The following is a 55,752-nucleotide window of genomic DNA, read 5'->3' as shown; positions in this document are numbered from 1 at the left end:
GCGCCGCCGCCGTTGCCGTTTTCCTCGAACGCCGCCGTGGGCACCTGGAAGTCGCGTGCGTTCGCCAGGCCGTTGGAGCCGATCGGGCCCAACTCGGGCAGGCGGAAATGCGCGCCGTAGTTCTCGCAGACGTAGCCGCGAGAGAGACCGTCGGGCAGCGCCACCTTGAACACCATGCCGCGCGGCAGCACTGCGATTTCGCCGGGCTTCACATCGAGCACGCCGAGTTCGGTTGTGATCACGAGGCGGCCCTGCTGCGGCACGACGAGCATTTCGCCGTCGGCGTTGACGAAGGCGCGCTTCTCCATCGAGCGGCCTGCCAGGTACATGAGCGAACCGATGCCGACCTGCGACTCCGCATCGCCGTTGGCCGCGATGGTGTGCATGCCGTCGATGAAGTCCACATCGGCCGCGCCGTTGTCGAGCGGCATCGGATGCCAGCGCAGCGGCTCGGGCGGCAATGCGATCCCGCGGTCGGCGCCGGTGGTCCAGTGCGGCTGGGCATACGGCTGGTAGCGCCCGGACACCACCGAAGGCTGGCGGCGGTACAGCCACGTGCGGCGATTCTCATGGCGCGGCGCGGTGAAGGCGGTGCCCGAGAGCAGTTCGGTGTAAAGGTCGAAGGGCGCGCGCTGCGGGTTGTTGCGGCCTTGCGGCAGCGCGCCGGCAACGGCCTCGGAGGCGTACTCGTTGCCGAAGCCGCTCAGGTAGTGCCGCTCGGGATCGGGCCTGGTGTTGGCGGTTGGATTGGTCATGGTTTTCTCTTCCGGAAATCGCGATGAGGTGGCATGTGTGTTCAGCTGCCGCGCGCGGCCTCGAAAGCCTCGCGCAGCACGGCCAGCGAGCCGATGTGGTTGGCCAGCACGAGCACGAGCCGCGCATTGAAGGCATGGCTCTCTTCGGTAGAAAGCCCCTGGTGAGCCTCGATGAGCGCCTCGTAGAAATCGTCAGGGGCTTCGAGGTTCGGCGTGGTGTTCAGGTGTTGCATGTTCATGCCTTTGCCAGTGCGTGGTCGATGGCCGTGCGGATGTGGGCCGCCGTTGGGTGCCGCCAGCGCGCGCACACGTGCTGGTCAGGCCGCAGGAGGTAGACGGTGCCGGGTTGCGCGTCGTAGCGCTGCGTGGCGAGCTCCCCCGCAGCTGTCGTGTCTTGCACGCGCGCGATGTGCAGCGGAAAGTCGCAGGCTTTCAGCGCCTGCAGGCTGCGCCCGGCTGCATCGCCCTGGCCGAACACCAGCGCGGTGAACTGCGACACGTGGCATTCGCGCAGCAGCCAGCCCGTGCTGCCGTCGGACCGCGCGATGGGTGCATCGGCTGCCGCGGCGCCGGGCACCATCGCGCCTTCGAAGGTATCGGCATCGGGCGTGTTGAGCGGCGAATCGCGCAGCACCGCCGGCACCGAGAGCCGTCCGCTGTTGACCAGCGTGCGCGCGAAGGCGTGGCGCTTGGTCAGCGCGAGCACCGCATCGCGGAACAGGCGGCTCACCTCGCTCTTGGGCGTGATGAAGTCGGTGGCGCGCGTGGAGTGGCGGATGTTCTCGTCGGCCGCGAATTCGCGCTCGCTCGCATAGCTGTCGAGTAATGCGTCGGGTGCCTGGCCGTGCAGTACGGCTGCGAGCTTCCACGCCAGATTGTCCGCATCCTGCACGCCCGAGTTGGCGCCGCGCGCGCCGAACGGCGACACGCCGTGCGCCGAGTCGCCCGCGAACAGCACGCGGCCGTGGCGAAAGCGCTCCATGCGCTGGCACGCAAAGGTGTAGATGCTGGCCCAGCCGATCTGGAACTGCACGTCCGCAAAGCCGATGCTGTCGAGCAGCGCGCGCACGCGCGGCGTGATGTTCTCGGGCTTGCGCTCTTCCACCGGATCGGCGTCCCAGCCGAGCTGGAAGTCGACGCGCCACATGCCGTCGGCCTGCTTGTGCAGCAGCACGCTCTGGCCGGGGTGGAACGACGGGTCGAACCAGAAGCGGCGCTCTGTCGGCAGCTGCGCATCCATCGTGATGTCGGCGATCAGGAAGCGGTCGCGGAACACGCGGCCCTTGGCTTCGAGGCCCAGCATCTGGCGCAGGTTGGAGCGCGAGCCGTCGCAGGCCGCGACGTAGCCCGCCTGCAGCCGGTAGTCGCCCTCGGGCGTTTCCACAGTGAGCACGGCGCCTTCGTCGTTCTGCTCGATGCCCGTCACCTTGTTGTTCCAGCGCAGGTCGATCAGCGGCAGCGACGCCGCCCGCTCCACGAGGTAGCCCTCGACGTAGTACTGCTGCAGGTTGATGAACGCCGGCCGCTCGTGGCCGGATTCTGGCAGCAGGTCGAAGCGGTAGACCTGCTCGTCGTGGAAGAACACTTTTCCGACGTGCCACGACACGCCCTTGTCCACCATGCGGTCGCCGCAGCCGAGGCGGTCGAACACCTCGAGCGTGCGCTTGGCAAAGCAGATGGCGCGCGAGCCGCTGGAGAGGGTGTTGTCGTTGTCGAGCAGCACCACGGGAATCTCGCGCAGCGCCAGGTCAATGGCCAGCGTGAGGCCGACCGGGCCCGCGCCGACGATCACGACCGGGTGACGCGCGGGCGTGGACGCATCCTGGTCGGCGTGGCGTTGGTAGTCGAAGCGCAGGCTTTGATAGTCGATCACGTGTTGTCTCCGAGTCTTTTGTCTTGCTCCTTCCCCCTTTGGGGGAAGGTTGGGATGGGGGCTCGGCAGCGCTCGCGATTGGCGCCGCGTGCCCCCACCCCGACCCTCCCCCGGGAGGGGAGGGAGCAATGCGATCAGCCCTCCAGCGCCTTCCACATCTCGATATCCCGCTCGGCCGTCCACACGCGCGGGTCCGCATGGCCCGAAGCTTCGTCGTACGCGCGGCTCACGTCGAACGGCATGCAGTGGTCGAAGATCACCCACTGGCTGTACTTGGGCTTGAGCTTCGCGTAGGTGTCCTTGTAGACCGTGTTCAGGTCGCGGCCGGCCTTCACGCCCTCTTGCACGCTGGCGTACACGTCGGAGATGAAGTTGCGCGTGCCGGTCAGGCCCTCGGCCACTTCGGCGGGCGTGGTGAGCGCGGCGCCGCGGCCTGGCACCAGCGCGGCGGGCTTGAGGGCCGCGATGTTGTCCAGCGTCTGCGGCCAGTCCTTGAAATAGGCGTCGCCCGCATACGGCGTGGCGCCGAACTCGACCAGGTCGCCCGACAGCAGCGTACGCTCCTCGGGCAACCAGACGACCGTGTCGCCCTTGGTGTGGCCGCGGCCCAGCTGGATCAGCTGCACCTCGAGCTTGCCGAGCCACAGCGTCATCTTGCCGGTGAAAGTCATGGTGGGCCAGGTCAGGCCCGGGGGCACCGTCTCGACGTTCTGGAACAGGCGCGGGAAGCGGCCGATTTCGCTGGCCTTGTCGGCCTCGCCGCGCTCCACGATCAGGTCGCGCGTGTCCTGGCTGGCCAGGATGTGTTCCGCACCGTAGCCGGCCGCGCCCAGCACGCGCACCGCGTGGTAGTGGGTGAGCACCACGTACTTGATGGGCTTGTCGGTCACTTCGCGGATGCGGCGCACCACGTCGGCGGCCATGGCGGGCGTGGCCTGGGTGTCGGCCACCAGAACGCAGTCGTCGCCGATCACGATGCCGGTGTTCGGGTCGCCCTCGGCCGTGTAGGCCCAGGCGTGCTCCGAGATCTGACTGAAGGTGATCTTCTTCTCTTCCATGTCGGCTTGGCTGGCGAACTTCTTGGCTTGGCTCATCGTGTGTCTCCGTCGGGTGGGTTTGAATTTGCATTCGTCTAAAGCGAATGAATTTGCGGTTAACGAATCTTCGAAGTGTAAGCCCGAGATCAGTTCATGTCTAATCCCTTCTTCATGAACGAACAATCAGACGCCAAGGCGGACCATGGCAGCCAATGACACCGACCGCGCGGCCCAGCGCGGAATCCAGAGCATCGAGGTAGGTGGCCAGCTGCTGCGCGCACTGGTGCACCACGGCCGGCCGATGGCGCTGAAAGACCTGGCGCGCGAAGCCGACATGACGGCCGCCAAAGCCCACCCGTACATGGTGAGCTTCGGGCGGCTCGGGCTCATCGAGCAGGACCGCGCCAGCGGCCACTATCTGCTCGGCCCGCTGGCCTTGCAACTGGGGCTCATCAGCCTGCAACAGGCCGACCCGGTGCATATCGCGACGCCGCTCATCGCCGAGGTCGCCCAGCGCATCGGCCACACGGTGGCGCTGGCGGTCTGGGGCGCGCGCGGCGCCACCATCGTGCGCACGGCCGAGTCACCGTCGCCGGTGCATGTGAACATGCGGCACGGCACGGTGTTCTCGCTCACCAACACGGCCTCGGGCCGCATCTTCGCCGCCTACCTCGATGCGGCGACGGTGCGGCAACTGCTCGAAGCCGAGCGCCAGCGGCAGAAGCAGCGCAAGGCCGGCGAGCAGCCTGCGGAAGCCGGCATGCCGCCGCAGCCGCCCCTGCCTTCATGGAGCGAATTCGAGCGCCAGCTGCAGGAAGTGCGGGTACATGGCATCAGCCGCTCGGAAGGCGAGGTGATCGAGGGCGTGAGCGCCATGGCGGCACCGGTGTTCGACCACACCGGCGCCATCGTGCTGTCGGTCACGGCCATCGGCCCGGCGGCCATCTTCGACACCGCCTGGGACGGCGAAATCGCACGCGCGCTCAAGGCCTGTGCGGGCACGGTCTCCGCGCGGCTGGGCGCAACGTCTTCCGGAAAGAACGCTTCCTGAACATTGGATCCATGACCCTGGGCATTGCCTCTCCCCCGCCACCGACCGAATCCGCCATTGCCCTTTTGCGCGCCGCCCGACGCATCGTCGTGTTCTCCGGCGCCGGCCTTTCCAGGGCCTCGGGCATTCCGACCTACCGCGACAGCGACGGACTCTGGATGAACCAGAACACGCTGCAGTACGCGCATGCCGAAGACCTGCAGCGCGACCCGGCGGGATTCACGCGCTTCTGGTCGCGGCGGCTTTCCGCGGTGGAGGACGCGCAGCCGAATCCGGGGCATACCGCGCTCGCGCTGCTGCAGCGGCTGAGGCCTGCCACCCGCCTCATCACGCAGAACGTCGACGGGCTGCTGACGCTGGCCGGCGGGCTCGACGTGCTCGAGCTGCACGGCTCGCTGCGCCGGTGGCGCTGCGACCACTGCGGCAACCGCCAGGGACCCTGGCCCTTTCACCGCTGCATGCGCTGCGCCTCGCGCGCCCGGCCGGACGTGGTCATGTTCGGGGAAATGCTGAACCACGGGGTGCTGCTCGACGCCCAGACGGCGGCGCAGGAGGCGGACGTCTTCATGGTGGTCGGCAGCACGGCCGTCGTCTATCCGGCGGCCGAACTGCCGCAGCTGGCGGTGTCGCATGGCAGCCAGCTGATCACGCTGAATATGGAGCCGCTGCCGCATCTGGACGATGCGGCGGCCGTGGTGCTGCGCGGTGAATCCGAGATCCTGCTGCCGCAGTTGCTGGCGGGGCTCGGCGGCTCGCCGCCCTAGGGCTCGATCAGCTCTTCTTCCCGCCCAACAGCACCAGCGCGCCGCCCACCACGATGGCGGCCACGCTCGCCCAGGCGGGGAAGTTGACCTGCTGCTTCTCCTTCACCGAGAACTCCAGCGGGCCCAACTTGGCTTGGTGCGTTTCCTTCGTGAAGCTGAAGCCGCCGAGCCCGAGGCCTGCGATGCCGGCGACGATGAGCAGGATGCCGGCGATGCGTGTTGCGTTCATGGTGAGGTCTCCTCGGGGTTATTGGTATGGCGTCGAGTCGAAGCAGAGCTTACTGCCGCGGCAGCTGGTCGACCCATTGCACGACCTCGGCCACGGCGGCGTCGGTGGCCGCGGCCAGCGCCTTCACACCGCCGGGCGCATCGGCGCTCGGTGCCGGGCGCCTCACGGTGAAGGTGCGCTGCCCCAGCACACGGTCGCCGCCGGTGGTGCCGCGTATCAGCGTGGCGCGCAGGCGGACCAGGCCGACGCTGCTGCCGGCCGATTCGAAGTAGTGGCTGAACTCGTCGAGCGAAATGCGCAGCGTGTCGGGCACGCGGCCCTCGGTGCGCGCGATGGTCGCGCTTTCTTCCGGGCCGAGCACGGTGCGCCGTTCGGTGAGCGCATCGCGCAGCCGCTGGCGCAGCAGCTGTGCCGGCGGCAGGCTCCAGCGCGACTGGCCGTAGGGGCGCAGTTCGTTGGCATCCGCATAGGCGAGCCGGTAGAGAATCTGCGTGCCGTCGAGCCGCGCATTGCTTTCGATCTCTGCCAGCGCGAGCGTGGGCAATGCGGCTGCGGGCGGATTGGCGGCGGTGGCCGTGGCCGCAAGGCCGGGTCCGAAGTCGTACAGCGTCGAGCGCGCGGGCTTGTCGGGCAATGCGCCACAGCCGGCGAGCAGCAGCGCAAGGCCGACACTCCAGCCAAGGCCGAAGGAGAAGCGGGGGTGAATGGCGTTGTTCATGGTCATCACCTTCAGGGGCGTCCCAGCGAGTTGGTGGCGGGCGGCGCGGAGAAGCCCGGCTCCCCGGGTCCCGCGGCGGTGCCGCCGTTGCCGAACAGCAGCGATTGCGGGTTGTCGTTGATGCCGTCGGCCGCGCGGCCGAGCCGGCGCACCGCGCGGGAGGTGTCGTCGGCCACCCGGTTCACGCGCGGCAGCGTGGCCGAGTTGAACGAATCGACCGCTTGCGCGAGCGCCTTGGTGCCATCGCCCAGGCGCTCGATCGGGCCTTCCGGCGCATTCAGGCGGCTCACCGTGGTGTTGAAGTTGTTGGCCACGCGCGAGACGTCGCCGGCTGCCGTCTTCACCGAGGACAGCGTGCCCGGAAGCGCGGCGAGCGTCGGGTTCAGGCCGGTCTTCACCGTGTTGTCGAGCTGTTTCAGCAGCGTGTTGGCGCTGGCCGAGGCCGCCGCGATGTTCTCCAGCGCATCGGCCACCCGCTGCTGGTTGCCGTCGCCCAGCAGCTGGTTGGCGCGTTTCGTGGCCTCGTCGACCTGGTTGATGATGGCTTCGCCGCGGTCCTGCAGCTGCGCGAGCATCGAGGGCTTGAGGGGAATGCGCGGCGGATCGTCGTTGTTCGGCGTGAGCACGACGTTCGATTCGCCCTTGTCGTCCAGCGCGATGAAGGCCAGGCCGGTCACACCCTGGTAGCTCAGGGTGGCAAAGCTTGAGGTGGTGAGCGGCACGCGCTGGTCGACTGTGATGCGCACGCGCACGTTGCCCTTGGTCTTGGGGTCGAAGTCGATCGACGCCACCTTGCCGACCGCGATGCCGCGGTAGCGCACCATGGCCTGCGGCTGCAGGCCGCTGACCGGGTCGCGCGTGGAGAGCTCGTAGAGGTTGCGCACGGTGTTGTCGCGCGTGAACCAGACCACCAGCCCCACGAGCACGGCGATGAGGCCGAGCACGAAGGCGCCGGCGGCGAGGGCATGGGCTTTGTTTTCCATGGTGTGGCTACCTTTCAGTGGGCCGCGCCGGCGGATGGCGGCGCGGCGTTGGAGGGTTTGTCATGCAGGGCCTCCAAGGCGCGTTGGCCGCGCCCTCCCAGAAAATATTCGTGGATGAACGGATGCGGATACGCGATGACTTCGCGCGCGGAGCCGCTGACGATGACCTTGTGGTCGGCCAGCACCGCGATGCGGGTGCTCAGGTCGAACAGCGTGTCGAGGTCGTGCGTGACCATCACCACCGTGAGGCCCAGTTCGCGGTGCAGGCCGCGCAGCAGGTCGCAAAAACTGTCGGAAGCTTCGGGGTCGAGCCCGGCGGTGGGCTCGTCGAGCAGCAGCAGCGGCGGGTCCATGATGAGCGCGCGCGCCAGCGCCACGCGCTTGATCATGCCGCCGGACAAATCGGCCGGGCTCATGTTGGCGTGCCGCGGCTGCAGGCCCACCATCTGCAGCTTGACGAGCGCCGCGTTGCGGATCAACTCGTCGGGCAGCAGCTTGAGTTCGCGCAGCGGAAAGGCAATGTTCTCGAGCACGCTGAAGGCGGAGAACAGCGCGCCGTGCTGGAACAGCATGCCCACGTTCGCCGCGCCCTTGGCGCTGAGCTTGCCGGGCGCCTGGCCCAGCACCTCGACCGTGCCCTTCGAGGGTTTTTCGAGGCCGAGAATCTGCCGCAGCAGCACCGTCTTGCCGGTGCCCGATCCGCCCACCAGCGAGAGCACTTCGCCGCGCCCGATGTGCAGGTCGAGGTCGCGGTGCACCACCTGCTCGCCCTCGGCATTCTTGAATACCGTCCAGAGCTTGCGGATCTCGACGACGCTCGTTGATTCGTTCATGCGCGAAACCCCACGCCCTTGAACAGCACCGCGAACAGCGCGTCGACCAGGATCACCGCGGTGATCGACGTCACCACCGACGAGGTCGTGCCGCGGCCGAGGCTCTCGGTGTTGGGCTTGACCTTCATGCCGAAGTAGCAGCCGATCAGCGCAATCAGGATGCCGAACACCGCCGACTTCGCGAGGGCGAGCCAGAGATTCACCATCGGCACCGCGCGCGGCAGCGCCGAAAGAAAGTAGGCCGGCGAAATGTTGAGCGCGGCGTCGGCTGCGAGCATGCCGCCCGCGAGCGCCGCCATCGACGTCCAGAGGCTGATCAGCGGCATCGCGATGGCGAGCGCCAGCACCCGCGGCATCACCAGCCTGAAGCCGTGCGGAATGCCCATCACGCGCATGGCGTCCAGTTCTTCGGTCACGCGCATCACGCCGATCTGCGCCGTGATGGCCGAGCCCGAGCGCCCCGCGATCAGCACCGCGGCAAGCACCGGCCCGAGCTCGCGGATCAGCGAGAGCCCGAGGATGTTGACCACGAAAGCCTCGGCGCCGTACTGGCGCAGCTGCTGCGAAATCAGGTAGGCCAGCACCACGCCGATCAACAGGCCCACCAGCGCCGTGATGTGCAGCGCCGTGGCGCCGAACTGGTACAGGTGCCCCGAAAAATCGCGCCAAGGCGCACGGTGCGGCGCGCGAGCGAGCGTGCACAGGTCGAGCGCGAGCTGGCCGATCAGCCCTACGAAGTCGCGCATGACCTCCAGCGCGCGCGGGCCGGTGTGCGAGAAATGCCGCAGCCGTTCGGCCAACGTGGGCGGCGGCTCTTCGGGCGTTCCGACCGTGAACTGGGCCACCTGGTCGAGCACCGCCTTGTGCTGCGGCGACATCTCGAGCGTGGCCGGCCAGTCGTGGAGCCAGTGGTCCCACAGCAGCTGCGCGCCGATGTGGTCGAGCTGCTCGATCGGGCGCAGGTCCCAGGCGCGATCGTCCGCGGGCGGGGCGCCGGCCAGGTCTTTTTCGAGCGCCTGCCACGCGGTTCGCGACGACATGGCCAGCGTGGTCCAGCGACCGCTGGCCACGGTCCAGCTGCGGCCGTCCTGCTCGCGCTGTCCGATGCGCGGCAACGCGCTGTCGGCGGCGGATGCGTCGTCGGCAGGCGAAGTTGCTATGGGCATGGTGCGGCGGGTGAGGGCGAAGTAAGAAAAAAGAAGCGGTCTCGGACGGCGCATCGTAACCGGATGAATCGGTTTTTCCCGTACGCCGCGCCTGTGCTTTGCGTAGGGCGGAACGCCGTTCGAACGACCATTTGCGGCCCTTTCCCGGTCAGTTCCAGGCCCGTGCGAGCGCGTTCCATGCGCTCGCGATGACGGGCTCGTTGCGCCGCGCCGCCAGGGAGACGAAACGCAGCGCGCAGTCAAGCTGCACGCGGTCGGCCATCACGAGGCCGTGCGACTGGCTCTCGCGAATGGCGATGGAGTCGCGCAGCAAGCTCAGTCCCACGCCCGATTTCAGCAGGTCGAGCATCGAAGCCTCTTGGTCCACCAGCGCCGCGCGGCGCGGTGAGAGTCCGAGCGGACCGAACACTTTTTCGAGCAGCCGGTGGTGTGCCGACTCCGGTGGCGTGGCCAGCCACGGCAGTGCCGCCAGCGCCTTCCAGTCGCGGCCCAGCACTTGCGGTCCCCAGCCTGCGGGCGCGACCACGCGGTAGGTGAAGCGCGTGAGCGTGCGCGCCGCCAGCAGCGCCGGTGCGGTGGCATTGCTGTCGCCCTCGCCATCCGTGTCGAGGTGAAAGCCCACATCCAGTTCGCCGCGCAGCACCTGGGCCAGCACCGTGCCGCTCATGCCGTGACGCAACTCGGTTTCGATCTGCGGCGCCGACTCCACCAGTTCGCGCAGGAACACGCCCAGCCGGGTGAACTCCGGGTCGAGGATGGTGCCGATGCGCAGCGCCCCGCGCACCGTGCCCTGCAGATTGCGCGCGGCCTGCTGCAGGTCGCCCACGGCCGAGAGCACGCGCTCGGCCTGCGGCAGCAACGCAGCGCCGTCGGCCGTGAGCGCCAGCCCGTGCGGCGTGCGCGTGAAGAGCTGGAGCCCGGTTTCCTCCGCCAGACGCTTGAGCTGCAAGCTCACTGCGGGCTGCGTGAGGTGCAGCCGCTCGGCCGCGCGCGACACGCTGCCCTCGCGTGCCGCCAGCACGAAGGCACGCAGAATCTGAAGGTCCAAGCCGGCGGCAGTCATATAAGAAAGATTTATAAGCCAATGGCGCCGAAATCATTGGCTTTTTGTCGGCGGCATGGGCGAAACTGCCCGCCAAGGCCGGTGCAAGGCCCATGAGCATCAAAAATATCGTTCCCGGAGACAAGCAGGCGCCATGAGCGACAACGACAACACATTCGACTACATCGTCATCGGCGGCGGCACGGCCGGCGCCCTGATGTGCAACCGGCTGACCCGCAAATCGCAACAGCGCACGCTGCTGATCGAGGCCGGCCGCAAGGACGACTACCACTGGATCCACATTCCGGTGGGGTATCTCTATTGCATCGGCAATCCGCGCACCGACTGGCTCTACAGCACCGAGCCCGACGCGGGCCTCAATGGGCGCACGCTGCGCTACCCGCGCGGCAAGACGCTGGGCGGCTGCTCCAGCATCAACGGCATGATCTACATGCGCGGCCAGTCGCGCGACTACGACCAGTGGGCGCAGCTCACCGGCGACGATGCCTGGCGCTGGCAGAACGTGCTGCCCGATTTCAAGAAGCACGAGGACTACTACCTCGGCGCGGACGAGCTGCACGGCGCCGGCGGCGAATGGCGCGTGGAAAAGCAGCGGCTCAGGTGGGACATCCTCGACGCGTTTGCCGAAGCCGCCGTACAAGCCGGCGTGCCGCACAGCACCGACTTCAATCGCGGCAGCAACGAAGGCGTCGGCTACTTCCAGGTCAACCAGAAGAACGGCTGGCGCTGGAACACCGCCAAGGCCTTCTTGCGGCCGGTCTGCTACGGCCGGCCGAATTTCGAGATGTGGGTCAACGCGCACGTCACCAAGCTGATCGTCGAGAGCCAGCCCGACGGCAGCCAGCGCTGCACCGGCGTGCAGGTGTGGGACGGCCACGAGATGGTCACCGCGCATGCCACGCGCGAAGTGATCCTGTGCGCCGGCAGCATCGGCTCGCCGCAGATCCTCCAGCTCTCGGGCATCGGCCCGGCCGAGCTGCTGCGTCAGCACGGCATCGAGGTCGTGGTCGATGCGCCGGGCGTCGGCGCCAACCTGCAAGACCATCTGCAGATCCGCGCGGTCTACAAGATCAACGGCGCGCCCACGCTGAACGTGCTGGCCTCGTCCATGTACGGCAAGGCGAAGATCGGTCTCGAGTACCTGATGAAGCGCAGCGGCCCGATGAGCATGGCGCCTTCGCAGCTCGGCGCCTTCACGCGCAGTTCACCCGAGCACGAGTGGCCCAATCTCGAGTACCACGTGCAGCCGCTGTCGCTCGACGCCTTCGGCGAGCCGCTGCACAGCTTTCCGGCGTTTACCGCGAGTGTGTGCAACCTCAACCCCACGAGCCGAGGCACGGTGCGCATCAAGACGCCCCGCTTCCAGGATGCGCCCGCCATTGCGCCCAACTACCTGAGCACCGATGAAGACCGCAAGGTCGCGGCCGATTCGCTGCGTGTGACGCGCCGCATCGCGTCGCAGCCCGCACTCGCCAAGTACAAGCCAGAGGAATGGAAGCCCGGCGTTCAATACCAGAGCGACGAAGACCTGGCGCGCCTCGCCGGCGACATCGCGACCACCATCTTCCATCCCGTCGGCACCACCAAGATGGGCGCGGACGGCGACCCCATGGCCGTGCTCGACTCGAAGCTGCGCGTGCGCGGTGTGCAGGGGCTGCGCGTGGTCGACGCGGGTGCCATGCCCACCATCACGAGCGGCAACACGAACAGTCCGACGTTGATGATGGCCGAGAAGGCTGTGGGGTGGATTCTCGAAGCTAACCGCTGAAGGTGTTTTGTTCGGGGCGTGTTTGTTCAGGGGCGTCAATGTTCAGGGCGCGTGCACAGGCCACCGGGTACTCCCCTCCGCGAATGTCCCCCGGCTTCGCCTCCTCCTTGATTTCGCTGCGGGGAGCACCCGATGCCCTGTGCACACCGGGCGCTGCGCTTGTTCCGTTCGATCAACGATCGTTCTGTACAACGGTCACGGCGATGGGGTGCCTTGCGCAGCGAAATCAAGGAGGAGCCCGAAGGGCGGGGGGCATTCGCGGAGCAAGGTACCCCGTCGGCGGGTGCGCCGCCCTGGAACCTCCGGGCCAAACGCTCGCGCGCGCCAATCACTTTTCAATCGTCTTGTTCCAACGCGCATTCCACGCAGGCCGGTTCGCGTTGATGCTGTCCCAATCGATGGTGACCGCCGTCTTCATCCACTTGTTGATGTCGGCCACCTGCTGCACGCCATCACCCACGGCCGGAGCCTTGGGGTTGGTGGGGATCTGCGCGCCGTACTGCAGCACGTTGGCCTGGGCCAGCGGGCTCAGCAGGAACTCGGCGAGCTTTTGCGACAGTTCGGGTTCGCTGTTGTTCGCAATCACGCACTGGCCCACCATCAGCACCACGGCGCCTTCCTTCGGCGGCGCGTATTCGACCGGAATGCCCTTGGTCTTGAGCGCGGCCACGGCCGTGGGCGTGAGCGGGAAGATTGCGGCCTCGCCGGTCTGCACCATCTCCGACAGCTTGGCCGAACTCGGGATGTACTCGAGCACGTTGGGACCGACTGTGGTGGGCCAGGCCTTGAAGCCGGGCTCCACATTCTTGTCGTTGCCGCCCTGGATGCGGTTGAACATCAGGAAGCCGTGCAGCCCGAAGGACGATGACGACATCGACTGGAACACCACCTTGCCCTTGTACTTGGGGTCGGCCAGGTCCATCCACGAGGTGGGCGGCGCCCAGCCCTTTTCCTTGAACATCTTCGCGTTGTAGGCCAGGCCCGTCATGCCAAGGCTCACGCCGCTGGCCATGTCGTCCTTGAATCGCGCGGCGGGGTAGATCTCGGCCAGCGACGGGTTGGGTCGCTGCTTCTGGCACAGGCCCATGCCGATGGCGCGCACCATGATGCCGTCGTCCAGGAACATCACGTGCATCTGCGGCCGGTCCTTGTTGGCCTGGGCCTTCGCGAGGATGTCCGATGAGGTGCCGGGCACCACCACCACCTTGGCGCCGTAGAGCTTCTCGAAGGCGGGGAACACGTACTGCGTGTACGCCTTCTCCATGGTGCCGCCGTTCATGCCGATGTAGAGCGTCTTGGTCTGTGCGCTGGCGGCACCGCCGGCCGCTAGCGCGGCCACCGCCACCGTACCGAGCACGGTCCGGCGAAGGGAGAAGAAAAAGGTCTTCTGAAAACGGGACATGGGGTTTTCCTTTCAGGGTGGGCTGGTGGTGGTTTCTTCAGGAAAGAAGCGTTCGATCGAGAAGGCCTCGATCGGCGTGCTGCTGCGGCCGTCTCGCACGAGTTCGGCGAGTACTTCGCCGGCGGCGGGGCCGATCTGGAAGCCCGCGCCCGCAAAGCCGAAGCCATGGAACAGGCCGGGAGTGGTGCGGCTGGGCCCAAGCACCGGCTGGCGGTCGGGCAGGTAACCCTCGGTGCCGCTCCAGGTGCGAATGAAGTGGGCATGGCGCAGCGCGGGCAGCAGCTCGATGGCCTGCGCGGAGAGCGAGGCGATCGCGTCGCGGTCGGAGCGCGCGCGGTCGGCATCGAGCGCCACGCCCGCGCCCCCGCCGCCCAGCACGAGGTTGCCGCGTGTCACCTGGCGGCAGTAGATGCCGCCGCCTTCCACGCCGAGGCTCCAGTTCATGAAGAAGGGCAGCGGTTCGGTCACAGCCATCGCGGGATGGCCCGATTGCAGCGGCACGGCTTCGCCGAACTCCGTGGTGATCGGGCCGGCCCATGCGCCCGCGCAGTTGAGCAGCGCCGGTGCATGCACTTCGAGCGTGTTGCCCGAGCGCAGTACGAATTTCGCGCCGTCGTGCGCCACCTCGTCGACCTTGTGGCGTTCGAAGATCTGCGCGCCCGCGCGCTGCGCCGCGAGCGCGAAGGCCGGCGACACCAGCCGCGGATTGGCCTGCCCGTCTTCCGCGCACAGCGAGCCACCCACGGCGCGCGCGCCGAGCCAGGGACAGCGCTCGCGCAGGCGGGCATCGGAGACCAGTTCCAATCCGAGGTCGAAGTCGCGGCTCTGCGCGCGGTAGCGCTCCAGCGACGCCATGTCGGCTTCGCTGCGCGCGATCTTGAAATGGCCCGAGCGCAGGTATTCGCCGTCGGTGCCGATCGTTTCGCGCAGGCGGCCCCAGATGCGGTGCGCGCGCTGCGCGAGCGGCAATTGGTTGATCGGGCGGCCCTGGCGCCGTACGCCGCCGTAGTTCACGCCGCTCGAGCGCGAGCCGCAGAGGTCGCGCTCCAGCAGCACGACGCCGATGCCCATCTGCCGCAAGGCGAGCGCGGCGGAGGCGCCGACGATGCCGCCTCCGACGATGGCGACGTCGGTGTGCACTGTCTTGCGCCCCGTCATTCGCCGGCTCCTTCGGTCGAAGGCGCAGCGGCCAGATGAATCGGAATCGGCTTGATCGGCGCCTGCCCGCGCAGCCGGCCCACCTGCTGCAGCGGCAGCCCGGTGGCATGCGCGAGGATCTCGGCCGCGGCCACGCCGCACATGCGGCCTTGGCAGCGGCCCATGCCCACGCGCGAGAGCGCTTTCAGGCGGTTCATTTCGTCGGCACCGTTCTCGGCGACCGTCTGGCGCAGCGTGCCCGCGGTGATGTTCTCGCAGCGGCAGACCACCAGCTCGTCGGGTGCATGCGCGGCCCAGTCGTGCGGCAGCGGGAAGGCGCGTTCCAGCCCTTCCCGGAATCCGCCGAGCTTGTGGCGCTTGCGCTCGAGCGCCGCGGCGCGCGCGGTGTCGACCGCCACGCCCCGGTCGGCCAGCAGCGCGAGCGCGGCGCGCTCGCCAGCCCATTCGGCCGCATCGGCACCCATGATGCCGGCGCCGTCGCCGGCGAGGTACACGCCGCGCACGCTGGAGCGGCCCGCCGCATCGCGCACCGGCAGATGGGCGCGGTGCAGCGGCGCGAATTCGAATCGGCAGCCCAGCAGGTCGGCCAATTGGGTTTCGGAGCGCAGCGCGTAGCCGAAGCCGACGGCGTCGCAGGCCAGCGTGCGTTCTTCGCTCCCGTCATGCCACGCGACGCCGGCCACGCGGCTGTCTTGCGCATCGCCGAGCACGCGCAATGGTCGCACGCCGCTGTGCAGCGCCACGCCGTGCGCGCGAAGCCAGGCCACGTAGTACACGCCCTTGGCGAATACCGCGGGTTGCCGCAGCATCGCGGGCGTGGCGGCAAGCTGGTCCGCGAGCCGCGACGTGTCCAGAACCGCAGCGACTTTCGCGCCAGCCTTTGCGTATTGATAGGCCACGAGGTAGAGCAGCGGGCCGGTGCCCATGAACACCACCCGCTGCCCAATGGCGCAGCCCTGGAACTTGAGCGCGACTTGCGCGCCGCCCAGCGTGTACACGCCGGGCAGTGTCCAGCCCGGCACCGGCAGCACGCGGTCGGTGGCACCGGTGGCGACGATCAATTGGCCATAGGGCACGCGCGCGGTGGTGCGCGTCGGGTTGTGCAGCACGTCGAGCACGCCGCCTTGTGCGTTCCACACGAGGCTGTCGGGCTGGTAATCGATGCGATCACGCATCGCGTCGAAGGCCTGGTGCACGGCGTTCGCGCGCGAAGCCTCGAAACCGTAGAGCATGGCCGCCGTGCGCTGGCTCAAGCTGGCGGGTGGACGGCGGTAGATCTGCCCTCCGGCGCGCGACGCCTCGTCGATGACGACGGGGCGCAAGCCCTGCACCACCAGTGCCTGCGCAGCGCGCACGCCGGCCGGGCCGGCGCCGACGATCACGGGTTGAAGCGCGGCCGTCGTCGTCATGCGCCGCCTCGCTCGGTGACCAGCGCCATGCCCGGCGCAATGAAGGTCGAACAGGCGCGCAGCCGCTCGCCTTGCTCGGTGGCGATCCAGCAATCCTGGCAGGCGCCCATCATGCAGAAGCCCGCGCGCGGTTCGCCGCTGAACTCGTTGCGCCGCAACCGGGTGGCTTGCGTGAGTACCGCGGTCAGCACGGTGTCGCCCGCGAGCGCGGAAGCGGGCCGGCCGTCGAGCGTGAAGGGCACCGCGGCGCGGCCGGTCTCGGCCACGCGATGCAGCAGCGGTTGAAGAAGCGTTGGCAGACTCATCTATCGGCGCCCCACCAGCACGCGGTCCAGCCCATAGACGCGGTCGAGCACCACCATGGCGATGGCCGTCACCGCCACCATCAGGGCCGACACCGCCGCCATCAGCGGATCGATCGACTCGGTCGCATACATGTACATGCGCACCGGCAGCGTCACCGTGCTCGGGGAGGTGACGAAGATCGACATCGTCACTTCGTCGAAGCTGTTGATGAAGGCCAGCAGCCAGCCGCCCGTGACGCCCGGCAGGATCATCGGCAGCGTGATGCGCCGGAACATCGTGGCCTGGCTCGCGCCCAGCGAGAGCGCAGCCTGCTCGGCGCTGCGGTCGAAACCCACGAGCGCGGCCACCACGAGCCGCAGCGTGTAGGGCGTGACGATCAGCGCATGCGCCATCACCAGCCAGCCGAAGCTGCCCGTGCCGCCCACCAGCGCGAACAGGCGCAGCAAGGCGACGCCCAGCACCAGGTGCGGAATGATCAGTGGCGAGAGGAACAGGCCGTTCAGGAAGTCGCGTCCGGGGAACGCATAACGTGTGATCGCCATGCCGGCCGGTACCGCGAGCAGCGTGGCGATGGTGGCCGAAGCCAGCGCAAGCCACAGGCTGTTCCAGAACGATTGCATGAAGTCGGGGTGCGCGAACACGGCCTCGAACCAGCGTAGTGAGAAATGCGTGGTCGGAATCGTCAACGTGTTCTCGGGCGTGAACGCGACGATGCACACCACCAGGAGCGGCGCCAGCATGAAGGTGATGACGAGCGCGTTGAACGCGAGGGCGAGAGGGCCGTTCTTGGTCATGAGGTCTCCCGCCGGGCCGCCCCAAGGGGGGCCTGCGCCCCCACGGGGGGCAGCGAATACACGAAGTGATGGAGCGTGGGGGTCATATCACCCGAGCGCTTTCTTGTAGCGGCCTTCGACGAGGCGGTTGTAGCTCAGCATCACGATGAGATTCGCGACAAGCAACGTGAGTGCAACGGCGGCGCCCAAGGGCCAGTTCAATTCGCTGAGGTACTCGTCGTAAACGACCGTCGCGACCATCTTCAACCGGCGCCCGCCCAAAAGCCCCGGAATCGCAAACGAGCTTGCGGCCAGGCCGAACACGATCAGGCTGCCCGAGAGAATGCCCGGCATCACCTGCGGCAGCACGATGCGCCTGAGCGCGGTGAAGTGCGACGCCTTGAGCGACAGTGCGGCGTTCTCCACGCCCGCATCGAGCTTCTGCAACGAGGTCCACACCGGAATCACCATGAAGGGCAGCATCACGTGGACCAGCGCGACGATCACCGCGGTCTCGGTGTAGAGCATCTTCACCGGCCCGATACCGACCAGCCGCAACAGGCCGTTCACCGCACCTTCGGGGCCGAGCAGCATGCTCCAGCCGAAGGCGCGCACCACCACCGAAACCAGCAGCGGCGCCAGCACCACCAGCAGCAGCACCGAACGCCACGGGTTGCGCATGCGGCTCAGCACGTAGGCCTCGGGCGCGCCGACCACTACGCAGATCAGCGTGACGAGGCCCGAGATCCAGAAGGTGCGCCAGAAGATGCCGTGGTAGTACGAGTCGGTGAACACGTGCGCGTAGTGCTCCAGCGTGAACTCGCCGGCCTTCGGTCCGGTGGCCGGGTCGTAGACATTGAACGAGAGCACGGCGGTGAGCGCGAGCGGCACCATCAGCAGGGCCGCGAACAGCAGCAGCGCCGGGCCCGACAGCCACCATGGCGTGGCCTTGTTCTTCATTCCGCTCATGCGGCCACCGCCACCTCTTCGGCCGGCAACAGGCGCGTGCAATGCGCGGGCCAGTCGATGCCGGTCGCGTTGCCTTCGTCGAGTGCTTCGCGGCCGTCGTTGGGGCTCAGCACCATCAGGTCGCCGGCGGGCGTGCCCAGGCGGTAGAGCCATTGGCTGCCAAGGAAGAAGCGCTCCCGTACCTGGCCGTCGAGGCGGCCGCGGCCGGCCTCCACCAGCTGCAGTTTTTCGGGGCGAACGCTCATCAGCACCCGGTCGCCCGGCTTGTAGCCGGTGTCGTCCACCTCGACCGTGAGCGAAGCGACCTCGACATGGCAGCTGCGCGCGCCACAGGCCGTGACGCGTGCGTTCAGCAGGTTGGCCTTGCCCACGAAAGTCGAAATGAAGCGCGTGCTCGGGTGCTCGTACACGCGGTGCGGGTGGTCGATCTGCGTGGCGCAGCCGCCTTCCATCACCACCACGCGGTCGCTGATGGACATGGCTTCGCTCTGGTCGTGCGTGACCATCACCGTGGTGGTGCCGACCTTGCGCTGGATCTGGCGCAGCTCGAACTGCATTTCCTCGCGCAGCTTGGCGTCGAGGTTGGAGAGCGGTTCGTCCAGCAGCAGCACCGGCGGCTCGATCACGAGCGCGCGGGCCAGTGCCACGCGCTGGCGCTGGCCGCCCGAGAGCTCGCGCGGGTAGCGCGCGGCGTGCGCTTCGAGATGAACGAGCGCGAGCGCCTGCTTCACCCGTTCAGCGCGTTCGGCTTTCGGCATCTTGCGCATCTCAAGGCCGAAGCTCACGTTGTCGGCCACCGTCATGTGCGGGAAGAGGGCGTAGGTCTGGAACACGATGCCCAGGCCTCGCGTGTTGGCCTTTGCATGCGTGATGTCCTTGCCCGCGAGCTCGATGCGCCCGCTCGACACGGCCTCGAAGCCCGCAATCATCTGCAGCGTGGTGGTCTTGCCGCAGCCCGAGGGGCCGAGCAGCGACACGAACTCGCCCTTCTCCACCGTGAGGTTCATGGCCGACACGGCGCGGGTGGCGCCGTAGAACTTGGTCACGTCGGTGAGCCGTAGGAATGACATGGAAGGGCCTTTCTGCGCGGTCGTGAATGGCGTGCAGCACCTTGGTGCGCGCCATGGACAAGAGAGAACTTTCAATTCACTCTATTGCAACGATCACGCCAGTTCGCCTCGGGTATTCCATTAATCAGAATATTTCCGCGATTTATTCCGTTCAACGGAATATCATGGCGGAAACTGAGTTGGAAATTCCACAGGAGAAGGCATGGAAACCCCCACGGCCGCGAGCGGCGGCATCCCGCGTGTGTTTTCGGTGCTCCGCGCACTCGGCGCGGTGCAGGCCGAAGGCGGCCGCGTGACCCAGATCGCACGGTCCGTGGGCCTCACGCAGGCCACCACGCACCGGTTGCTGCAATCGCTCATGGCCGAGGGCATGGTCGAGCAGGACGAGCGCAGCAAGCTGTACCGGTTGAGCATCGATTTCTTCGCGCTCGCGGCCAGCGCCGGCAACCCCGGCGACCTGCGCTCCATTTGCCGGCCCGTATTGCTGCGCCTCTGCGCGAGCCTGGGCGACAGCATCTTCCTGCTGGCACGCAGCGGCTTCGACGCGATCTGCCTCGACCGCAGCGAAGGGCCGTTTCCGATCCGCTCGTTCACGGGCGACATCGGCGGGCGCATTGCGCTGGGCGTGGGGCAGGGCGCGCTCGCGATCCTGGCGTTTCTGCCAGAAGCGGAGCGCGAGGAAGTGATCCGCTTCAACCTCTCGCGCGTGCGCGAGTACGGCGTGTACGACGAGGTGTATCTGCGCACCGAGATCGAGCGCGTGCGCCAGGCCGGCTATGCGGGGCGCAACACCGGCCTGCTCGAAGGCATGGCCGGCGTGGCGGTGCCGATCCTCGATCGAGAAGGGCGTGCCGTGGCTGCGCTGAGCGTCGGCACGATTGCCGACCGGCTCAACGCCGACCGCATGCCCACGGTCGTCGAGCTGCTCAAGCGCGAAGCCACGGCCATCGGGCCGAAGATCAATCCCTTCGATGCAACGCTGAGGCGGCCGGCGCAGAGTTTGGCGGGGTCGCCGGCGGGGCAGAAGATTCCGCTGCCCGACGCGCCCGAACCCGTCTAAGGGCGGCTTCGGCGGTGCCGTTCATTTCAGCTTGCTGTCCTCGCGCTTGGCTTCCGCCATCGCCTCGGGCTCCAGTTCCTCGGCGTAACGGTTGAGCCGGATGAAAACGCCCCAGCCTGCCATCAGAAGTCCGACGGCGCCGAGCATCGCGGAGGCGTGCAGCATCAACCCGGGCGTTTCACGCGCCTTGAATGTCGCGACCAGCCCTTCCACCGCGACGGCGACCACGATCACCACCATGAACCGTGAGAGAAACCGGCGCACCCGAGTCGGCGCGCCGATGTGCGCGTCCCGAATCACCTCTTCTTCCAGCACGGTCTGCGAGATCTGCAGCGCCACGACAGCGGCCGCCAGCAGGCCCACCGCCTCGATGATCGCCTCGGCCGCCGGAAGATCGAGGCCCTGCAAGACCGCACCCCAGCCGGCGCGCGCCGCGATGACGATCAGGACGAGCGATGCGGCGGCGAAGGCGAGCGCCATCAGTGCATGGATCGCGGCGTAGAGATAGCGGATCGCTTTCATGGGCGTGCGGTGCGGTGCAGCGCGGGCGTGCGGAGGTGACGCATCTTGGATGCTGTCTGAGCGAGTGCGCGTAGGCGCGCAGCCCGTCGCACAGGAGGCCCGGCCCGAGTTCATTCCGCAAACGCATCAGGTCCTTCCGTTTTTTCACTAGGCAAGCGCACGGGATTCGCAGATATTGACCGGGTTTCCCGCTGCCTTTCCTTCTTTCTTCTTCTCCTCCTCCTTCCCGGAGCGCGCCCATGTCCGAAGCTCAAGCCCCTGTCTCCCTCCCTGCCGAAGTCGAACAGCTGCTGCAGCGCCTCGGCGTGTCCCGCGCCGCCTACACCGGTGGCCAGCTGGCGGTGCGCTCGCCGGTCACCGGCGAGCTGATTGCGCAGGTGCCGCAGACCACCGCGGCAGAGGCGGCCGCGGCCATCGGCCACGCCCACGACGCCTTCAAGGCCTGGCGCAATGTGCCCGCGCCGCGCCGCGGCGAACTCGTGCGCTTGCTGGGCGAAGAACTGCGCGCCGCCAAGAGCGACCTCGGCCGCCTCGTCACGCTCGAAGCCGGCAAGATTCCGACCGAAGGCGCGGGCGAAGTGCAGGAAATGATCGACATCTGCGACTTCGCGGTCGGCCTCTCGCGCCAGCTCTACGGCCTGACCCTGGCCACCGAGCGCGCCGAGCACCGCATGATGGAAACCTGGCATCCGCTGGGCGTGTGCGGCGTGATCTCGGCCTTCAACTTTCCGGTGGCGGTGTGGTCGTGGAACGCGGCGCTGGCACTGGTGTGCGGCGACTCGGTGGTGTGGAAGCCGTCCGAGAAAACCCCGCTCACCGCGCTGGCCGTGCATGCCATCGCGCAGCGCGCCATCGCGCGTTTCGGCGAAGATGCGCCCGAAGGCCTGCTCGGCCTGCTGCTGGGCCAGCGCGACATCGGCGAGGTGCTGGTCGACGACCACCGGGTGCCGATTCTCTCGGCCACCGGCTCCACCGCGATGGGCCGGCAGGTGGGGCCGAAGCTGGCCGCACGCTTTGCCCGCGCGATTCTCGAACTCGGCGGCAACAACGCCGCCATCGTCACGCCCTCGGCCGACTTGGACCTCACGCTGCGCGGCATCGCGTTCTCGGCCATGGGCACGGCCGGCCAGCGCTGCACCACGCTGCGCCGCCTGTTCGTGCACGACAGCGTGTACGACGCGCTGGTGCCCAAGCTCGCCAAGGTGTACGGCAATGTGCGGGTCGGCGATCCACGCGAAGCCGGCACGCTGGTCGGGCCGCTGATCGACCGCGCGGCGTTCGACGGCATGCAGAAGGCATTGAGCGAAAGCCGAGAGATCGGCGCGACGGTGCATGGCGGGCAGCGCGTCGAAGGCATCGGTACCAATGACGCCTACTACGTGCGCCCCGCACTCGTGGAGCTGAAGTCGCACGCAGGCCCGGTGCTGCGCGAAACCTTCGCACCCATTCTTTATGTGGTGCGCTACAGCTCGCTCGACGACGCCATCGAGTGGCACAACGCGGTGGGCGCGGGCCTGTCGTCGTCGATCTTCACGCTCAACGTGCGCGAGGCCGAGCGCTTCATGTCCAGCGCCGGTTCCGACTGCGGCATTGCCAACGTCAACATCGGGCCGAGCGGTGCCGAAATCGGCGGCGCCTTCGGTGGCGAGAAAGAAACCGGCGGCGGGCGCGAAGCCGGCTCCGACAGCTGGAAGGCGTACATGCGCCGCGCGACGAACACGATCAACTATTCGACCGCGCTGCCGCTTGCGCAGGGTGTCACGTTCGATATCGGGGATTGAGGCTCGCCCCCAGGCTCCGCGCACTTCGTGTCGCTTCTCCAACCCCCTGCCGGAGGCGACATCTGCGGCCCGGCGAAGCCGGTTCCGCGATGTCCCACGAAAAAGCATGCCGCGCCCTTCGAAGAAAAATTACCAGGAGACAGAGAAGATGACAAAGCAACTGAAGATCCTCGCCACCGCAGCGCTGCTCGCGCTTGCATTCGGCAGCGCCACCGCGCAGCAAGCCCCCACCGGCGGCACGCTCGACAAGATCAAGACGAGCGGCAAGGCCGTGCTCGGCGTGCGCGAGGCCTCGCCGCCCATGGCCTACATGCTGGGCGCGAACGAGAAGTACGTGGGCTACCACGTCGAGCTCTGCGAGCGCGTGCTGAAGGACATCGCACCGTCGGCCAAGCTCGAATACATGGCGGTGACGGCGCAGAACACCATTCCGCTGGTGCAGAACGGCACGCTCGATATCGGCTGCGGCCCCACCACCAACAACACCGCGCGCCAGCAGCAGGTGGCCTTCGCGCTCACCACCTATGTGAGCGAGGTGCGGATGGCCACCAAGGTCGATTCGGGCATCGGCTCGCTCGACCAGCTGGCGGGCCGCACCGTGTCGGCCTCCACCGGCACCACCGCCGTGCAGCTGCTGCGCAAGCGCGAGCGTGCGCAGAACACCACCATCACCACGATGCTCGGCAAGGACCACCTCGAGAGCTTCCTGCTGATGGAGTCGGGCCGCGCCGATGCGTTCGTGCTCGACGACAACCTGCTCGCGGGCATCATCGCGAACGCGAAGAACCCGTCGGCCTACCGCATCGTCGGCGAGGCGCTGGGTTCCGAGCCGATCGCGCTGCTGTTCCGCAAGGACGATCCGGCGTTCAAGACGGCGGTGGACGATGCGCTGCGCAAGCTCATGAAGAGCGGCGAACTCGAGAAGATCTACACCAGGTGGTTCGTCGCGCCGATTCCGCCGAAGAACACCAGCCTGAACCTGCCGATGAGCGCGGCGCTCAAGCAGCTCATCGCCGAACCCAACGACAAGCCGCTGGAGGCCTACGCGAAGTGACAGCTGCTGTTCTTCTCGATTCCGCGCCTTCTTCGGCGGCCGCGTTCGTGCCCGCGCAGCGCGTGCGCGCCATCGGGGTGTCGGAAATCCTGCGCATCACCGACCATGCCAACGCGCTCAAGCGTGCCGGCCGGCCGGTGATCGTGCTGGGCGCGGGCGAGCCGGACTTCGACACGCCCGAGCACATCCTCGCCGCCGCGGCCCGCGCCATGGCGCGCGGCGACACGCGCTACACCGTGCTCGATGGCAGCCCGGCCATGAAGGCCGCGGTGCAGCTCAAGTTCAGGCGCGACAACGGGCTGGACTTTGCATTGAATGAAATCAGCGTGGGCGCGGGCGCCAAGCAGGTGATCTTCAATGCGCTGATGGCCAGCCTGAACCCGGGTGACGAGGTGATCCTGCCCGCGCCCTACTGGACCTCATACGCCGACATCGTGCAGATCTGCGGCGGCGTGCCGGTGAGTGTGCCCTGCAGCGAGGTCAATGGTTTCCGGATGGCCGCTGCGCAACTCGAGGCGGCTATCACGTCGCGCACGCGCTGGCTGTTCCTGAACTCGCCATCGAACCCGAGCGGCGCGGCCTACAGCACGGCGCAGCTCGCACCATTGTGCGAAGTGCTGCTGCGGCATCCCGCAGTGTGGGTGCTGGCCGACGATATCTACGAACACATCCTTTACGACGGCCTGGCATTTGCCACGCCGGGGGCCGTGGAGCCGCGGCTGCGCGAGCGCACGCTTACCGTCAACGGCGTGTCGAAGGCCTATGCGATGACGGGCTGGCGCGTCGGCTACGGGGCAGGGCCGCGCGCCTTGATCGCGGCGATGGCGGTGGTGCAGAGCCAATCGACCTCGTGCCCCTCATCGGTGAGCCAGGCGGCCGCGATCGAAGCGCTCACGGGGCCGCAAGACATCGTGGCCGAGCGGTGCGGCGACTTTCAGGCACGCCGCGATTTCGTGGTGGCCGCATTGAACCGCGCACCGGGCCTGCATTGCCGCGTGCCCGAAGGCGCTTTCTATACGTTTGCGAGTTGCGCGGGCGTGCTCGGACGGCGCACGCGCAGTGGCACGCTGCTGCAGACCGACAGCGATTTCTGCAGCTACCTGCTGCAGGACTACGAAGTGGCCGTGGTGCCGGGCAGCGTGTTCGGGCTTGCCCCGTATTTCCGCATTTCGTATGCGACGTCGGTGGCGCAGCTGGAAGAGGCGTGTGCGCGAATTGCCGCCGCATGCGAAGCTCTCGAATGACCCCGCATTTCTCCCTCCCCTTCCGGGGGAGGGCAGGGGTGGGGGCCGGCGCCGCAGCAATCGCTGTGAGCGCATCCAACGCCCCGTGCCCCCATCCCAACCTTCCCCCGGAGGGGGAAGGAGCCAGTACGAATACCTATCCTTCGGAGTGCACATGACTTCTTCCCGCACCGGCGGCCAGATCCTGGTCGACCAGCTCATCACCCATGGCGTCGAGCAGCTCTTCTGCGTGCCCGGCGAAAGCTTTCTGGCGGTGCTCGACGCGCTGCACGATGCATCGATCGACGTCACGGTGTGCCGCCAGGAAGGCGGCGCCACGATGATGGCCGAGGCGCAGGGCAAGCTCACGGGCAAGCCGGGCATCTGTTTCGTCACGCGCGGACCGGGCGCCACCAATGCCGCGGCCGGCGTGCACATCGCGCACCAGGATTCGACGCCGCTGCTGCTCTTCGTGGGCCAGGTCGCGCGCGAGGCCCTCGGCCGCGAGGCCTTCCAGGAGCTCGACTACGGCGCGGTCTTCGGCACCATGGCCAAGTGGGTGGTGCAGATCGACGATCCGGCGCGCGTGCCCGAGCTGGTCTCTCGTGCTTTCCACGTCGCCACCTCGGGCCGGCCCGGTCCGGTGGTGATCGCGCTGCCCGAAGACATGCTGACCGAAGCCGCTGCCGTGGCCGATGCGCAGCCGTATGCGGTGACCGAAACCTATCCGGGCGCCATGCAACTGGCCGAACTGCAGCAGCGCCTGTCGCAGGCACAGCGGCCCGTGGTCATCCTGGGCGGCAGCCGCTGGTCCGAGGCCGCGGCGCAGCAGTTCGCCGGTTTTGCCGAGGCGTTCTCGCTGCCCGTGTATTGCTCGTTCCGCCGCCAGATGCTGTTGTCGGCCGAGCATCCCTGCTACGCGGGCGACCTGGGCCTGGGCGCGAATCCGCGCATGCTCGAACGCATCCGCAATGCCGATCTGGTGCTGCTGGTGGGCGGCCGCCTCTCGGAAGTGCCGTCGCAAGGCTACGAACTGCTGGCCATCCCGCAGCCGAAGCAGGCGCTGGTGCATGTGCACGCCGATGCCGACGAGCTCGGCAAGCTCTATCGTCCGGCGCTGGGCATTCACGCCACGCCGCAGGCGTTCGCCGAAGCCGTGTCCGCGCTGCGCCCCGCTTCACCGCCCGCCTGGGCGGCCGAGACGAAAACGGCGCGCGAAGACTTCCTGCGCTGGAGCGACCCGGCGCCGATCCGCATTCCGGGCCCGCTGCAGATGGGCGAGGTGATGCAGCACCTGCGCGACGTGCTGCCGGCCGACACCATCTTCTGCAACGGCGCGGGCAATTTCGCCACCTGGGTGCACCGCTTCTGGCCGTTCCGCGCGTTCGCAAGCCAGCTGGCGCCAACCAGCGGTTCGATGGGCTATGGCCTGCCGGCCGGCGTGGGTGCCAAGCGGCTGTGGCCCGAGCGCGAGGTTGTCGTGTTCGCGGGCGATGGCGACTTCATGATGCACGGCCAGGAGTTCGCCACTGCCGTGCAGTACGGCCTTCCGATCATCGTGGTGCTGCTCGACAACGCCATGTACGGCACCATCCGCATGCACCAGGAAAAGCACTATCCCGGCCGCGTGAGCGCCACGCAGCTGAAGAACCCCGACTTCTGCGGCTATGCCGAAGTGTTCGGCGGCCACGGCGAGCGCGTCGTCAGCACCGAAGAGTTCGGCCCCGCGCTGGCCCGCGCCCGCGCGAGCGGCAAGCCCGCGATCCTGCACTGCCTGCTCGACCCGGAGGCCATCACGCCGGGCAGCACGCTGCAGTCGATCCGCAAGGCGGCGCTTGCCGCTGGCTGACCGGTGAGCGTTCGCCCGGGAAAGGGTCAACGCAGCTTGCCTATGTAGCGCTGCAGCGGGTTCGGCGCGTTGCCGTCGGCCGCTCGCGCTGCCAGCCGCGCGGCGCGCGCCAGCGGCTCCATGGCCTGCTCGAGGCGGGTGGCGAGCAGGTAGAGATCCTCATCCTTGGTTTCCGCGGCATGTGCGCGCGTCATGCGCACGATCTCGGTGGCGTACTCGGCATTCGTGGCCATCCATTCGGTGTCGGTCACGCGGCCGTGCTTTCGCCGCAATGCCACGTGAAGGCGCGCGGCAAGGGCAATGCGTTCGCTTTCGGACATGGACATGGCGCTCCTCGACGAATGGCTCAACCGCTTGCGTGCACAAGTCGTGCCACGTCGACGGATGTCGTTAACGCTCCGAAACACTTTTGTTTGCGCAGGGCAGCTTCGAGGTAAGGCAAAGCGGGTAATTCCCAATGCACTGGCCCGGTGCACCGCCTAAAGTCTGCCCACTCGCGAACGGGCCAAGCTCGTGCTGCCGAGGGTCCGAGGAGACAAAATTCGGTCTACAAGAAAAATTCTTCAAGGCTTCCGTTCGAGAAGCCGTGTTTGAACTTGAAAGGCGCCGCTGGTCGGCGCCTTTTTTATTGCCCAGCGCCCTTCCGTTCCGGTCAAATTCTCTCTGGCCGAACTGCGCTCTTGCCCACGTCCTGTCTCTGGATGAAGCTCGCTTTTTGATAGCGGATCGGGTGCGACAATCCCGGCATGGAAATGCTGGTGGTAACGGGCGCCTCGCTGCTCGCGGGCTTTGTCGATTCGATCGTCGGCGGCGGAGGGCTGATTCTCGTGCCGGCCCTTTTCGCGGTCTTCCCGGGTGCGCCACCGGCCACGTTGCTGGGTACCAACAAAAGTGCTTCCATTTGGGGCACGGCGGCCGCTGCGGCCCAGTTCAGCCAGCGGGTCCAGATGCGCTGGGGCGCGCTCTGGCCGGCCGCCCTGCTCGGATTCGCCGGCTCGATGCTGGGGGCCTGGGGCGTCACCGTGTTCCCGGGCGACTTCCTGCGCCGGGCATTGCCCATCGTGCTGCTCGGCGTGCTGCTCTACACGCTGGCGCGCAAGGACCTCGGGCGCCACCACGTTCCGCGATTCAGCGGGCGAGCTGAAACGCTGGCGGCCTGCGCCATCGGACTGTCGATCGGGTTCTACGACGGCTTCTTCGGCCCGGGGGCGGGCAGCTTCCTGGTGTTTCTGTTCGTGCGCTGGATGGGCTACGACTTCCTGAACGCGTCGGCCTCGGCCAAGATCATCAACACGTTGACCAATGCCGCGGCATTGATCCTGCTCGCCGCCAAGGGCCATGTCTGGTGGCACTATGGGCTGGTGATGGCAGTGGCCAACGTGGCCGGCAGCCTGCTGGGTACGCGTGTTGCGCTGAAACACGGCGCCGGCTTCGTGCGGGTGGTGTTCATCGTCGTCGTGAGCGCGCTGATTCTCAAGACCGCCTATGACGCCTTCCTGAAATAGCAAAACAAGAAAGTCTCATCCATGGCATTGCCAGAGTCCGCTGTACCCGTTGAACGCCCCGCACCCGTCAGCTTCTGGCAGGCCTTCGCCTACTGGCTCAAGCTCGGCTTCATCAGCTTCGGCGGCCCGGCGGGGCAGATTGCGCTCATGCACCAGGAACTGGTGGAGCGCCGGCGCTGGATCTCGGAAAAGCGCTTTCTGCATGCGCTCAACTACTGCATGCTGCTGCCCGGCCCTGAAGCGCAGCAGCTCGCCACCTACATCGGCTGGCTCATGCACCGCACCTGGGGCGGGATCGCGGCGGGCGTGCTCTTCGTGCTGCCGTCGCTCTTCATCCTGATCGGGCTGTCGTGGGCCTACATGGCCTACGGCCACGTGCCGGCCGTGGCGGGCCTGCTCTACGGCGTGAAGCCCGCGGTCACGGCCATCGTGCTGTTCGCCGCCTGGCGCATCGGCTCGCGGGTGCTCAAGAACGCGTGGCTCTGGGCGATTGCCGTGGCCGCCTTCGTCGCGATCTTCGCGCTGCGGCTGCCGTTTCCGCTGATCGTGCTGTCCGCCGGGGCCATCGGCTACTTCGGCAGCCGGTTCGCGCCGGCGTACTTCACGCCGGGCGGCGGGCACGGCGCCGCAGCGGGCTCGGCTGGCCCGGCGCTGATCGACGACGACGCGCCCACGCCGCAGCACGCCCTTTTCAGTTGGGGCCGCTTCGCGCGCGTGCTCGCAGTGTTTGTTTTGCTGTGGCTCGGCGCACTGGGCGCGCTCACGGCACTGTACGGATGGAGCGGTGCGCTCACGCAGATGGCCTGGTTCTTCACCAAGGCGGCGCTGCTGACCTTCGGCGGCGCCTATGCGGTGCTGCCCTATGTGTTCCAGGGCGCGGTCGACCACTATCACTGGCTCAGCGCCACGCAGATGATCGACGGCCTCGCGCTCGGGGAAACCACGCCGGGCCCGTTGATCATGGTGGTGTCGTTCGTGGGCTTCGTCGGCGCCTGGGGCCAGGCGCTGTTCGGCCCCCATGCGCTGTTCGCGGCCGGCGTTGCGGGGGCGACGGTGGTGACCTTCTTCACCTTCCTGCCGTCGTTCCTGTTCATTCTGCTGGGCGGCCCTTTCATCGAGTCGACCCACGGCAACCTGAAGTTCACCGCGCCGCTGACCGCGATTACCGCGGCCGTGGTCGGCGTGATCGTCAACCTGGCGGTCTTCTTCGCCTACCACGTGCTTTGGCCGAAGGGCTTGTCGGGCCCCTTCGATTTGCCCTCGGCCGTGATCGGCGCCCTCGCGGCTATCGCGCTCTTCCGCTTCAAGGCCGGCGTGATTCCCGTGGTGCTCGCCTCGGCACTCGCAGGCATGGCCTGGCAACTGCTCGGGCGCTGACCGCTCGAAGGGTCATTCCTCGACGAACGCTTCTTCGCGCTTGGCCTTGATCGACGGCAGCAGCACGATGCCGAGCAAGAGCGCTGCCGCGACCAGCAGGCCCGCCGACAGCGGCCGCGTGACGAACACGCTCCAGGTGCCGCGCGACAGCAGCAGCGCGCGCCGCAGGTTTTCTTCCATCATCGGCCCGAGGATGAAGCCCAGCAGCAGCGGCGCGGGCTCGGTTCTGAGCTTGAGGAACAGGTAGCCGATAAAGCCGAAGATCGCGACCATCCACACGTCGAAGGTGTTGTTGTTGGTCGAGTACACGCCAATCGCGCAGAACAGCACGATGGCGGGAAACAGGAACTTGTACGGCACCGTCAAGAGCTTGATCCACATGCCGATCAGCGGCAGGTTCAGGATGATCAGCATCGCGTTGCCGATCCACATCGAGGCGATCAGGCCCCAGAACAGCTCGGGGTTGCTGGTCATCACCTGCGGGCCGGGCTGGATGTTGTGGATCGTCATCGCGCCCACCATCAGCGCCATCACGGCGTTGGGCGGAATGCCCAGCGTCAGCAGCGGGATGAAGGAGGTCTGCGCGCCGGCGTTGTTGGCCGATTCGGGCGACGCCACGCCGCGGATGTTGCCCTTGCCGAAGGGGACTTCGCCCGGCCGCATCTTGATCTTCTTCTCCAGCGCATAGGCTGCAAAAGCCGCCAGCAGCGCACCGCCGCCGGGCAGGATGCCCAGGGCCGAACCCAGGGCCGTGCCGCGCAGCACCGCCGGCGTCATGCGCTTGAAGTCTTCCTTGGTGGGCCACAGGCCCTTGACCTTGTGCGTGAACACCTCGCGCTCGTCGTCGGGCTGCGAGAGATTGCCGATGATTTCACCGTAACCGAACACGCCCATGGCAATCACCACGAAGCCGATGCCGTCGGTGAGCTCGGGAATGTCGAAGCTGAAGCGCGCGACGCCCGAGTTCACGTCGGTGCCGACGATGCCGAGCAGCAGGCCCAGCACGATCATGGCCACCGCCTTGAGCAGCGAGCCCGAGGCCAGCACCACGGCGCCGATCAGGCCCAGCACCATCAGCGAGAAATACTCGGCCGGGCCGAACTTGAAGGCCAGTTCGGTCAGCGGCGGCGCGAACGCGGCCAGGATCAGCGTGCCCACGCAGCCCGCGAAGAACGAGCCCAGGCCCGCCGCGGCGAGCGCCGGGCCCGCGCGGCCCTGCCTTGCCATCTGGTAGCCGTCGATACAGGTGACCACGGAAGATGACTCCCCGGGCAGGTTCACCAGAATCGCGGTGGTCGAGCCGCCGTACTGTGCGCCGTAGTAGATGCCGGCGAGCATGATCAGCGCCGACACGGGCGGCAATGCGTACGTAGCGGGCAGCAGCATTGCGATGGTCGCGACCGGGCCGATGCCCGGCAGCACGCCGATCAGCGTGCCCAGGATGCAGCCGACCAGGCAGTACAGCAGGTTGGTGAAAGTGAAGGCGACGCCGAAGCCGGTCGCGAGGTTGTGGAACAGTTCCATGGCGGTGTGCTCCTCAACCCGAAATGAAAGTAGGCCAGACCTGGATCTGCAGCTTGAGCGCCCAGATGAAGGCCACATAGCTGCCGGCAGCCAGGATGGTCGCCAGCACCAGCACGTCGCGCAGCTTGAAGTGCTCGCCGGCCATGCTCGAGATGATGGTGAGCGCGTAGATCGCGGCAATCATTCCCATCGCAGGCAGGCCGACGCTTGGCAGCCCGCCCAGCAGCACACCGAAAGCCAGGTTGGCGCCGAGCACGAAAGCCAGCGGCTTCCAGGCCCATTTGCCGATCGGATCACCGCTGGCGGTTTCCACCACCAGGGCCTGGAACATGATGGCTGCGCCGAGCACGGCCAGCAGGATGCCCAGCATGAGAGGGAAGTAACCCGGGCCCATGCGGGCTCCGTCGCCGATGGTGTAGGTGGTGGCGCCTATCGCGAAAGCGCCGCCCACACTGGTGAACATGACTCCTGAAAAGAAGTCAGCCTGACTCTTTATACGCATTGTCTCGACCCTCTTGATTGGAGGGGTGAGGGTCGTCGCCCGCGGCTGACTCCTGGCTGACCGGCGCGGTAAGGAGAAATGCGTACCAGGGTTCTCCCTCGCTCGAAAAGATGAGCAGGGCGGAAACGAAAAAAGCTCCCGAAGGAGCTTTTTATTCATTCAGAGAGCCGGGGCTCTCATGAGTGCTGTGGGGAGGGCTTAGTAGCCGCCGCGGCCACCGCCGCCGCCGTAACCACCGCCGCCACCGCTGCGGCCACCGCCGCCGCCGCCACCACCGTAGCCGCCGCCGCCACCACCGCCGTAACCACCACCACCGCCGCCGCCGCCGTAGCCGCCGCCACCACCGGTACGGGGGGGACGAGCTTCCATCGGACGTGCTTCGTTCACGGTCAGGGCACGGCCCTGGAGCGAATGGCCGTTCATGGCTTCAACAGCTGCGAGCGCTTCAGCGTCGCTGCCCATTTCGACAAAGCCGAAGCCCTTCGAACGGCCGGTGTCACGTTCCATCATGACCTTGGCGCTGACGATCGAGCCGAACTCGCCGAAAGCCTGTTCCAGATCGTTGTCACGCACAGAGTAAGCGAGGTTGCCTACGTAGAGTTTCTTGCCCATTGAGGGACTCCTAATTCAAACCAACAAGACAAAGCGATGGAGTCCCAGAATCACAACAAACAAATGCGCTGTGGCGCGAAACTGACCGATCACCGAATTACGTGCACGGGAGACAAGCTCACAGACACGTAGGCTCGATTATCAATCCGATCTGAAAAAAGAGTGCCGAAATCCGCGGTTATTACGAAACATCACGCCTTCGCGGGCGGTTTCGCAACGGTTGGAGCAAGCCGGAGAGGCCGTTGTGGTCTATTTCATGCATCAAATGGAGCAGCCGGCCGATCTCGCCTTCGGGAAAACCCTCGCGCGCGAACCAATTGAGATAATTGCCGGGCAAATCGGCAATCAGCGTGCCCTTGTGCTTGCCGAATGGCATTTCGAGCGTGACGAGGCGCTGCAGGTCTTCGGGTTTCATGATGAGGTTCAGCCTCCGGCGCGCTTGACCATGTGGCCCTGCTTCGCGAGGGCGGCGATCACCAGTTCGCGGTGGTCGCCCTGGATTTCGATGGTGCCGTCCTTCACCGTGCCGCCCGAGCCACAGGCCGTCTTGAGTTGCTTGCCCACCGCCGCGAGCGCCGCCGCGTCGAGCGCAAGACCCTTGACCACCGTCACGCCCTTGCCTTTGCGGCCCTTGGTCTCGTGCGATACACGCACAATGCCGTCGGTGGCCGGAACGCGCGCCTTGAGTTCCTTGCAGCGGCATTGCGCCATCGGCGCGCGGCAATCGGGGCACATGCGGCCGCCCGCCTCGGTGGAGTACACCAGGGCGCTGGCCTGATTGCTTTTCATTGTTGCCATTCGCTAGCTCTCTTCGTTTTCACTGTCTCTCGGTTCATCTTTCTCTGTCTGTCTGTTCACATGCCATTCGACTCACTGGGCCTGGTTCCCGCGCTCGTGCAGGCTGCCGCCGAAAGCGGCTATGCCGCGCCGACCGCCATCCAGGCTGCGGCCATTCCCGCGATTCTGCAAGGTCGCGACGTGCGGGGCTCGGCGCAGACCGGCTCCGGCAAGACAGCCGCATTTTCCCTGCCGCTGCTGCAGCGCCTGGCGGCCGAGCCTGCACAGGCGCCGCGGCGCGTTCGCGCACTGGTGCTCGTGCCCACGCGCGAACTTGCGGCCCAGGTGGGCGAGGCCCTGCGCAGCCTGGCGCAGCATCTGCCCGAGCGGCTGAAGATCGCCATTGCCTTCGGCGGCGTGTCGATCAACCCGCAGATGATGAGCCTGCGCGGCGGCGCCGACATCGTGGTGACCACGCCGGGCCGACTGCTCGACCTGGTGGACCACAACGCGCTGAAGCTCAATGCCGTTGCCACGCTCGTGCTCGACGAGGCCGATCGCTTGTTCGACCTCGGCTTTGCCGAAGAGTTGGGCCGCATCCTCGCGCTGCTGCCGGCGCAGCGCCAGAACCTGCTGTTCTCGGCCACCTTCCCGCCCGCCATCCAGGCGCTGGCCGACGGCACGCTGCGCGACCCCGCAGTGATCGACGTGCAGGGCGAGCCCGGCACCGAGCCGGCCATCGTGCAGCGCGTGATCGAAGTCGATGCGAATCGCCGCACGCAGCTGCTGCGCCACCTGCTGAAGGAAAACGAGTGGGACCGGGTGCTGGTCTTCGTCGCCACCCAGCATGCGGCCCAGACCGTGGCCGAGAAGCTCTACAAGAACGGCGTGTACGCCGTGCCCTTCCACGGCGACATCGCACAGGGCACGCGCACCGGCATCCTCGCGCAGTTCAAGGAGAGCCGCTGGGACGTGGTGATTGCCACCGACCTTGCGGCGCGCGGCATCGACATTGCGCAACTGCCGGTCGTCATCAACTACGACCTGCCGCGCTCGCCGACCGACTACATCCACCGCATCGGCCGCACCGGCCGGGCCGGTGAAAGCGGGCTTGCCATCAGCTTCGTGAGCGCGGCCACCGAAGCGCATTTTCGGCTGATCGAAAAACGCCAGGGCCTCAGCCTGCCGCGCGAGCGCGTCGAAGGCTTCGAGCCGACCGAAGCGGCCGTGCCGATGGTCGATGCCTCCGGCACCGGCGGCATCAAGGGCAAGCGGCCCAGCAAGAAGGACAAGCTGCGGGCGGCGAACGCACTCGCCGCGGGCCAGCAAGGCGAAAGCGAGCAGAACGACTGACCGCCGGGTCTACAGCCAGCCCAGCTGCCGCGCGGCCAGTTCCTTCATGATTTCCTCGGCCCCGCCGCCGATCATCATCACCTTCACTTCGCGGTAGATGCGCTCGCTCACGGTGCCGCGCATGAAGCCCATGCCGCCAAGGATCTGCACGGCCTGATCGGCGCAGAACTGCATGGTCTGCGTGGCGTGGTTCTTGAGCATGCAGACCTGCGCCACCCACTCGGGCGCGTTGAAGCGGCCCGCCGCCTCGTGCGCATCGCCTTCGGCCGAGACGGCTTCGAGCCACGCTTCGGTGGATGCGATGCGCATCTGCATGTCCACCAGCTTGTGGCGCACGGCCTGGTGCTCGATCAGCGCGGCGCCGAAGGCCTTGCGCCCCTGCGCCCAGGCCAGCGCCTCGTCGAGGCAGGCCTGCGCGAAGCCCAATGCGCCCGCTGCGAGGCCGATGCGTTCGCCGTTGAAGTTGCCCATGACCATGCGGAAACCCGCGCCTTCCTCGCCGAGCAGGTACCGGGCCGGGACGCGCACATTGTCGAAGTGCAGCGTGGCGGTGTCCGAGCACAGCCAGCCCATCTTCGCGAGGCGCGTGCGCGTGAGGCCGGGCGCATCGCCGGGCACCAGCAGCATCGAGATGCCATTTGCGCCGCGAGTTTCGCCGGTGCGCACCGCCAGCGTGATCCAGTCGGCCCGCATGCCCGATGTGATGAAGGTCTTCTCGCCGTTCACCACGTAGTGGTCGCCGTCACAGCGCGCGGTGGTGCGCAGCGCCGCCACGTCGGAGCCGCCACTGGGTTCGGTGATGGCGAGCGCCGCGATCTTTTCGCCCCGCAACACGGGCGGTACGACTTCGCTGCGCACGGCATCGCTTGCATGCAGCACCACGGGCGGCAGGCCGATGTTGTGCGAGAACAGGCTCGCGAGCACGCCACCGCTCTTGCCGTAGCGAGCGAGCGCGATCCATGCGGGGAGCTTCAGCGAATACGAGGCCGGCGTACCGCCTAACGCCTCGGGGTAGCCGAGGCCGAGCAGGCCCAGTTCCGCGGCGCGCGCATAGAGCGCACGCGGGAACTCGCCCGCGTCGTCCCACGCTTGCACATGCAGCGCGATCTCGTTCTCGGCAAAGCGCCGCACCGTGTCGGCGAGCGCCACGCGGTCGGCCTTCAGTTCGGCGTCCATGCGTCGTTCGCCTGCGCGTTCAGCCGCGCGGCGGCCGCTTGGCGATGCCCATGGTCTTGGCCAGGATGCCGAGCATCACCTCGTCGGCGCCACCGCCGATGGAGCCGAGCCGCCCGTCGCGGTACAGGCGCGAGACGCGGTTCTCGAGCGTGAAGCCCATGCCGCCCCAGAACTGCAGGCAGGTGTCGGCCACCTGGCGCGTGAGCCGACCGGTCTTGAGCTTCGCCATCGACGCCAACTCGAGCACGTCTTCGCCTTGCACATGCAGGTCGCAGGCGCGGTAGGTGAGGGCGCGCAGCGCTTCCACTTCGGTCTTGAGCTCGGCCAGCTTGAACTGCACCCACTGCTGGTCGGCCAGCGTGGCGCCGAACATCTTGCGCTCCTGCGCCCATCCGATGGTCTGCGCGATGCAGTCCTCCATCGGTTCGAGCGAACTCGCGGCGGCCCACAACCGCTCCTCCTGGAACTGCTGCATCTGGTAGACGAAGCCCTGGCCTTCCTCGCCGATGCGAAAGCGTTGCGGCACGCGCACGTTGTCGAAATAGATCAGGCCGGTGTCGCTCGAATGCATGCCGATCTTGCGGATTTTTTTCGCCTTCTCGATGCCGGGGCTGTCCATCGGCACCATCACGAGCGACTTGTTGCGATGAACCGGGCCGTCGCCGGTGTTGACCAGCATGCACATCCAGTCGGCTTGCAGGCTGTTGGTGATCCACATCTTCTGGCCGCTGATGAGGTAGTCGCCGCCGTCCTTGCGCGCATGGCTCTTGAGGCCGGCCACGTCGCTGCCCGCCCCGGGCTCGCTCACGCCGATGCAGCCGACCCTGTCGCCCGCGATGGCGGGTGCCAGGAACTCGCGGCGCAGTTCGTCGCTGCCGAAGCGCGCGAGCGCGGGCGTGCACATGTCGGTCTGCACGCCGATCGCCATCGGCACGCCGCCGCAGCTCACATGGCCCAACGCCTCGGCCATGGCCATCGCATACGAATAATCGAGCCCGGCGCCGCCGAAGGCCTCGGGTTTGTTGAGCCCCAGCATGCCCAGGTTGCCGAGCTTCTTGAAGACTTCGTGCGCGGGGAAGCTCTCGGCCTCTTCCCACGCCGCTACATGCGGATTGATCTCTTCGTCGATGAAGCGGCGCAGCGTCTTCTGTATTTCAAGATGCTCGTGGGTGTATTGCATGCGGTGGTCTCCGTCCAATCAGTCGTTCGGTTCGTCGCGGTCCTGGAACACGCGCGGCATTCGCGCCAGGTGAAAGCCGTCGAAAGGCCGCACCGCCGCGCGCTGCTGCGCCTGCGCATCGGGCAGCGCCATTGGCCAGCCCATGCGCACCTGCGGCCGCGCACCGTCCACGCGCAGCACGCTGCCGCTGACGAAGCTCGCGGCTGGGCTCAGCAGGAAGGCGATGGCCGCGGAGGTCTCGGCCTCGTTGCCGAAACGGCCCGCGGGCACAGTGTTGCGCATCGCGCGCAGCATGCCGCCGGCCTCGGGCGGGTAGTGGTCCATGCCGCTCGATGCGATGTAGCCGGGCGCCACGGCGTTCACGCGCACGCCGCTCGCGGCCCATTCGAGCGCCGCCGTCTCGGTGAAGCTCACCATGCCCGCGCGCGCGGCGCCGCTGTGGCCCATGTTGGGCATCGAGCCCCACATGTCGGCCACGATGTTGACGATGGAGCCGCCGTGCGCCTGCATGCTCTGCAGAAAGCATTCGCGTGCCACGAGAAAACCGCCCGTGAGGTTGGTGTGGATCACCGCCTCCCAGCCCTTGGCCGAGATGGCTGCGAGCGGCGTGATGTACTGGCCGCCCGCGTTGTTCACCAGCCCGTCGATGCGGCCATGCGCGGCCACGATGGCGGCCACCGCACCGCGCACGGCGTCTTCCTGCCGGATGTCGAAGGCCTGTGTGCCGGCCATTCCGCCATCGCCGGTGATCTCGGCTTGCACCGCTTCGAGCTTCTCGATGCTGCGGCCGACCAGCACCACCTGCGCGCCGAGCGAGGCGAGTTCGTGCGCCGTGCAGCGGCCGATTCCGGAGCCCCCGCCCGTGACGACGATCACCTGGCCTGCGAACAGGCCCGGCGAAAAAACGGAGCGGTAGCGGGGCGAAGCGTTCATCGGCGGACTTTCGAAAGGAGTTTCACGCAAGAGCGGCGTCGCGTCAGGCGTCGGCGATTTCCGCCACCACATGGCGCGCGGCGACCTGCGCCCCCACGGCCACATGCAGCGCAGCCACCCGTCCGGCGCGCGGCGCGCGGTGCACGTGTTCCATCTTCATCGCCTCGAGCGTGACCAGCGGCTGGCCGGCGGCCACCGTATCGCCTTCGGCCGCCAGCAGTGCGATGACGCGGCCGTTCATCGCGGCGCGCAGGAGCCCGTCGCTGGCCACGGTTCCTTCTCGCGCCACCGCAACGCGGGTGAGGTCGTCGAGTTGAAAGGCCTGGCCGCGAAAGTGAAAGTAAATGCGGTTGGCCGATGCACGCGCCACCACCGCGTGTTCTGCCAACCCGCCGCAGCACAAGCGCATGGGCCCGTCGCCGGGCGGTGCAAGCAGCTCGATGCGTACCGGCGCCTGGTCGTCGAGGGCGATGTCGAAGCGGCCGGCGTCAAGAGGCTGAACGCGTGCCGCATGGGGCGTACCGTTGAGCGCGAAGCGCAACGCATTCGGCAACCGGTGCGCGAGCGGCGAGGGCCAGCCGCAGTCGCCAAGCTGGAGCAGCAGCCCGGCCAGCAACGCGGCGCGGGTTTCGGTCGCCGCATCGGGAGCGAGCAAGGCGTCGAGTTGCTCGGCGACGAAGGCGGTGGTCGCGGCGCCGCTTGCGAACACCGGGTGCGCCAATGCACGCTGCAGCAACTGCTGGTTTGTCGCAATGCCCAGTGCCACCGTGTCCTGCAAGCCTGCGAGCAGCCGCTGCCGAGCTTCGTCGCGCGTGCGTCCATGTGCGACGAGCTTGGCGATCATCGAATCGTAGAAGGGCGGCACCGGGGCGCCGTCGCGCAACGCATGCTCGGTGCGCAAAGCCGCTGCGGGGCGCCACACGGCGAGCGTTCCGCTTTGCGGCAGAAAGCCCTGCCGCGGATCTTCCGCGCAGAGCCGCACTTCGATGGCGTGGCCGCTCGCGCGCACCTCCTGCTGGGTCAGCGGCAGCGGCTCGCCGGCCGCGATGCGCAATTGCAGTTCGACCAGGTCGAGGCCGGTCACCGCCTCGGTCACCGGGTGCTCCACCTGCAGGCGGGTGTTCATTTCGATGAACCAGTAGCGGCCCTCGGCGTCGAGCAGGAATTCGAGCGTGCCCGCGCCTTCGTAGCCGATGGCCTTCGCGGCCGCCACGGCGGTGGCTCCCATGCGCTCGCGCAACGCCGCGGACACGGCCGGCGAGGGCGATTCCTCGATCACCTTCTGATGCCGCCGCTGCGCGGAGCAATCGCGTTCCCCCAGATGGATGACGTGGCCCTGCCGGTCGGCGAACACCTGGATTTCGATGTGGCGCGGCAGGGCGATGGCGCGTTCCAGGATCACCGTCGCATCGCCGAAGGCATGGAGCGCTTCCGATTGCGCGCCTTGCAGCAACTCGGCAAAAGCGGCTGCCGAAGGCACGAGCCGCATGCCGCGCCCGCCGCCTCCGGCCGTGGCCTTGATCATCACGGGCCAGCCGATGCGCCCGGCTTCGGCCGCAAGCGTGGCGGCGCTCTGGTCTTCGCCCTGGTAACCCGGAATGCACGGCACCCCCGCCGCCTGCATCAGCCGCTTGGCACCGGCCTTGTCGCCCATCGCGCGAATGGCGGCGGGCGAGGGGCCGACGAAGACCAGCCCCGCGTCACCACAGGCCTGCGCGAACTCCGCGTTTTCGGCCAGGAAGCCATAGCCCGGATGCACGGCTTGCGCGCCGCTCGAACGCGCGGCCTCGACGATGGCGGTGATGTTCAGATAGCTTTGCGCGGGCAGCGGCTCGCCGATCCATACCGCCTGGTCGGCTTGGCGCACATGCTCGGCGTCTGCGTCCGCACTCGAATACACGGCCACCGTGCGCAAGCCCATGGCGCGCGCGGTGCGCATCACGCGCACGGCAATTTCGCCGCGGTTCGCAACGAGCACCTTGTTGAAGCTCGTCATGGCCGCGCCACCGAAAACTGCATGGCCTGCGGCATGCGCGCATCGGCATCCCGGCAGACGGAGAGCACTTCGGCCAGCACCGCACGCGTGTCGCGCGGATCGATCACGCCGTCGTCGAGCAGCAGCGCGCTGGTGGTGAACACGCTGGTCTGGCGCTCGAAGCGTTCGACGATCTGCTGCTGCGTGGCATCGATCTTTTCCCGGTCGACCGAACCCTTTCGGGCCATGCCCGCTTCCATCACGATGGCCATGGTTCTCGCCGCCTGTTCGCCGCCCATGACCGCAGTGCGCGCGTTGGGCCATGAGAAGCAGAAGCGCGGCGCGAAGCCGCGGCCGCACATGCCGTAGTTGCCCGCGCCGTACGAGGCGCCGCAGTGCAGCGTGATCTGCGGCACTGTGGCGCTGGTCACGGCCTGGATCATCTTGGCGCCGTGCTTGATGATGCCGGCCTCCTCGTGCGCGCGGCCCACCATGTAGCCGGTGATGTTCTGCAGATAGACGATGGGCGTGCGCGACTGGCAACAGGCCTGGATGAAATGCGTGGCCTTGGTGGCGCCGTCGGAATCGATCGGACCGTTGTTGGTGACGATGCCCACCGCATGGCCTTCGAGCCGCATGTGGCCGCAGACCGTGGCGCTGCCGTAGTGCTCGCTGAATTCGAGGAACTCGGAGCCGTCGGCAATCCGGGCGATGACTTCGCGCATGTCGACCGGGCGCCGGCCGTCGCCCGGCATGATGCCGAGCAGCTCCTCGGCGTCGTGAAGCGGCGGGGCGAACTGGCGCGGTACCTCGCCGCGCGCCCAGTCGATGCCGCCGAGGATCGAGCGCGCGATGCGGAGGGCGTCGCGGTCGTCTTCCGCCAGGTAGTCGCCCAAGCCCGAGACGTGCGTGTGCATCACGGCGCCGCCCAGTTCTTCTTCGGTGGCAATTTCGCCGGTGGCGGCCTTGAGCAGCGGCGGGCCGGCCAGGAAGGCGCGCGTGCGGTCCCGCACCATCACGATGTAGTCGGAAAGCCCCGTCTGGTAGGCGCCGCCCGCGGTCGACGAGCCGTGCGTCACGGTCACCACCGGCAGCCCCGCGGCGGAAAGTCGTGCCAGGTTGCGGAAGATGCCGCCGCCGCGCACGAAGTCCTGCACACGGTACTGCATGAGATTGGCGCCCGCGCTTTCCACCAGCTGGACGTACGGCAGCTTGTTCTCGAGCGCAATCTCCTGCACGCGCAGCTGCTTGTCGAGCCCCATGGGCTGCAGCGCGCCGGCGTCGATGCCCGAGTCGGACGCACTGACCATGCAGCGCACGCCCGAGACCCGGCCGATGCCCGCGATCACGCCGCCGCCGGGCACGCTCTGGTCGAGGTCTTCGTTGTCGTGGCCCAGCCCCGCGAGCGAGGCCAAAGGCAGGAAGGGCGCGCCGGTGTCGAGCAGCAGCGCGAGCCGTTCGCGCGGCAGTAACTGGCCGCGCCTGGCGAAGCGCTCGGCGGAGGCGTTCGATGCCGCTGCCGAGCGGGCCTCGTGCGCTCGCACGTGCCCGAGCAACGCCAGCATGCCGGCGCGGTGGGCCTGGAAGGATTCGCTGGCCGCGTGCAGCCGGGATTCGATGACGGGCATGGAAGAGTCAGTGGCAGATGCTTTCGCTCTGCGCCGACTCTAGGGCGCCGCCACGCGCCCGGCTTGCGCCAATTAGCTGGTGCGGACCCGGCGCGGCGCTGCGGGTGCGTCCAGGCTGCTTCCCGTGATGACCCAGTAGATGAAGATCAGCACCGCGCCGGCCGTGCCGAACACCGAGAGACCCATGTAGTTGCCGCCGATGGCCAGCGCATCGGTCGGCGCGGCGGCGATGCAGATCATGTTGGCTGCGCTCATGCCCACGTAGTGCATGGTGCAGACCGCCACGCCCATCACCGCGGCCGCGGCAATTTTGTGGCTCAGTCGGCGCAGATTGAAGGCCAGCCACAGGGCCGCGCCGGCGGCGGTGATGGCGATGGCGACGGACAGGCCGACGATGTTGAGCTCGAAATCCATCGAGGCGCGCATGTTCATGGCGAACATGCCCATGTAATGCATGACGCAGACGCCCAGGCCCGCCAGCAGGCTGCCGGCCAGCCAGCCGGACTTGCTGAATTTGCTCCGGCCGCCCGCCAGGTACAGCGCAATGCCGGAGATGAGAATGGCTGCCACCAGGGACACGACGGTCAGCGGCACGTTGTATGAAATGCCCACCGGCAGGCGGTAAGCCAGCATGCCGATGAAATGCATCGACCAGATGCCGATGCCGCCCAGCGCCACGGCGGCGCAAGCCACCACCGCCAGGTTCGGTTTCCCATCCGCACCGACCATGCGCCCCGCGCAGATCAGCGCCACCAGAGAACCCGCAAACGAAATGAGAAACGAGAGCGCCACCAGGCCGAGTGAATACTCGGGCGACAGCAACTGGCCAACAACGAGGGGGGTCATACTTTTTTCTCCTGAAAAAGAACGACTCGCCGCCGTGGATCAGAGGTAGAAAGGCTTGTAACGAGGCGTTCGAGAGCCAGTCTGTAACAGTTGTTTTTAAAAGTAAACGAAATTTCGTCGGATTTTGTTTACTTTCTCACATCTGACCGTTGGGGGCGGATGCTATAGAGCGCATTGTTCCGGTCTGCCGTCATGTAGATGGTCCCGTCGCCTCCCACGGCGACGCCTGTCACCACATAGGGCGGCGGCAATCCGGGGCCGGCGGCGAGGCCGATCGGCAGGTTTTCCGCCACGGTGCGGCGCGAGCCGTTCGAGGGGTCGATTTCCACCAGCCGGCGTGCGGCGCTTTCGGCCACGATGAAGCTGCCCCACGGCGTCTGCGCCAAACCTTCGGGCAGCGCCAGTCCTTCTGCAATGGCGCGAAGCGGCGCGCTCGCGTCGAGCGGAATGCGGGTCAGCTTGCCGGCCGCCTCGGTCACATACAGAGCGCCATCCTGGCCGATGATCATTTGCACAGGGCCGCCGAGCCCGCTGGCGAGCACTTGCTTATCTGCAAACTTGGGGCCGCGGGCGCGCGTGATGCTGCCGGTGGCGATCTCGGCATAGATCACGCTGCCGTCGGGCATCGGCATGGCATCGAACGGCGCCTTCAGTCCGTGCAGCGTCTCGACGGTCCGCAGCGTCTGCCGGTCGACCAGCTGCACCGTGCCGGTGAACCACGAAGTCAGCGCAAACAGCGTGCCCGACAGGCCGATCGAAAAGGGGTAGTCGAGCTCCGGGTCGCGCTGCATGCGGAACACGTCGCGCACTTCGCCGCTGCGCACGTCCACCTGCCGAAAGCCGAACACATCGGCCACCCAGAGCGTGTGGCCCTCGATTTTGAGGCCCGCCGGCGCCGCGAGCTTGCCGCTGGTGAGCGTGCGCAGCGCGCCCGTGGCGGGGTTGAAGGCCTGCACTTCGTTGTTGGCCATGTTCGACACGTAGATCGTGCCGTCCGGCGCAATGGCGAGGTTGTCGAGCGAAGGCCGCAGCTGTTTCGCGACGGTCTTGCGGCCGGTGGCCAAGTCGACGCGGACGAGCTCGCCGCTGCGTGCATCGACCACCCAGAGGTTGCCCTTGCCGTCCAGGTTGGCCGCTGCGGGAATCTTGAAGCCGTCGGCGATCACGGCCATGCTGCCGTTCGACGGATCGATCTTCACCACCTGGCCCTTGAACCAGAGCGGGCCGTAGAGCATGCCGTCGGGGCCGACCTCGAAGCCGTTGAAGCCGCCCATGTCCTTCTTGATGAGCCGCGGCGGCTTCTGGCCTTGGCGGTCGATCTCCCACAGCGCATCGCCCAGGAACACTTGCGAGGCGTAGAGCTTGCCGTTTTTTCGGTCGAAGTCGAGCGAGTTGAGTCCGGGCAGGTCCTTGGCGAGCACGCGCATCGGCGCGCTGTCGCTCTCGCGGTAACGCAGCATGCCCATGAGGTAGTTGGTCCATGCGAGCTCGCCGTTGGGGCCGACCGCGATGTCGTCGGCCTGGCCCTCGGGCGCATCGATCAGCACCTTGGCCGCCCCGGTGTTGCGGTCCACCTCCCACAGCGTGTTGCCGAGCACGGAGCCGGCGAGCAGCCGGCCCTTGGCATCGATGGCCAGGCCGTGCACGCCCGAGAACGAGGAGGGCGCCACCAGCGCTTCGGGCGCCGCCCACGAGGCGGGCCGGGTGGGCGGCGGCGACGGCGGTGCAATGGTGCCGCAGGCACCCAGCAGGGCGAGCGTGGCGATCAGTGCGGCGGCGGCATGGAGCGGGCGAGGGGGCATGTCTTCTCCTTCGGGTGGATGCGCGCGCAGTCTAGAAGGAGGACGGGCCGGCGGCGCGGTCTCCCTCGGGACATGCAGACTTTTATCCGCTGCGGATTACCCGCGGTTCAGCCGCACTCTTCCGCCACGCTCACCCGCGCAGAAGCTGCGTCAGCGCGTGGATCAAAAGCCCCACCAGCCCGCCCACCAGCGTGCCGTTGATCCGGATGAACTGCAGGTCGCGGCCGATGTGGCGCTCCAGCTCGTCGGTCATCTCGCCGGCATTCCATTCGCCGACCCGCTCTTCGATGTAGCGGCGGATGTCCTCGCGGTAGCGCTCGATGGCCAGCGGCGCGGCGGCCTCGATCTGCTCGTTGATCCAGCGGCGGATCGCCTCGTCGGCCTGCAGCCGCGTGCCCAACGCACCCGCCATAGATGCAATGCGCCGGCGAATCGTCGAATCGCCGCGGCCGAGATCGTCATGCAGCCAGGCCAGAAGCTCGCCCCAGAGCCCATGCAGGTAGTCGCCGAGCGCGGGGTGCGCCATCAGTTCGGCGCGGATCTGCTTGCCGCGCTGCTGGAACTCGGGGTCGAGCTTGAGCCGCACCACGAAATCGTCGACGAAATGGTCGAAGCGCCTGCGCATCGGATGCGCGGGCTCCGCCGCGAGTTCGCCGATGGTGCGCGCCACGGCCGCCACGATCTTGCGCGTGGCGAGCTTGGCCGCGACCTGGTCGAGGCCCACGTAGCGCAGCGTTTTTATCTCGCGCGCAATGGCCTCCGTGATGTGCGCCTGAACCTCTTCGCCTTCGAGCAGGCCGGCCACCTGCTGCAGCACATCGTCGAGCAGCGCCTGGTGGCGCCCGCCGGCCGTGAGTGCGTCGAGCGCCTGGCCGGTGAGGCGCGAGAGGTCGATCTTCTCGAGTCCCGCCGCAGCGGCCCGGCCCAGGAAGGCGCGCACGCGCTCGTCGTCGAACGCCGCAAGCCCGTAGCGCGTGGCGGCCACGCCCCATTCGCCGAGTTTCTCGCCGCTCGCGGGCCGCGCCAGCCAGCCCGCGACGCGCCCGGCGGCGTCGAACTCGCGCAGCTTGGCAAGCACCTGCGCGGTGCTCAGGAAGTTGTTGCAGATGAAGCCGGCCAGCTTGGCGCCGATGCGGTCCTTGTTGCTCGGGATGATCGCGGTGTGCGGAATCGGCAGGCCGAACGGATGCCGGAACAGCGCGACCACCGCAAACCAGTCGGCAATGGCGCCGACCATCGCGGCTTCCGCGAAAGCGGCCACATAGCCCCAGGCCGGGTGTTGCGCATGCAGCGCGCTCGCCAGCGCATAGAGCAGTGCCGCCGCGCACAGCAGGCCGAGCGCGACTCGCTTCATGCCGCCGAGGGCGCTGCGGTCGTCAGCCAATGGCGGGCGAGGAGGCGAGGCGCTCCATGAACAGCTCGCAGCGTGCCAGTTGCTCGAGGCTCACGAACTCGTCGGGCTGATGCGCCTGGGTGATGCTGCCCGGGCCGCACACCACGGTGGGGATGCCGGCGTTCTTGAACAGGCCCGCTTCGGTGCCGAAGGCCACCAGCGTGGTGCGCTCCTCGCCCGAGAGGCGCTGCGCCAGCTGCGTGACCGGATCGCCCGCGGCGCCGAGGAAGCTCGGGATCTCGCAGATGGTTTCGAAGCGGAAACCGGCGTCGGGCGCCACTTTCTTCATCGAGCTTTCGAGCGTCCCGGCATAGGAGACCACTTCGTCCTGCATCTTCTTCGCGTCGGCGGTCGGCAGGTCGCGGAACTCGTAGCGGAACTCGGCGTCGCGAGGCACCACGTTGTCGGCGATGCCGCCGTGGAACTGGCCCACGCTCGCGGTGCTGAAGGGCACGTCGAAGCCTTCGTAGCGCGGCTCGCTGCGCTCGAAGCCTTCGGCCATGTCGCGCACCTTGCCGACCACGCGGGCTGCCATTTCGATGGCATTGACCGAATGCGGCGTGAGCGACGAATGCGCCTCCTTGCCGCGCACGCAGCACCTGTAGCGGTACACGCCCTTGTGCGCGATGGCCGGCACCATGCTGGTGGGTTCGCCCACGATGCAGGCGACGGGCTTGATGCCGGCGTCGCGCATGTCGGCGATGAGTTCCTTCACGCCGAAGCAGCCGATCTCTTCTTCATAGCTGAACGCGAAATGCACAGCGAAGGGCGAGTCGCTTTCCAGGAAGCGCCTGGCATTCGACAAGGCGATGGCAATGAAGCTCTTCATGTCGGCCGAGCCGCGCCCGTAGAGGCGTTCGTTCTGCACCGTGGCCGAGAGCGGGTCGACGCTCCAGTCCTGCCCGTCCCAGGGCACCGTGTCGGTGTGCCCCGAAATGATGACGCCGGCCGGCTTGCCTTCGCCGAGGGTGGCGAACAGGTTGGCCTTGGTGCGCTCGGCGTTGTAGGTGATGCGGCTTTTCACGCCGAGGGCCGCCAGATGGCTCTGCGCGAGGTCGATCAGCTGGAGGTTGCTGTTCTCGCTGACGGTGTTCATGCGCACCAGTGCCTGGGCCAGTGCGAGGCTTTGAGGGGAAAGCGTATGGAGCATGCAACACATTGTCCAAGAAGTCGGCGCCATGCGCCGGCAGTTGCCGATGCCGTCATGCGAAGCGGGTACGCTGGCTCTCTTTTGGATGGAGAAAAAGACGATGCGCACCCTTCCGCTTGCCCTGTCTGCGACAGCCGCCCTTTGCCTTGCAGCCTGCGGCACCACCGGCCCCGGTTCATCCAACAAGCTGCTCACGCTCGACGGCCAGCCGCCGCTGGTCATCGCGCATCGCGGCGCCTCGGGCTACCTGCCGGAGGAAACGCTCGAAGCCTATGCGCGCGCCATCGAACTGGGCGCCGACGTGATCGAGATGGACCTGGTCTCCACCAAGGACGGCGTGCTCATCGCCCGCCACGATCCCAACCTGGCCATCAGCACCGACGTGGCCAAACACCCGCGCTTCGCCTCGCGCAAGAAGACCATCAAGGTCGACGGCGAAACGCAGACCGGCTGGTTCAGCAACGACTTCACGCTGGCCGAGATCAAGACGCTCGGCGGCATCTCGACCGACCCCGAGCGGCCGCAGGAATTCAACGGCAAGTTCAAGATCCCCACCTTCCAGGAGATCATCGATTTCGCCAAGGCCAAGTCGAAGGAAACCGGCCGCACCATCGCGATCTACCCCGAGACCAAGAACCCGACCTACTTCCGCGACCTGGGCTTGCCGCTGGAAGACAAGGTCGTCGCCGCCATCAACGCCGCCGGCTGGAACAGCAAGACCGCGCCAATCTACGTGCAGTCCTTCGAGCCCGGCAGCCTCAAGTACATGAAGAGCAAGGGCCTGAATACCCGGCTCATCCAGCTGATCGACGGCGACAGCGTCGACCTGAAGACGGGCGCCGTGACCTTCGCGGTGCCGAGCGACCGCCCCTACGACTGGACCCAGGCCGGCGACAAGCGCAACTTCGACGTGATGGTCACGCCCGCGGGCCTCGCCGAAATCAAGACCTATGCCGACGGCATCGGCCCGTGGAAGCGCTACATCGTGAGCATCAAGGGCAGCATCGGCGCCGACGGCAAGCCGATCGACGTGAACAAGGACGGCAAGATCAACGATGCCGACGCCACCTCGGTTTCGCCCACCACGCTGATCGCCGATGCCCACAAGGCGGGCCTGTTCGTGCACCCGTTCACCTTCCGCAACGAGTCGCGCCGCCTGGCGGCCGACTACGACAAGAACGGCAAGAACGAGTACGCGATCTATTACAAGCTCGGTGTGGACGGCGTGTTCACCGACTTCACCGACACCGCGCTGGCGGCGCGCGCCGACTACCTGAAGAGCATCGGCCGCTGAGGGGTAGCCCGGCACGGTCTTTGCGGTGGTGAGCCGCAAAGTCTAGACTGTGCCCCTATGAAACTCATCGATTCGCTTGTCACGCAGGCGGCGGGCATCGCCGCCGTGCGACGTGATCTTCACGCCCATCCCGAACTCTGCTTCGAAGAAGTCCGCACCGCCGACGTGGTGGCAGGCAAGCTCACCGAATGGGGCATTCCCATTCACCGCGGCCTGGGCACCACCGGCGTGGTGGGTATCGTCAAGAACGGCAGCAGCAGCCGCGCCGTGGGCCTGCGCGCCGACATGGACGCGCTGCCCGTGACCGAGCTCAACACCTTCGCTCATGCCAGCAAGCACCACGGCAAGATGCACGCCTGCGGTCACGACGGCCACACCGCCATGCTGCTCGCCGCCGCGCAGCACCTGGCCAAGAACCGCAATTTCGACGGCACGGTGTACCTGATCTTCCAGCCGGCCGAAGAGGGCGGCGGCGGCGCGCGCGAAATGATCAAGGAGGGGCTGTTCGAGCAGTTCCCCATGGAGGCGGTGTTCGGCATGCACAACTGGCCCGGCATGAAGGCCGGCCAGTTCGCTGTGAGCCCGGGGCCGGTGATGGCGTCGGGGAACAAGTTCTATGTCAACGTGATCGGCAAGGGCGGCCATGCCGCGCTGCCGCAGACGGGCATCGATCCGGTGCCGATTGCCTGTGAAATCGTGCAGGCGTTCCAGACCATTCTCACGCGCAAGATGAAGCCGACCGACTCGGCCGTGATCTCGGTCACCACCATTCACGCGGGCGAAGCCAACAACGTGATTCCCGATAACTGCGAACTGACGGGCACCGTACGCACCTTCTCCATCGAAGTGCTCGACATGATCGAAGCGCGCATGAAGAAGATTGCCGAGAACATTTGCGCGGCGCACGACGCCACCTGCGACTTCCGCTTCGAGCGCTACTACCCGCCGACCGTCAACACCGAGGCCGAGGCCGACTTCGCGCGCCGCGTGATGGGCGGCATCGTCGGTGCCGAGAACGTGTTGCGGCAGGAACCCGCCATGACCTCGGAAGACTTCGCCTTCATGCTGCAGGCCAAGCCCGGCGCGTATGCCTTCATCGGCAACGGCGACGGCACGCACCGCGACATGCACCACGGCGAAGGACCGTGCACGCTGCACAACGCGAGCTACGACTTCAACGACGACCTGATTCCCCTGGGCGCGACCTGCTGGGTGCAGTTGGCCGAGCAGTTCCTGAAGCCCGGAGGAGCCGCCGCTTGATCGGCATCGGCGAGGCGTTTTCGCCGCGCTACGCCCAGGCGCGCCAGAAGTTTCTGCGCGCTTGCGTGAGCGCGGGCCTCGCGGTGGAGCCGCATGCGCATCCGGGCAAGGGGCAGGAGGGCGAGGAGCTTTCGATGGACGTGGCGCTCGACGGCGATGCGAACGCCGAGCGCCTGCTGATCGTCTCCAGCGCCTGCCATGGCGCCGAAGGCCATTGCGGCAGCGGCGTACAGGTGTTTGCGCTGCACGATGCCGAATGGCGCGAAAAGGCCAAGGCGCAGGGCGTGGCGGTGCTCTATGTGCACGCGCTCAACCCGCGCGGCTTTTCGTACGGCCGGCGCGTCACGCAGGAAAACGTCGACCTGAACCGAAACTTCGTCGATTTCTCCAAGCCGCTTCCGGTCAACGAGGCCTATGCCAAGCTGCATCCGCTGCTCCTGCCCGACGTCTGGCCACCCACGCCCGAGAACCAGGCCGCCGTCGAGAAATGGATCGACAAGCACGGCGCCGTGGCATTCCAGGCGGCCGTCAGCGGCGGGCAATACCAGTTCGACGACGGCCTGTTCTTCGGCGGCAAGGCGGCAACCTGGAGCAACAGGACCCTGCGCAACGTGCTGCGCCGCCACGTCGGCAGCGCGCGCCGGCTGGCCTGGATCGACCTGCACACCGGCCTCGGCCCGAACGGCATCGGCGAGCGCATCTTCGCGGGCAGGGATGACAAGGCCGCCTCTGCGCGCGCCAATGCCTGGTGGGGCACGCCCGCGGCGCCCGTCACCTCGACCTATGATGGTTCTTCCACCTCGGCCCCGTTGCGCGGCCAGATGTGTGAAGCGGTGTACGAGGAGTGTCCGCAGGCCGAATACACCGCTATTGCGCTCGAATACGGCACGCTGCCGATGCTCGACGTTCTGGGCGCCTTGCGCGCCGACCACTGGCTGCACAAGCACCCCGAAGCACCGGCCGAGCTGGCCGACGGCATCCGCGCGCGGATGCGCGAGGCCTTCTATACCGACGCTGACGCCTGGCGCGGCCAGGTGGTCAGCCAGGCCCGGCAGGCGATGTTCCAGGCCGTGGACGGCTTGAGCGGCTGACGCAAGAAGCGGGGCGCGACGCCCCTGCGGTCAGGTCCTGACCTTGCCGTCCGCGGTGATCATCGACAGCTCGACGAACTTCGATCCAACGTGGTTCTTGGCCGAGAACGACACCTCGAAGCCGCCGAACTGCTGGCGGTCGATGCTCTCCAGGCCGGTGATGAGGCCGTCGCGCGAGGCCTTGCCCGGCGGCGCACGGCGCAGGCCCTCGGTCAGCACCTTGGCGGCGATGTAGCCTTCCATGCTCGAAAAATTGGCGCTTGCCCCGGCGCCGGCTTTTTTCACCGCCTCGCTGAACTCGCGCGTGATCGCGTTGGCGGGGTTGTAGGGCGAGGGCACCACCTGGGTCACCATCACGCCCGCGCCGCCCTTGCCGAGCTCGTCGGCCAGTGCCTGGGTGCCCACGAAAGACACGTTGAAGAACGTGCCGCCGTAGCCCGCCTTGCGCGCCTCGCGGATGAAGGCCGCGCACGCCTTGTAGGCGCCCACCTGAACCACTGCATCCGGCCGCGCCGCCACGATGCTCTTCACCGCCGAGGCCACGTCGACCGAATTGCGCTCCACCGTGGCGAGCGCCACCGGCTTGAGGTCCTGCTGCGACATTGCCAGGGTGACGCCGTCGAGCCCCGCCTTGCCATAGGCGTCGTTCTGATAGAAGACCGCGATCTTCTTCAGGTGCAAGTGGGTGAGCTGTTTCACGATGAGCGCGGTCTCGTCGTTGTACGACGCGCGCAGGTGGAACACGTTCCTCTGGAACGGTTCGCGCAGCGACATGGCGCCGGTGAACGGCGCGATGAAGGGCACCTTGTCCTTCACCGCGAGCGGCAGCGCCGCCATGCTGGTGGGCGTGCCGATGTAGCCGAACAGCGCGAACACGTCTTCCTCGATCAGCTTCTGCGTGTTGGCGGCGCAACGGTCGGGCTCGTAGCCGTCGTCCAGGTTCTTGATCACCACGTGGCGGCGGCCGGACTGGGCGTTGTACTGGTCCAGGAACAGCTTGGCGCCCTGGTGAAACTGGATGCCGAGCTGCGCGGCCGGGCCGGTGAACGGTGCCGATTGGCCCAGCACCAGCGGGGCTTCGCTTTGTGCCCTGGCGAGCTGAAAACCACCCAGCGCTGCGGCACCGGTGGCCAGGGAGAAATGTCTGCGATTGATCATCGTGAAAACCTCTTCTGCGCGTGCCGCGCCTCGTCTGGAAAACTTTAGACTTGCCGGATGGACAACGCCCCGGTCTCGACGACAACTGTTCTTCCCACCGAAACTTCCACAGTCCTGGGCGCCTGCCCGCACGACTGTCCGGACACTTGCGCCCTGGTCACCACCGTTAAAGATGGCGTGGCCGTGAAGCTGCAGGGCAACCCGGCCCATTCGCACACGGCTGGCGTCCTTTGCACCAAGGTTTCCCGCTACATCGAACGCAACGACCATGCCGAGCGGCTCGTGCAGCCCATGAAGCGCACCGGCCCCAAGGGCAGCGGCCAATTCGAAGCCGTGAGCTGGGACGCCGCTCTTGACGACATCGCCGCGCATCTCCGTTCATTGCAGACAGATCCAGAAACAATTGTGCCTTATAGTTACGCAGGCACCATGGGTCTTGTGCAGGGCGAGTCGATGGATCGGCGTTTTTTCCACAAGTTGGGCGCCACGCTGCTTGACCGCACGATCTGTTCCATGGCTGGCGGCGAGGCGATGGTCTACACCCTGGGCGCCAAGATCGGCATGCGGATCGAGTTTTTCGCCGAGGCGAAGCTGATCCTGATCTGGGGCAGCAACTCCATTGCGAGCAACCTGCATTTCTGGCGCCATGCGCAGGCCGCCAAGCGGGCCGGCGCGCGGCTGGTGTGCATCGACCCGCGCAGGACCGAAACCGCCGACAAGTGCGACGAGCACATCGCCTTGCTGCCCGGCACTGACGCCGCGCTGGCCCTGGCGCTGATGCATGAGCTCATCGTGCACGGCTGGCTCGACCACGACTACATCGAAAAGCACACGCTGGGCTGGGAGCAGCTGCGCGAGCGTGCATTGCAGTGGCCGCCCTCGCGCGCCGCCGCCGTGTGCGGCGTGCCCGAGGCGCAGATCGTGGCGCTGGCGCAGGCTTACGGCACCACCAAGCCGGCCGCGATCCGCCTCAATTACGGTATGCAGCGCGTGCGCGGCGGCGGCAACGCGGCGCGCGCCATCGCCTGCCTGCCCGCGCTGGTGGGCGCCTGGCGCGATCGCGCGGGCGGACTTCTTTTGAGCAGCTCGGGCCACTTTCCGGCCGATCGCGCCGCGCTGCAGCGGCCGGACCTTCTTGCGGGACGAAAGCCGCGCACGGTCAACATGAGCACGATCGGCGACGCGCTGCTCGACGAGGCCAAGCCGGTGAAGGCCATCATGGTCTACAACAGCAACCCGGTCGCGGTGGCGCCCGAGTCGGGCAAGGTGGTGGCGGGCTTCGCACGGGAAGATCTCTTTACCGTGGTGCTGGAGCAGTTCCGCACCGACACCGCCGACTACGCCGACTACCTGCTGCCCGCCACCACGCAACTGGAGCACTGGGACATCCATTGCAGCTACGGCCACACCGACGTGCTGCTGAACCGCCCCGCGGTGGCGCCGCGCGGCGAGGCGCGCAGCAACGCCTGGATCTTCCGCGAGCTGGCGCGGCGCATGGGCTTCGACGAGCCCTGCTTCTCGGACGACGACGAGGCGCTGTGCCGCAGCGCCTTTGCGCCCGGTGCCATCGACTACGAAGAACTGCTGGCGCAGGGCTTCACCAGCCTGAAGCTGCCCGAGGCGCCGTTTGCCGACGGCAAGTTTCCAACGCCTTCGGGTCGCTGCGAATTCTTCAGCGCCCGCCTCGAGGCCCAGGGCATGGACGGGCTGCCCGACCACGTGCCCAACTACGAGCCGGCGGGCGGCTCCGCCGAGTTTCCGCTCGCGATGATTTCGCCGCCGGCACGCAACTTTCTCAATTCGACCTTCGTCAACTTGACGAGCCTGCGCGCCATCGAAGGCGAGCCGCTGCTCGAGATCCACGAGGCCGACGCCGCCGCGCGAGGCATCGAGAACGGCGCCACGGTGCGCGTGTTCAATGGCCGCGGCGAGCACCGCTGCCGCGCCGAAGTCTCGCGCCGCGCACGGCCCGGCGTGGTGCACGGCATGGGCATCTGGTGGCGCAAGCTCGGCATGGACGGCACCAACGTCAACCAGCTGACCAGCCAACGCCTGACCGACATTGGCCGCGGCCCGACCTTCTACGACTGCCTCGTCGAGGTCGAGCGCCTCGCCCCCTCTCCCTCCGGGAGAGGGTTGGGGTGAGGGCCGCCCCCGCATCCGCCCTGGCCGGCGCGCTCTTGCTGCTCAGCGGCTGCGCCGACCTCGGCTACTACTGGCAGTCGGCCAGCGGCCACATCGGCATCATGCGGGCCGCCAAGCCGGTGCCCGAGTGGCTGGCCGACCCGGCCGTCTCCGAGCCGCTCAAAGCCAAGCTCGAACTCGCGCAGCGCATCCGCCGCTTTGCGGTGACCGAACTGGCACTGCCCGACAACCCCAGCTACAAGGCCTACGCCGACCTGCGCCGTCCCGCGGCGGTGTGGAATGTGGTGGCCACGCCGCCGTATTCGCTCACGCTCAAGAACTGGTGCTTTCCAGTAGCGGGCTGCGTGGGCTATCGCGGCTACTACGACGAGGCCGCGGCCAAGGCCGAAGCCGAGGCGCAACGTGCCAAGGGCCTGGAAACGGCCGTCTACCCCGTGCCCGCATATTCGACGCTGGGCTGGATGAACTGGGCCGGCGGCGATCCCTTGCTTTCCACCTTCATCGGCTACCCCGAGGGCGAGCTGGCCCGCATCGTGTTTCACGAACTCTCGCACCAGGTGCTCTATGTGCCGGGCGACACCGTCTTCAACGAGTCGTACGCCACGGCGGTGGAGCGCATCGGCGGAGCCCTGTGGCTGCAGCGCGAGGCGGGCGAGGCCGCGCGAAGCGAGTACGCGCGCTTCGATGCACAGCGCCAGCAGTTCCGCGCGCTGGCTCTCCAAACGCGCCGTGCGCTCGGCCAGGTGTACGAATCCGCGCAGGCCAAGGCTGGCGACTGGGCGGCGGTCGACGCCATGAAAAAGGCGGCCATGGACGATTTCCGGCAGCGCTACGCCGGGCTGCGCGCAGAATGGCAAGGCCCGCGCCAGGGCGCCTACGACCTGTGGGTGGCACGCGCCAACAATGCGACCTTCGCAGCCCAGGGGGCTTACGACGATCTGGTGCCCGGCTTTGAGGCGCTGTTCGAACGCGAGGGCCGCAACTGGCCGCGCTTCTACAAGGAAGTCCGCCGCATCGCCGCGTTGCCGACGATGGATGAGCGGCGCCATGCACTGCAAACGGCCACCGGTGTCCTGCAGACGAACAATTCCATCCACAAGAACCAAGACAACCACGGAGATCACGGTGCCTGACATCCATATCGAACGAAACCACGCGCTGGGCATTGCCGGCGCACGCGAAGTCGCACGCCAATGGATGCAGCAGGTCGAGCAGGACTACGGCCTAGAATGCACTTATACCGAAGGCGAGACCAGCGATGTTGCGGTGTTCAGCCGCGCGGGCATCGACGGCACGGTGGAGGTCACGGCCGACACCTTGACGCTGGAAGCCACGCTGGGTTTTCTGTTCAGCAGCTTCAGCGACCAGATCGAGCAGAAGATCGCAAAGAACCTCGACGCACTGCTCGATGCGCCGGGGGGCAAAAGCCGCTTTGCCTGAAGACCCTTCGCCGCAGCGGCTTCAGACGATGGTGTAGCCGCCGTCCACCGGCAGCGCCGCGCCGCTGATCATCGATGCGCCATCGGAGAGCAGAAACAAGATCGGCGCCACCACTTCGTCGACCTGCGCAAACCGCCCGAGCGGAATATTCTTGAGCGCAGCCGCGCTCTTCGCGGGATCGGCCCAGGCCTGTTCGGCCATCGGCGTGAGCGTGACGGTCGGATTCACGCTGTTCACCCGAATGCCGTGAGGCCCGAACTCGAGGCACAGCGACCGCGTGATCGCATCCATCGCGGCCTTCGATGCGCAGTAGCAGAGGTGTGCGTCGAGCGCGACCAGCGAAGCCTGGCTCGACACGTTGACGATGCTGCCGCGCACGCCTGCCGAAACCATCGCCTTGCCACAGCGCGAGGCCACCAGCGCCGCGGCACGTGCATTGACGGCCATCACGGCGTCGAAGTTTTCGGCTTGGAAGTCGAGCGCCGATTCGAGCAATGCGATGCCGGCGCAGTTCACCACGAGATCGAATGCCGGCAATGGTGCGAGTGCTCGTTCCAATGCGGCCGCATTTTCGATATCGATCACCAGTGGCGTGCAGCCCGCTTCTGTGTGCAGGGTGTCGAGTGCTGCGGCATTGCGGCCCACGGCCGTTACCGCTGCGCCTGATTGCGCGAGCCGCACTGCGACCGCGCGGCCGATGCCGCTGCTGGCGCCGGTGACGAGTGCGCGTTGGGTGGAGAAGTCGAAGGAGATATTCATGTCAGTTGTTTTCGCCGTGGTGGCGTGAGGTGCGATGGATGCATTCAGGGCGCGTA

The 55,752-nt window shown here is 67.4% G+C and carries 52 protein-coding genes (1 of these 52 cut by a window edge); 17 read left to right on the top strand and 35 right to left on the bottom strand.

Features of this window, described 5'->3' with window-relative positions:
* The 4 genes from hmgA to QFZ42_RS23995 form a co-directional block, all read right to left on the bottom strand.
* Positions 1-755 carry the 5' portion of a homogentisate 1,2-dioxygenase gene (gene hmgA / locus QFZ42_RS24010; RefSeq protein WP_307703372.1) on the bottom strand. 580 nt of this gene lie to the left of the window's left edge, so 755 of the gene's 1,335 nt are visible here — the first part of the coding sequence; the start codon lies at positions 753-755; its stop codon lies off the left edge, out of view.
* 41 nt (positions 756-796) lie between these two features.
* Complete coding sequence (locus tag QFZ42_RS24005; RefSeq protein ID WP_307703371.1) at positions 797-994, bottom strand: DUF2783 domain-containing protein; 198 nt, start codon at positions 992-994, stop codon at positions 797-799.
* The gene (locus QFZ42_RS24000) at positions 991-2,628 is read right to left on the bottom strand and encodes an FAD-dependent oxidoreductase (RefSeq protein WP_307703370.1); all 1,638 of its coding nucleotides are present in this window, start codon (positions 2,626-2,628) and stop codon (positions 991-993) included. Before QFZ42_RS24000 ends, QFZ42_RS24005 begins: the two co-directional genes overlap by 4 nt.
* A 134-nt stretch (positions 2,629-2,762) precedes the next feature.
* A complete protein-coding gene (locus tag QFZ42_RS23995) occupies positions 2,763-3,722 on the bottom strand; it encodes an MBL fold metallo-hydrolase (RefSeq protein WP_307703369.1) in 960 nt (319 codons plus the stop codon).
* Between the two features lie 145 nt (positions 3,723-3,867).
* On the opposite strand from QFZ42_RS23995, the gene QFZ42_RS23990 reads away from it, so the two are divergent.
* Both QFZ42_RS23990 and QFZ42_RS23985 read left to right on the top strand, forming a co-directional pair.
* Complete coding sequence (locus tag QFZ42_RS23990; protein WP_307703368.1) at positions 3,868-4,716, top strand: IclR family transcriptional regulator; 849 nt, start codon at positions 3,868-3,870, stop codon at positions 4,714-4,716.
* Between the two features lie 11 nt (positions 4,717-4,727).
* Positions 4,728-5,480 (top strand): SIR2 family NAD-dependent protein deacylase, encoded by a 753-nt coding sequence (locus QFZ42_RS23985; protein WP_307703367.1) that lies wholly within the window; start codon positions 4,728-4,730, stop codon positions 5,478-5,480.
* A gap of 7 nt (positions 5,481-5,487) precedes the next feature.
* Here the strand turns inward: QFZ42_RS23985 and QFZ42_RS23980 are convergent, their stop codons facing one another.
* The 6 genes from QFZ42_RS23980 to QFZ42_RS23955 all read right to left on the bottom strand — a co-directional run bounded on the left by QFZ42_RS23980 (position 5,488) and on the right by QFZ42_RS23955 (position 10,472).
* Positions 5,488-5,709: a hypothetical protein gene (locus QFZ42_RS23980; RefSeq protein WP_126747828.1), complete on the bottom strand. Its 222-nt coding sequence runs from the start codon at positions 5,707-5,709 to the stop codon at positions 5,488-5,490.
* A 49-nt stretch (positions 5,710-5,758) separates the two neighbouring features.
* Positions 5,759-6,427 (bottom strand): ABC-type transport auxiliary lipoprotein family protein, encoded by a 669-nt coding sequence (locus tag QFZ42_RS23975; RefSeq protein ID WP_307703366.1) that lies wholly within the window; start codon positions 6,425-6,427, stop codon positions 5,759-5,761.
* An 11-nt stretch (positions 6,428-6,438) separates the two neighbouring features.
* Positions 6,439-7,410 (bottom strand): MlaD family protein, encoded by a 972-nt coding sequence (locus QFZ42_RS23970; RefSeq protein WP_307703365.1) that lies wholly within the window; start codon positions 7,408-7,410, stop codon positions 6,439-6,441.
* Between the two features lie 14 nt (positions 7,411-7,424).
* Positions 7,425-8,243 (bottom strand): ABC transporter ATP-binding protein, encoded by an 819-nt coding sequence (locus QFZ42_RS23965; protein ID WP_307703364.1) that lies wholly within the window; start codon positions 8,241-8,243, stop codon positions 7,425-7,427.
* Complete coding sequence (locus QFZ42_RS23960; RefSeq protein WP_307703363.1) at positions 8,240-9,409, bottom strand: MlaE family ABC transporter permease; 1,170 nt, start codon at positions 9,407-9,409, stop codon at positions 8,240-8,242. The genes QFZ42_RS23965 and QFZ42_RS23960 overlap by 4 nt, the downstream gene beginning before the upstream one ends.
* Positions 9,410-9,557: 148 nt before the next feature.
* Entirely contained in the window at positions 9,558-10,472 is a 915-nt protein-coding gene (locus QFZ42_RS23955; protein WP_307703362.1) for a LysR family transcriptional regulator, read from the bottom strand.
* Positions 10,473-10,605: 133 nt separating this feature from the next.
* Here QFZ42_RS23955 and QFZ42_RS23950 point away from each other — a divergent pair, with 133 nt between their 5' ends.
* Positions 10,606-12,240 (top strand): GMC family oxidoreductase, encoded by a 1,635-nt coding sequence (locus tag QFZ42_RS23950; protein ID WP_307703361.1) that lies wholly within the window; start codon positions 10,606-10,608, stop codon positions 12,238-12,240.
* A 328-nt stretch (positions 12,241-12,568) separates the two neighbouring features.
* Here the strand turns inward: QFZ42_RS23950 and QFZ42_RS23945 are convergent, their stop codons facing one another.
* The 7 genes from QFZ42_RS23945 to QFZ42_RS23915 form a co-directional block, all read right to left on the bottom strand.
* A complete protein-coding gene (locus QFZ42_RS23945; protein WP_307703360.1) occupies positions 12,569-13,642 on the bottom strand; it encodes an ABC transporter substrate-binding protein in 1,074 nt (357 codons plus the stop codon).
* A gap of 12 nt (positions 13,643-13,654) precedes the next feature.
* Positions 13,655-14,800 (bottom strand): NAD(P)/FAD-dependent oxidoreductase, encoded by a 1,146-nt coding sequence (locus QFZ42_RS23940; RefSeq protein WP_307703359.1) that lies wholly within the window; start codon positions 14,798-14,800, stop codon positions 13,655-13,657.
* Complete coding sequence (locus tag QFZ42_RS23935) at positions 14,797-16,209, bottom strand: FAD/NAD(P)-dependent oxidoreductase (RefSeq protein ID WP_307703358.1); 1,413 nt, start codon at positions 16,207-16,209, stop codon at positions 14,797-14,799. The genes QFZ42_RS23940 and QFZ42_RS23935 overlap by 4 nt, the downstream gene beginning before the upstream one ends.
* Positions 16,206-16,514: a (2Fe-2S)-binding protein gene (locus QFZ42_RS23930; RefSeq protein WP_307703357.1), complete on the bottom strand. Its 309-nt coding sequence runs from the start codon at positions 16,512-16,514 to the stop codon at positions 16,206-16,208. Before QFZ42_RS23930 ends, QFZ42_RS23935 begins: the two co-directional genes overlap by 4 nt.
* Positions 16,515-17,309: an ABC transporter permease gene (locus tag QFZ42_RS23925; protein ID WP_307703356.1), complete on the bottom strand. Its 795-nt coding sequence runs from the start codon at positions 17,307-17,309 to the stop codon at positions 16,515-16,517.
* Positions 17,310-17,396: 87 nt separating this feature from the next.
* Positions 17,397-18,257 carry an ABC transporter permease gene (locus QFZ42_RS23920; RefSeq protein WP_307703355.1) on the bottom strand — a complete coding sequence of 287 codons (861 nt, stop codon included), beginning with the start codon at positions 18,255-18,257 and terminating at the stop codon, positions 17,397-17,399.
* On the bottom strand, positions 18,254-19,327 hold the full coding sequence (locus QFZ42_RS23915; protein ID WP_307703354.1) for an ABC transporter ATP-binding protein: 1,074 nt from the start codon (positions 19,325-19,327) through the stop codon (positions 18,254-18,256). The genes QFZ42_RS23920 and QFZ42_RS23915 overlap by 4 nt, the downstream gene beginning before the upstream one ends.
* Before the next feature lie 202 nt (positions 19,328-19,529).
* Here QFZ42_RS23915 and QFZ42_RS23910 point away from each other — a divergent pair, with 202 nt between their 5' ends.
* Positions 19,530-20,387: an IclR family transcriptional regulator gene (locus QFZ42_RS23910; RefSeq protein WP_307703353.1), complete on the top strand. Its 858-nt coding sequence runs from the start codon at positions 19,530-19,532 to the stop codon at positions 20,385-20,387.
* A gap of 21 nt (positions 20,388-20,408) precedes the next feature.
* Here the strand turns inward: QFZ42_RS23910 and QFZ42_RS23905 are convergent, their stop codons facing one another.
* Positions 20,409-20,909: a hypothetical protein gene (locus QFZ42_RS23905; RefSeq protein ID WP_307703352.1), complete on the bottom strand. Its 501-nt coding sequence runs from the start codon at positions 20,907-20,909 to the stop codon at positions 20,409-20,411.
* Positions 20,910-21,148: 239 nt separating this feature from the next.
* On the opposite strand from QFZ42_RS23905, the gene amaB reads away from it, so the two are divergent.
* The 4 genes from amaB (at position 21,149) to QFZ42_RS23885 (ending at position 26,816) form a co-directional block, all read left to right on the top strand.
* The gene (amaB, locus tag QFZ42_RS23900) at positions 21,149-22,690 is read left to right on the top strand and encodes an L-piperidine-6-carboxylate dehydrogenase (protein ID WP_307703351.1); all 1,542 of its coding nucleotides are present in this window, start codon (positions 21,149-21,151) and stop codon (positions 22,688-22,690) included.
* A gap of 148 nt (positions 22,691-22,838) precedes the next feature.
* The gene (locus QFZ42_RS23895) at positions 22,839-23,744 is read left to right on the top strand and encodes an amino acid ABC transporter substrate-binding protein (RefSeq protein ID WP_307703350.1); all 906 of its coding nucleotides are present in this window, start codon (positions 22,839-22,841) and stop codon (positions 23,742-23,744) included.
* On the top strand, positions 23,741-24,988 hold the full coding sequence (locus QFZ42_RS23890) for a pyridoxal phosphate-dependent aminotransferase (protein WP_307703349.1): 1,248 nt from the start codon (positions 23,741-23,743) through the stop codon (positions 24,986-24,988). Before QFZ42_RS23895 ends, QFZ42_RS23890 begins: the two co-directional genes overlap by 4 nt.
* 154 nt (positions 24,989-25,142) lie before the next feature.
* Positions 25,143-26,816, top strand: a complete 1,674-nt coding sequence (locus QFZ42_RS23885; protein WP_307703348.1) for a thiamine pyrophosphate-binding protein — start codon at positions 25,143-25,145, stop codon at positions 26,814-26,816.
* A gap of 26 nt (positions 26,817-26,842) precedes the next feature.
* Here the strand turns inward: QFZ42_RS23885 and QFZ42_RS23880 are convergent, their stop codons facing one another.
* Positions 26,843-27,142, bottom strand: coding sequence for a hypothetical protein (locus QFZ42_RS23880; RefSeq protein WP_307703347.1), 300 nt, complete (start codon positions 27,140-27,142; stop codon positions 26,843-26,845).
* A 420-nt stretch (positions 27,143-27,562) separates the two neighbouring features.
* On the opposite strand from QFZ42_RS23880, the gene QFZ42_RS23875 reads away from it, so the two are divergent.
* On the top strand, positions 27,563-28,321 hold the full coding sequence (locus tag QFZ42_RS23875) for a TSUP family transporter (RefSeq protein ID WP_307703346.1): 759 nt from the start codon (positions 27,563-27,565) through the stop codon (positions 28,319-28,321).
* Positions 28,322-28,342: 21 nt separating this feature from the next.
* Complete coding sequence (gene chrA / locus QFZ42_RS23870; protein ID WP_307703345.1) at positions 28,343-29,698, top strand: chromate efflux transporter; 1,356 nt, start codon at positions 28,343-28,345, stop codon at positions 29,696-29,698.
* A gap of 12 nt (positions 29,699-29,710) precedes the next feature.
* On the opposite strand, the gene QFZ42_RS23865 is transcribed toward chrA, so the two are convergent.
* From QFZ42_RS23865 to QFZ42_RS23845, 5 genes are all read right to left on the bottom strand, one after another.
* Entirely contained in the window at positions 29,711-31,222 is a 1,512-nt protein-coding gene (locus QFZ42_RS23865) for a tripartite tricarboxylate transporter permease (protein ID WP_307703344.1), read from the bottom strand.
* Positions 31,223-31,235: 13 nt separating this feature from the next.
* Entirely contained in the window at positions 31,236-31,724 is a 489-nt protein-coding gene (locus tag QFZ42_RS23860; protein ID WP_307703343.1) for a tripartite tricarboxylate transporter TctB family protein, read from the bottom strand.
* Between the two features lie 198 nt (positions 31,725-31,922).
* Positions 31,923-32,336: an RNA recognition motif domain-containing protein gene (locus tag QFZ42_RS23855; protein WP_307703342.1), complete on the bottom strand. Its 414-nt coding sequence runs from the start codon at positions 32,334-32,336 to the stop codon at positions 31,923-31,925.
* A 181-nt stretch (positions 32,337-32,517) separates the two neighbouring features.
* Positions 32,518-32,751 (bottom strand): DUF3820 family protein, encoded by a 234-nt coding sequence (locus QFZ42_RS23850; protein ID WP_307703341.1) that lies wholly within the window; start codon positions 32,749-32,751, stop codon positions 32,518-32,520.
* A gap of 8 nt (positions 32,752-32,759) precedes the next feature.
* On the bottom strand, positions 32,760-33,134 hold the full coding sequence (locus QFZ42_RS23845) for a translation initiation factor Sui1 (RefSeq protein ID WP_307703340.1): 375 nt from the start codon (positions 33,132-33,134) through the stop codon (positions 32,760-32,762).
* 60 nt (positions 33,135-33,194) lie between these two features.
* Here QFZ42_RS23845 and QFZ42_RS23840 point away from each other — a divergent pair, with 60 nt between their 5' ends.
* Positions 33,195-34,466, top strand: coding sequence for a DEAD/DEAH box helicase (locus tag QFZ42_RS23840; RefSeq protein WP_307703339.1), 1,272 nt, complete (start codon positions 33,195-33,197; stop codon positions 34,464-34,466).
* 9 nt (positions 34,467-34,475) lie between these two features.
* On the opposite strand, the gene QFZ42_RS23835 is transcribed toward QFZ42_RS23840, so the two are convergent.
* The 9 genes from QFZ42_RS23835 to argE form a co-directional block, all read right to left on the bottom strand.
* Complete coding sequence (locus QFZ42_RS23835; protein ID WP_307703338.1) at positions 34,476-35,642, bottom strand: acyl-CoA dehydrogenase family protein; 1,167 nt, start codon at positions 35,640-35,642, stop codon at positions 34,476-34,478.
* A 19-nt stretch (positions 35,643-35,661) separates the two neighbouring features.
* Entirely contained in the window at positions 35,662-36,822 is a 1,161-nt protein-coding gene (locus QFZ42_RS23830; protein ID WP_307703337.1) for an acyl-CoA dehydrogenase family protein, read from the bottom strand.
* Between the two features lie 18 nt (positions 36,823-36,840).
* A complete protein-coding gene (locus QFZ42_RS23825; RefSeq protein WP_307703336.1) occupies positions 36,841-37,755 on the bottom strand; it encodes an SDR family oxidoreductase in 915 nt (304 codons plus the stop codon).
* A 43-nt stretch (positions 37,756-37,798) separates the two neighbouring features.
* Positions 37,799-39,751 (bottom strand): acetyl-CoA carboxylase biotin carboxylase subunit, encoded by a 1,953-nt coding sequence (locus QFZ42_RS23820; protein WP_307703335.1) that lies wholly within the window; start codon positions 39,749-39,751, stop codon positions 37,799-37,801.
* Entirely contained in the window at positions 39,748-41,358 is a 1,611-nt protein-coding gene (locus QFZ42_RS23815; RefSeq protein WP_307703334.1) for an acyl-CoA carboxylase subunit beta, read from the bottom strand. The genes QFZ42_RS23820 and QFZ42_RS23815 overlap by 4 nt, the downstream gene beginning before the upstream one ends.
* A 72-nt stretch (positions 41,359-41,430) precedes the next feature.
* Positions 41,431-42,204 (bottom strand): MHYT domain-containing protein, encoded by a 774-nt coding sequence (locus QFZ42_RS23810; protein ID WP_307703333.1) that lies wholly within the window; start codon positions 42,202-42,204, stop codon positions 41,431-41,433.
* Between the two features lie 128 nt (positions 42,205-42,332).
* Positions 42,333-44,006, bottom strand: coding sequence for a hypothetical protein (locus QFZ42_RS23805; RefSeq protein ID WP_307703332.1), 1,674 nt, complete (start codon positions 44,004-44,006; stop codon positions 42,333-42,335).
* Between the two features lie 130 nt (positions 44,007-44,136).
* Positions 44,137-45,390 (bottom strand): DUF445 domain-containing protein, encoded by a 1,254-nt coding sequence (locus QFZ42_RS23800; protein ID WP_307703331.1) that lies wholly within the window; start codon positions 45,388-45,390, stop codon positions 44,137-44,139.
* Positions 45,383-46,549 (bottom strand): acetylornithine deacetylase, encoded by a 1,167-nt coding sequence (gene argE / locus QFZ42_RS23795; protein ID WP_307703330.1) that lies wholly within the window; start codon positions 46,547-46,549, stop codon positions 45,383-45,385. Before argE ends, QFZ42_RS23800 begins: the two co-directional genes overlap by 8 nt.
* A 100-nt stretch (positions 46,550-46,649) precedes the next feature.
* On the opposite strand from argE, the gene QFZ42_RS23790 reads away from it, so the two are divergent.
* The 3 genes from QFZ42_RS23790 to QFZ42_RS23780 are packed head-to-tail and all read left to right on the top strand — an operon-like array spanning position 46,650 to position 50,194.
* Entirely contained in the window at positions 46,650-47,843 is a 1,194-nt protein-coding gene (locus QFZ42_RS23790) for a glycerophosphodiester phosphodiesterase (protein WP_307703329.1), read from the top strand.
* Positions 47,844-47,900: 57 nt separating this feature from the next.
* A complete protein-coding gene (locus QFZ42_RS23785; protein WP_307703328.1) occupies positions 47,901-49,103 on the top strand; it encodes a M20 aminoacylase family protein in 1,203 nt (400 codons plus the stop codon).
* A complete protein-coding gene (locus QFZ42_RS23780) occupies positions 49,100-50,194 on the top strand; it encodes a M14 family metallopeptidase (RefSeq protein ID WP_307703327.1) in 1,095 nt (364 codons plus the stop codon). The genes QFZ42_RS23785 and QFZ42_RS23780 overlap by 4 nt, the downstream gene beginning before the upstream one ends.
* 30 nt (positions 50,195-50,224) lie before the next feature.
* On the opposite strand, the gene QFZ42_RS23775 is transcribed toward QFZ42_RS23780, so the two are convergent.
* Entirely contained in the window at positions 50,225-51,352 is a 1,128-nt protein-coding gene (locus QFZ42_RS23775) for an ABC transporter substrate-binding protein (RefSeq protein WP_307703326.1), read from the bottom strand.
* A 57-nt stretch (positions 51,353-51,409) separates the two neighbouring features.
* On the opposite strand from QFZ42_RS23775, the gene QFZ42_RS23770 reads away from it, so the two are divergent.
* From QFZ42_RS23770 to QFZ42_RS23760, 3 genes are read left to right on the top strand one after another with little or no spacing between them, the layout of a single operon-like run.
* Positions 51,410-53,497 (top strand): molybdopterin-containing oxidoreductase family protein, encoded by a 2,088-nt coding sequence (locus QFZ42_RS23770; RefSeq protein WP_307703325.1) that lies wholly within the window; start codon positions 51,410-51,412, stop codon positions 53,495-53,497.
* Positions 53,494-54,630: an aminopeptidase gene (locus QFZ42_RS23765; protein ID WP_307703324.1), complete on the top strand. Its 1,137-nt coding sequence runs from the start codon at positions 53,494-53,496 to the stop codon at positions 54,628-54,630. Before QFZ42_RS23770 ends, QFZ42_RS23765 begins: the two co-directional genes overlap by 4 nt.
* The gene (locus QFZ42_RS23760; RefSeq protein ID WP_307703323.1) at positions 54,623-54,937 is read left to right on the top strand and encodes a polyhydroxyalkanoic acid system family protein; all 315 of its coding nucleotides are present in this window, start codon (positions 54,623-54,625) and stop codon (positions 54,935-54,937) included. Before QFZ42_RS23765 ends, QFZ42_RS23760 begins: the two co-directional genes overlap by 8 nt.
* Positions 54,938-54,958: 21 nt before the next feature.
* On the opposite strand, the gene QFZ42_RS23755 is transcribed toward QFZ42_RS23760, so the two are convergent.
* A complete protein-coding gene (locus QFZ42_RS23755; RefSeq protein WP_307703322.1) occupies positions 54,959-55,696 on the bottom strand; it encodes an SDR family oxidoreductase in 738 nt (245 codons plus the stop codon).
* Positions 55,697-55,752: the final 56 nt, after the last annotated feature.

The sequence above is a fragment of the Variovorax paradoxus genome, assembly GCF_030815855.1.
GTDB lineage: Bacteria > Pseudomonadota > Gammaproteobacteria > Burkholderiales > Burkholderiaceae_C > Variovorax > Variovorax paradoxus_M.
The sequence above is the reverse complement of the archived record's forward strand: the minus strand, read 5'-3'. Positions and strand labels throughout refer to the sequence as shown.

Bases quoted from the DNA above. Each gene is read 5' to 3' on its own strand.
- QFZ42_RS23960 (WP_307703363.1), bottom strand. From the start codon at position 9,409: ATGCCCATAGCAACTTCGCCTGCCGACGACGCATCCGCCGCCGACAGC.
- QFZ42_RS23945 (WP_307703360.1), bottom strand. From the start codon at position 13,642: ATGTCCCGTTTTCAGAAGACCTTTTTCTTCTCCCTTCGCCGGACCGTG.
- QFZ42_RS23755 (WP_307703322.1), bottom strand. From the start codon at position 55,696: ATGAATATCTCCTTCGACTTCTCCACCCAACGCGCACTCGTCACCGGC.
- QFZ42_RS23975 (WP_307703366.1), bottom strand. From the start codon at position 6,427: ATGAACAACGCCATTCACCCCCGCTTCTCCTTCGGCCTTGGCTGGAGT.
- QFZ42_RS23985 (WP_307703367.1), top strand. From the start codon at position 4,728: ATGACCCTGGGCATTGCCTCTCCCCCGCCACCGACCGAATCCGCCATT.
- QFZ42_RS23820 (WP_307703335.1), bottom strand. From the start codon at position 39,751: ATGACGAGCTTCAACAAGGTGCTCGTTGCGAACCGCGGCGAAATTGCC.
- QFZ42_RS23830 (WP_307703337.1), bottom strand. From the start codon at position 36,822: ATGCAATACACCCACGAGCATCTTGAAATACAGAAGACGCTGCGCCGC.
- QFZ42_RS23770 (WP_307703325.1), top strand. From the start codon at position 51,410: ATGGACAACGCCCCGGTCTCGACGACAACTGTTCTTCCCACCGAAACT.
- QFZ42_RS23970 (WP_307703365.1), bottom strand. From the start codon at position 7,410: ATGGAAAACAAAGCCCATGCCCTCGCCGCCGGCGCCTTCGTGCTCGGC.
- chrA (WP_307703345.1), top strand. From the start codon at position 28,343: ATGGCATTGCCAGAGTCCGCTGTACCCGTTGAACGCCCCGCACCCGTC.
- QFZ42_RS23910 (WP_307703353.1), top strand. From the start codon at position 19,530: ATGGAAACCCCCACGGCCGCGAGCGGCGGCATCCCGCGTGTGTTTTCG.
- QFZ42_RS23965 (WP_307703364.1), bottom strand. From the start codon at position 8,243: ATGAACGAATCAACGAGCGTCGTCGAGATCCGCAAGCTCTGGACGGTA.
- amaB (WP_307703351.1), top strand. From the start codon at position 21,149: ATGTCCGAAGCTCAAGCCCCTGTCTCCCTCCCTGCCGAAGTCGAACAG.
- QFZ42_RS23935 (WP_307703358.1), bottom strand. From the start codon at position 16,209: ATGACGACGACGGCCGCGCTTCAACCCGTGATCGTCGGCGCCGGCCCG.
- QFZ42_RS23895 (WP_307703350.1), top strand. From the start codon at position 22,839: ATGACAAAGCAACTGAAGATCCTCGCCACCGCAGCGCTGCTCGCGCTT.
- QFZ42_RS23875 (WP_307703346.1), top strand. From the start codon at position 27,563: ATGGAAATGCTGGTGGTAACGGGCGCCTCGCTGCTCGCGGGCTTTGTC.
- QFZ42_RS23995 (WP_307703369.1), bottom strand. From the start codon at position 3,722: ATGAGCCAAGCCAAGAAGTTCGCCAGCCAAGCCGACATGGAAGAGAAG.
- QFZ42_RS23980 (WP_126747828.1), bottom strand. From the start codon at position 5,709: ATGAACGCAACACGCATCGCCGGCATCCTGCTCATCGTCGCCGGCATC.
- QFZ42_RS23915 (WP_307703354.1), bottom strand. From the start codon at position 19,327: ATGTCATTCCTACGGCTCACCGACGTGACCAAGTTCTACGGCGCCACC.
- QFZ42_RS23905 (WP_307703352.1), bottom strand. From the start codon at position 20,909: ATGAAAGCGATCCGCTATCTCTACGCCGCGATCCATGCACTGATGGCG.
- QFZ42_RS23825 (WP_307703336.1), bottom strand. From the start codon at position 37,755: ATGAACGCTTCGCCCCGCTACCGCTCCGTTTTTTCGCCGGGCCTGTTC.
- QFZ42_RS23845 (WP_307703340.1), bottom strand. From the start codon at position 33,134: ATGGCAACAATGAAAAGCAATCAGGCCAGCGCCCTGGTGTACTCCACC.
- QFZ42_RS23835 (WP_307703338.1), bottom strand. From the start codon at position 35,642: ATGGACGCCGAACTGAAGGCCGACCGCGTGGCGCTCGCCGACACGGTG.
- QFZ42_RS23930 (WP_307703357.1), bottom strand. From the start codon at position 16,514: ATGAGTCTGCCAACGCTTCTTCAACCGCTGCTGCATCGCGTGGCCGAG.
- QFZ42_RS23815 (WP_307703334.1), bottom strand. From the start codon at position 41,358: ATGCCCGTCATCGAATCCCGGCTGCACGCGGCCAGCGAATCCTTCCAG.
- QFZ42_RS23805 (WP_307703332.1), bottom strand. From the start codon at position 44,006: ATGCCCCCTCGCCCGCTCCATGCCGCCGCCGCACTGATCGCCACGCTC.
- QFZ42_RS23850 (WP_307703341.1), bottom strand. From the start codon at position 32,751: ATGAAACCCGAAGACCTGCAGCGCCTCGTCACGCTCGAAATGCCATTC.
- QFZ42_RS23840 (WP_307703339.1), top strand. From the start codon at position 33,195: ATGCCATTCGACTCACTGGGCCTGGTTCCCGCGCTCGTGCAGGCTGCC.
- QFZ42_RS23860 (WP_307703343.1), bottom strand. From the start codon at position 31,724: ATGCGTATAAAGAGTCAGGCTGACTTCTTTTCAGGAGTCATGTTCACC.
- QFZ42_RS23775 (WP_307703326.1), bottom strand. From the start codon at position 51,352: ATGATCAATCGCAGACATTTCTCCCTGGCCACCGGTGCCGCAGCGCTG.
- QFZ42_RS23925 (WP_307703356.1), bottom strand. From the start codon at position 17,309: ATGACCAAGAACGGCCCTCTCGCCCTCGCGTTCAACGCGCTCGTCATC.
- QFZ42_RS23955 (WP_307703362.1), bottom strand. From the start codon at position 10,472: ATGACTGCCGCCGGCTTGGACCTTCAGATTCTGCGTGCCTTCGTGCTG.
- argE (WP_307703330.1), bottom strand. From the start codon at position 46,549: ATGCTCCATACGCTTTCCCCTCAAAGCCTCGCACTGGCCCAGGCACTG.
- QFZ42_RS23790 (WP_307703329.1), top strand. From the start codon at position 46,650: ATGCGCACCCTTCCGCTTGCCCTGTCTGCGACAGCCGCCCTTTGCCTT.
- QFZ42_RS24005 (WP_307703371.1), bottom strand. From the start codon at position 994: ATGAACATGCAACACCTGAACACCACGCCGAACCTCGAAGCCCCTGAC.
- QFZ42_RS23865 (WP_307703344.1), bottom strand. From the start codon at position 31,222: ATGGAACTGTTCCACAACCTCGCGACCGGCTTCGGCGTCGCCTTCACT.
- QFZ42_RS23880 (WP_307703347.1), bottom strand. From the start codon at position 27,142: ATGTCCATGTCCGAAAGCGAACGCATTGCCCTTGCCGCGCGCCTTCAC.
- QFZ42_RS23920 (WP_307703355.1), bottom strand. From the start codon at position 18,257: ATGAGCGGAATGAAGAACAAGGCCACGCCATGGTGGCTGTCGGGCCCG.
- QFZ42_RS23785 (WP_307703328.1), top strand. From the start codon at position 47,901: ATGAAACTCATCGATTCGCTTGTCACGCAGGCGGCGGGCATCGCCGCC.
- QFZ42_RS23810 (WP_307703333.1), bottom strand. From the start codon at position 42,204: ATGACCCCCCTCGTTGTTGGCCAGTTGCTGTCGCCCGAGTATTCACTC.
- QFZ42_RS23990 (WP_307703368.1), top strand. From the start codon at position 3,868: ATGGCAGCCAATGACACCGACCGCGCGGCCCAGCGCGGAATCCAGAGC.
- QFZ42_RS23940 (WP_307703359.1), bottom strand. From the start codon at position 14,800: ATGACGGGGCGCAAGACAGTGCACACCGACGTCGCCATCGTCGGAGGC.
- QFZ42_RS23855 (WP_307703342.1), bottom strand. From the start codon at position 32,336: ATGGGCAAGAAACTCTACGTAGGCAACCTCGCTTACTCTGTGCGTGAC.
- QFZ42_RS23885 (WP_307703348.1), top strand. From the start codon at position 25,143: ATGACTTCTTCCCGCACCGGCGGCCAGATCCTGGTCGACCAGCTCATC.
- QFZ42_RS23950 (WP_307703361.1), top strand. From the start codon at position 10,606: ATGAGCGACAACGACAACACATTCGACTACATCGTCATCGGCGGCGGC.